This window comes from Herpetosiphon llansteffanensis (genome assembly GCF_003205875.1).
Classification (GTDB): Bacteria; Chloroflexota; Chloroflexia; order Chloroflexales; family Herpetosiphonaceae; genus Herpetosiphon; species Herpetosiphon llansteffanensis.
In genome coordinates this window covers 54,908-112,578 of record NZ_PUBZ01000079.1, presented here as the reverse complement: position 1 = coordinate 112,578, position 57,671 = coordinate 54,908, and the positions used below count along the sequence as shown (strand labels likewise).

The following is a 57,671-nucleotide window of genomic DNA, read 5'->3' as shown; positions in this document are numbered from 1 at the left end:
ATCAATTGTAGCAGCCCAACCGTGCTTACATTTAGCAACGAACTTGTGCTTAACCAACATACCGAAATCAATGGCAATAACAACGCAATTTTTGATGGCCAGAATACGCGGCGCTTGCTGCGCAGTGCCAATCACCTCAACATTACCCTGCGCAACTTAACGATTCGCAATGGCCACACGAGCGATCAAGGCGCGGGCCTCAAAATTGGCTTTTGGAACACGCTTACGATCAGCAACCTGCGCTTTGAAAATAATCAAGCGACGAAAGATAGTGCGGCCTGCGATGGTGGCGGGGCAATCTTCATTGGTGGCGGCAGTCGGGCAACAATTGATCAGAGCGTGTTTATCAACAATCGGGCTAATAATGGCGGCGCAATTAATAGTTTGCGCACAAATTTGGTTGTTAGTAATAGCAATTTTGAGCAAAATAGCGCCATGCATACCACGGCAATTAATCAGCATGGCGATTGTGGCGGCGGTGGCGCAATCTACATCGATGGAACACGAGCGCCCGCCGATGGCGGCCCCGATGGCATTATGTTGCACAACAATAGCTATACGGGCAATACGAGTAATAATCATGGCGGCGCGATTTTTATTGGCTTGTATAGCAACGAAACCGCCACAATTGAGCGTTCGAGTTTCACCAATAATAGCGTAACCTATGCCACCTCAGCCGATTGGTCAGGCACTGGCGGCGCAATTTGGTATGGCTTTGCCGCAGCTGGCGTAAGCAACGAACGCCTCATTATCAACAATTCGACGCTCGAAGGCAACAAAGCCATTGGGCAAGGCGGCGGGTTGTGGGTCGATGCCCCTGCAACGATTCGCAATACAACCTTTTATGCCAATGATGCAACCGATCCGCGCAGTTATCCCGATGGCCAAGAATGGCGCAAGGGCAATGGCGGAGCCTTAGCAGTAAACAATAATGCAGCGGTGGATATTACTAACGCAACGTTTGCCCAGAACCATGCTGGTTTCAACGGCGGCGCAATCGTAGGCCAAACGATCACCATTCGCAATACGCTCTTTGCGCACAACTCAACCGATTGGGCCATCAAGATTATGCAACATTGCACCAACGCATTGATTGATGGCGGCAATAATATGCAATATCCGCCCAAGAATTCTAATCCTAATTTCTGGAACGAAACTAACTGTACGAGCGGCATCCGCACACCTGAGTTAAGCCTTGTAGGCCTTGCAAATAACGGTGGTGCGACCAAAACGGCAGCCTTGCCTGCTGGCAGTCCAGCGATCAATGCAGGCAATCCAGCAACCTGTATTGGGCTTGATCAGCGTGGGTATACGCGTTCTGGAACGTGTGATATTGGCGCATTTGAATATAATGGCGCTCCATTTAGCCCAAGCCACAGGGTGTATCTGCCGCTGGCTCGCAAACCCAACTAAAACTAAAAACCCGCTTGGCTTTTATCGAGCCAAGCGGGTTAATTCGATGCAGCCTTAGCCAAGCAAGGCGCGGTCGATGCCCATAGCCACAAACAAGAGCGCCAGATAGAGCAACGAATAGCGATAAAGCTTCCAAGCGGCGGCATGCGAGTGATCACGCATCATATTGGCGGCGTAATACAAGAAAATTGCGCCCAGCACCATGGCCAAGCCAAGGTACAACAAGCCAACCACCTGCAAGGAAACCAACATAAACGAAAGCGCAATCATAATGAACGAATAGAGCACAATTTGGCGACGGGTTTCGGCCTCGCCCTTGACGACTGGCAACATTGGCACGCCAGCTTTGGCATAATCTTCGCGCCGAATAATTGCCAAGGCCCAGAAGTGCGGTGGGGTCCAGTAGAAGACGATTGCAAACAGAAACACTGCGGGCAGCCACTTAATTGGGCTATCCACAAACAAGTTAATATCGGTGCCAGCAGCCCAACCAACCATTGGTGGAATTGCGCCAGCAGCGCCGCCAATCACAATATTTTGCACCGTCGTGCGCTTCAGCCACATGGTGTAAATCACCACATAGTAGAAAATGCCGCTCACTGCCAAAATCGCAGTTAACAAATTAACCGGCAAGAGCACCAAGAACGATAACACGCTGAGCGTCAGGCCAAATCCCAACACTTCCCATTGGGTCAAGCGATTATTCGGCAAGGGGCGTTTTTTGGTGCGGCTCATTACTGCATCAATATCGCGATCGTAGAACATATTGATGGCGTTGGCCCCGCCTGCGGCCAAGGTGCCACCAAGCAAGGTCAAAACCACAATATAAAATTTAGGCCACTCGCCGCCATTCGCCAAATACATGGGAATGAGGGTGGTCAGCAAGAGCAGCGAAATAATCCGAAACTTCATCAATACCCGAAAATCGGCCAATTTGCTGTTGGTTTGATTTTTGGGCGTGCTGATTTCGCTGTGATAGGCCAAATACGTAATTAAGCCAGTGACGATTGTGGTTGCCACGGCACAAGCCAAATTGGCCCAACCAACCCAATCGGCGTAGGTCGTATTGACCAAGGCAATCACGGCAATGCCCAAGGGCTGAGCCAGCCAAGTGAGCCATTGAATTGGCCGATGTTCAGCTCGCACTGAGCCGACCACCGAGATCAAACCCAACAAGCCACAGACCAACAACCAACCAAATAAGACCGGAGCCAGCGTATGCTGTGGACTCAAAACCCACCATAGGCTATTGACGGTTGTTAAAGCACTAAAAACCGCCGTCAAGGCTGCGGTCGGACGAAACGAATCGCGAGGCTTTGCAGGCAAGCGTTCACTGATTGCTGCACTGACCTCATTTTTTTGTTCAGGGGTGGCAAGAGCCGGCATAGGCCTCGGTTCCTTTGTACGCGCTAACAAACAGACCGTTCCGATTGAACAGCTGCTCGCTATGATACCATCGATTATGTTCTCTCAAAGATATAGCATAGCCAATTCGGAGTGTCAAACGATCAGGAGATTTTAGGGGTCAGGGATTGGGGATCAGGCTATGGGCTATGGGCTATGGGCATTAGGCTATAGGCTATCGAAACATTAATTCGTGGAATTCGTGGAATTCGTGGCAAAAAAATGGCTCTTGGCGATGGGCTATGTGTACTGGCTCATTGGGTTAACAACCACGCGCATGCCCTCACCCCAACCCCTCTCCCACTGGACGCAGGCGAGGGGAGCCGATCGTTTTCATCAAGGAATTGGCGGAGAACCACGCGGTGAAAGCCCCTCTCCCGTGTGTGGGAGAGGGGTTGGGGTGAGGGGATTAGACCGTGGTTAACGTGATGAACCAGTACAGCTATGGGCTATAGGGAATGAAAACAATAATCTGGGCTAATCTGTGACAATCTGTGACAATCTGTGGCTAAGAAAAGGCTTTTGGCTCTAAAATCTCAGATCATTGGAATACCCAACAAACTTCTGCTAGCCAAAAGCCCATAGCCCATCTTCGCGTTCTTCGTGTTCTTCGCGGTTTCGGTTAGGAATTCATGATCATTACCAAACAATTTTCCGCTAACCAAAAGCCTATAGCCTAGTGACTCATCTTCGCGGTTCCGGTTATTCTAGCCCTCAATCCCCGATCCCCGACCTCTCTAATCTATGTTCTTTGCTCGATGCTTGGACCATAAACAGTTCTTGCTTGGCGCTGCTCCACTCGTGCATCGCGCCAACGATACCAACAATAGCCAGCAAACAAAAAGAAGATTGGCCACAATTGCACCCGATGGCGGTAGGCTGTGCCAAAATTGCCATATTGCGGCGCGGCGGCAGCACTGCCAGCCAACAAATAGAGCCACAGCAACATCGTTTCGCGCCAACGGCTACGCCACGCCAACAGCATTCCAAGCATCGCCAAAATCCACAGCGGATACCACAGCAGCGCCGCTTCAGGAATTGTTAGCAACTGGGCAGTGCTTTTGGTCGCTTCCCACGGCCACGGACGCAGCCAAAAATTAATCAAGGCAATTGGCAAATAGCGGGCAAAGCCTAGCGGCGTAGTCGTATCAATCGTATTTTCAATTGTGCCAGTGCCTGTCGAGTTGGCCTCGCGCTTTTCGGCAATTGCACTGAGCGAAAGCCGCTCTTGCAGATAGTTGCTGCCCAAAAAGCCATAGCCACTGCCCGAAAGCACCAAGCCCAAAGCCACAATCGTCACGGCGCTGAGGCTCAAGCGGGTTAGCCAATGGCGGGTTTGCTGAAAACCAATTGTCAAGGCGATCATTAAACCAATGCCAATCGAGGTTTCGCGGCGCACGCTCATCAAAGCCCCAATCAGCACCACCAATAACGGAATTTGCCAGAGCGATGAGCGCAAACCTTGGCTAGCGACATACAAAATCCAGACCGAAAGCAGCACCACCGCGCTATCTTTGAGGTTTTGCGAAGTCCAGAGCACCAGCGAGGGCATAAGGAGCATCCAAATTGCGGCAAAACGCCCAACCCGCTGGTCGAAAAAGTGGTTGCCTAATTTGGCCGTGTAGACCGCCGCCATGCCTGCAAATAAGCCATTAGCCAATTTCACCAGCAAGGTATTTGGCTCGAACAGCCAAAAAAGCACTGCCGAAAAATAAACATAGCCTGGCGCGCCAACTGGAGTGGCCACCACCGCTTCGTAGCTGGCAAAATAATTAAGTCGCCATGCTTGGGCAATTGCCATAGCGTGCGGGCCATACGCCGCGCCATCACTCAGCGATTCAAAACTCGGCCAGAGAAACTCTAGCGCAAAACTGGCTCCCCAACGCAAGCCCATCGCTGCAAAACACAACACAAGCATGCTGCGCAACTCGTCTGGCTTACTAATCAGCCAAACCCAGCCATAAGCCAGTGCGGTTAGGCCAAGGCAAAATGCCATCCCAGCCAAATAACGTAGCGGCATTAAACCCGCCACCCCGCCTACGCCAAAGCAAAGGCAGGCAACCAACAAAGAGCTAAGCCAACGATGATCTTTAATCCACATAATTGTGTGCATCTGGCCTCATTTGGTGATGAGTTTGCAGCCATAGTTCTAAACTGAGAAATGTCCAGAGTTGATGTCCTGCGTTGATTGTACCAGCCCAATGGGCTTTACACAGCTGTTCAAGCTTGGGCTTGGCCAGCCATTGCTGAAGTTTACTCGTATCAGCCAGCAAATAATCGTGCAGCATAGGCTTGAGTTGTTGGCGAAACCAAGCATCAAGCGGCACGCCAAAGCCATGTTTGGGCCGCTCAAGAATTATTTTGGGCAAGCGCTCAGCGTAGGCTTGGCGCAACAGCCATTTGCCGCGCCCGCCGCGCCAAAGCAGATGAGCTGGCAATTGCAAAGCCCATTCAACCAAGTGCTGATCTAAAAATGGCGAGCGTACTTCCAAGCCATAGGCCATGCTCATGCGATCGGCCTTCACCAATAGATCATCGGGCAAATAGCTACCAAGGTTATAACACAACAACTGCGCCAATGGATCGCTAATGCCAGCTGTGGCTTGGCGATAACGTTCGGCGGCGCTTGGTTGAAGTTCGGCTACCCCCCAAGCAGCCAATTCTTCTGGCGTAAAGGCCATCAGCCAGCGCGGAAAGCCTTGGGCCAATGGCAATTTTATTTTTGCCAACACCCGTTTGATGCGGGCCAAACGCTGGTTGGCTTTCGTTTCGGGCAGCGCAGCGATTGTTTGTTCAAGCAGGCGGCGTAGCGGCTGGGGCAATTGGTGGTAGCGCTGCGTCCAGAGGCCAGCGCCAAAACGCTCGTAACCTGCAAACACCTCGTCACCTCCATCGCCCGATAAGGCCACCGTGCAATGTTCGCGGGTCATTTGGCTCAGCAAGGCCATAGGCAAGGCCGACGAATCAAGAAATGGCTCATCGTAATGCTTCAGCAAATGCGGCAATTCAGCAATTGCATCAGGCTCGACCATAAAGCAATGATGCTTGGTCCCAAGCTGTTTGGCAACCAACTCAGCATAGGCGCTTTCGTCGTACCAACCGCCGCCAGCAAAGCCAATGCTGAAGGTTTGCAATTGCTGGCCGAGCAATGCTTGCGCTTCGGCCACAACGATACTCGAATCTAAGCCGCCACTCAGAAACGCGCCCAATGGCACATCGCTGATGAGGCGTTTTTCAACGGCGGCCCTAACCAACTGGCGCGTTTGTGCAATCGCAGCTTTCGCTGAAATCCTGAGCCGTGGTTGTTGGGCAAATTGGCGCGCCTGCCACCAAGGCCATTCGCGAATGCTGCCAGCTTGCCAAACTAAGGCATGGCCAGGCGCAAGTTGCTGAATCTGAGCATACCATGTCGCCGGATTCGGCACATAGCCATAGGTTAAATAGGCCGAGAGCGCTTGTGGATTCAGGCTGCGCTCAAGCTCAGGATACGCCAACAGTGCTTTGATTTCCGAGCCAAACACCAAGCCATTGCTGGTTTGGCTGTAGTAGAGCGGTTTTTTGCCCAAGCGATCGCGGGCCAGCCACAAACGCTGACTTGGCGCATGCCAAGCTGCAAAGGCAAACATGCCTTCAAGTCGTGGCAAGGCCTGTTCACCCCATTCGATCAAGGCCGCAAGCAAGACTTCAGTATCGCTGTTGGTGCGAAATTGCTGCCCAAGCGCGTGCAGTTGCTGGCGCAAAGCCCGAAAATTATAAATTTCGCCATTGAACACCAATTGCCAAGCGCCATCAGGGCTGCTCAATGGCTGATCGCCAGTCGCCAAATCGATAATTGCTAAGCGCCGATGACCAAGTTGGCAGGTCGTTGTTTGCCAGCTGCCAGCGCCATCCGGCCCGCGATGAACTAATTGTTGATTCATTGCCTGAACCGTGTTTGGCTCGATTAAGCTTGTGCTGACGATGCCGCAGATTCCACACATAAACATTCCTTGAGTGTTGCCACAATGTTGGTTTGATAGCGTTGCACGCTGTATTCGGCCTCGATTTTTTGGCGTGCTGCCTGACCCATTCGCTGGCGCAATTGAGTATTTTCGAGCAAACGGGCCAAATATTCAGCCCATTCCGCAGCGTTGTTGGCCAAAAATCCGGTCTGACCATGCTCGATAATGTGTTGATTGACCCCAACCGCGCTGCACACGCTGGGAATTGCTGCTGCGCCATATTGAATTGCTTTGAGGCCACATTTGCCTTCAGCCCATAAATCTGCTTCAATTGGGTACAAACCAAGGTCAATTTGCTGAAAATCGTGCCATTCGCGCGCTTGCTGCCAATCGAGGTTCAGGCATTCAACGCCTGCAATTTCGAACGGTTGCGCCGCCCCAACCACCAGCAAACGAAAGCGATAGCGCTCTGCAAGCTGGCTCAATACTGGTCGCAGCTGCTCCAAATAACGAGCGGTCGAGTGGCTACCAATCCAGCCAAGCGTACAAATTTGGGAATTTGGCGCAGGTCGTGGCTGAGACTGTTGGCAATCAACCACGGTGGGTATGATATGCACATGCTGATTGAAACGGCGGGCATAATCGGCCAAATAGCTATTGCCAGCCCAAACCATGCGGCTCAAACGCAGTAATTGATCGGTTTTGTTGGTTGGGCGCGCCAAACGGCTCAGCCAGCCATTGATGCTGCGTTTGGGGTCGGTTGGCAGAAAAATTGCATCATCAAAATCGAAAATAACCGGCACGCGCCGACTAAACCAACGTTCAATTATTGGAGCGCCAATTAATGCCGCCTCGCGTTGCACAATCACTGCTGCTGGCTGGCGTGGCAATTTGGCCAGCCATTGAACCAACGAGCCAAGCATAGCCGCAATTTTCTGGGGGTAACGTTTGGGTTGATAGAGCAAGCGTTGCAGCCGTGGCGTGGCGAATGGCAGATAGCGCAATTGAATGCCTGCGGCGGCGAGCGCTGGTGCATAGGGCATAATTCGATAGCGCACACTGGCAGTCAGCATTGGTTGATAGGCTGTCAGGCAGAGCACAGTGTGCGCTTGGTTCATCGTTCTAACTCACGATAACAGGCGGCATAACGTTCGATTGCGCGCGCCAAATCAAACTCACTGGCGGCCACATCGCGGCAGCGTTGGGCAAGATCAGGCTGTTGGCGCAGGGCTTGGTAGCTTTGCCACGCCGCTTGATAAGCTGCGCGATTAAAATCAGCAATCTCAATCGCCACGCCTTGGTCAAATAATTGCTCGCTATCGCCAATCCCAGCATTGCTAAAAATCGGCAAGCCACAAGCCAAATATTCGCCAAATTTGGTTGGCGACGAGGCAATTTTGGCATAGCTCGGCGTAATTAACGAGATGGCAACATCGGCGATGCTCAGCCATTGCGCCACATCGTTGCTCGCCACACTGCGGATTGTATAAGATTCTGCGGGCACATTCAAATCGTGTAAGGCTGTAATCAACGGTTGCGGATCTTGGTTGGAAAGTACCAGCCAGCGCAAATCTGGCTCGCTTTGCAGCCATGTGGCAAAACATTCGGCCAGATCAGCGCTACGATAGCCGCCACCAAGCGAGCCACTATAAACCACAATCTGCTTTGTTTGCCAGCCCAATTCCTGGCGAATCCGCGTGCGCGCTTGTTCGTCGCGTTGCCAGCGTTGCAAATTGGCGGAGCATGGAATAACTGTAGTTTTCTCGGCAATCTGTGAATTCTGGCTATGCTCGACCAAATAGCGCAAACTTTGCTTGGTCAAGGTCACCAGCTGTTCAGATTGGTTGAGGCCAGTTTGTTCGAGCTTTTTGAGCAAGCGATAGAGCAAACCAGTGCGTGGCATGCCCAAATCGGCCCGTTCATCGGCCCAAAAGCCACGCAAATCGAAGAGCAAGGGCAGCTTAAACCAGCGTTTGAGCAACAACCCTAGCGTCAGCGGCACGGTCGAGCGAATGTGCAAGGCTTGAATTTGGTGGCGTTGCACAGCGACGGTTGCCTTCCACAGCCCAAGGATTAAATCATACAAGGTTGCGGGCAAGGTTGGCCGTTGATGATAGCGCAATGGCAGCCACACAAAATTATGGCGTTGCAAACGCTCAATCAAAGCTTGGCGGCGTGCAACGTCGGCCCAACGCGCAGCTTTTTCAAACGAGAGGATCACAAATTGATGGCCGTGTTGCGCAGCCAAGCCCTCTAAATAAGGCAAAATCTGCGTTTGGCCCAGTGGGTCGAGCAAGCCATCGTAGGTTATGTAGAGTGTTTTGAGCATAGAATTTGGTTGTTGGGGATTGGTTGTTGGGGATCGGGAATTATGAGAGCATAGAACATAGAACATAGCTGTATTGGTACATCAGATTAACCCCGTTTTGATCCCCTCACCCCAACCCCTCTCCCGTGGCGCGGGCGAGGGGCTTTAAATTCATTGTTCTGCCGCAATTCCTTGGTGAAAAATGCATGCTCCCCCTCGCCCGCGTTCAGTGGGAGAGGGGGTTGGGGGGTGAGGGCATGCTCCTTGTTGTCAATCCAATATACCAATACACATAGAAGAACATAGAGCATGTTTTGCCACAGATTGGCACAGATTAGCTCAGATTATTATTTCCATAATTCATAACCCATAGCCAAAAGCCACGAATTGCCCGAATTTCCCAAATAATGTTCCGATAGCCCATAGCCCATAGCCCATAGCCTATTTCCCGATCCCCGATCCCCAGTTAAAAAACAACGAGCCGTGCCAAAACGACACAGCCCGTGGTCCAAAATCGTCAAGCGATCTTATGCGCCGACTTCTTCTTCGCTGGTTGCCTCGGTAGCAGCAACTTCGGCAACTTCAGCTACAGGAGCTGCGGCTGCTTCAGCGGCTTCACCTTCGCCATCGACGCGGCGCAAGCTCAAGCCAAGGCGTTGGCGTTGGCGATCAAGGCTGATCACCTTCACTTGCACTTGTTGGCCTTGTTGCAATGAGTCTGGCGATTGGCCGTTTTCGGTCAATTCTGAAGCGTGGATCAAACCTTCAACGCCTTCTTCAACGCGCACAAACACGCCGAAAGGAGCGATGTTGGTTACTTCACCAACGATCAATTGGCCGAGATCGTAGCGTTGATCGATGGTTGCCCATGGATCTGGCTGCAAACGGCGCAAGCTCAAGCCAATGCGTTCGCGATCGCGATCGACTTCCAAGACATAGACTTGGACTTCTTGGCCTGGTTGCAAGACTTCGCGTGGGTGGTTGACGCGTTGCCATGAAAGCTCTGAAATGTGAGCCAAACCATCAGCGCCGCCCAAATCGATGAAAGCACCGAATGGGGTGAGTTGGTTGACCCGACCAGTGACGACTGCGCCTGGCTCGAGGGTTTCGAGCAAGCGTTCCTTTTGCGATTGTCGCCAGCGTTGCATAGCGGCACGCTCTGAAAGTACCAAGCGATTGCGATCGCGATCAACTTCGATAACTTTCAAAGGAATATTTTGGCCAACCATCTTGGTCATAGCGCTTTGTTGGCCTTCGGTACCAGTGCGGCTGTGCAAGTTGACAACTTGTGAGGCTGGTACGAAACCGCGCACACGACCAACTTGAACCAACAAACCGCCCTTGTTGAAACCAACAACGCCAGCTTCGATGATCTGACCATTTTCGAGCATCGTTTGAGCTTCTTGCCAATCGCGCTCGACCTGCACCATGTTGAGTGAAAGAACCAGTTCGCCTTCTTTTGATTCTGGTTCCATCACGTACACTTGCAGTGTGTCACCGTTCTTGATGCCACTAACCATTTCTGGTGGCAAGCGCCGCAGATCTTGGTTAGGGATAACGCCCTCGTGCTTTGCGCCAATGTCAACCAAGATTTGGCTGTCTTCGACGCGCATAACGATACCTTCACGCAGTTGACCGCGTTCTGGGCGTTGATAATCGTACTCAGCAAGCAGTGTCGTCCAATCTTGAACGGCATCCATGCTTTCGGTGTCCACTGTCATCGGGTCTCCAATTAGTTTTGATGGGTCTGCGAGCAAGCTCACAGGGTTAGGCCAATGCGACCAAGTTAAGTTTCGGAGAGCTTCATTCGGGGGGCGTTGCGTAGAAATGAGGATTTACGTGCTGCCACACCAAAGTTGCATCTATAGTCAACGCCAAACAGCGAGGTCGCCCGCTGACTGTTCAGCTGAAAAAATGGCGTTAAAAAAGCGCATCACGTGATCGTGCTTTGCGCGAAATGCATCTTTGTTTGACGGTGATTTTGGGGAAACACGAAACGCTGTGTTCTCCTTCGCTGGTTATCAGCACAACCACGACTCACAGAGACGTAAGGCTACGATCAACGAAATTTAATGGTTTTTACGCGCTTGCAATTATACGTAGGTTAGCAGCGAATGTCAAATCTTAATTCATCCTTCGGGCTAGCCATTTAATCCTAATTCGAGCTAGTTCTAGCCCAAAAGGGTACGTCCAGCAAACTGTGCTGGACGTAGAAGGGCTAAAGCGCTGGTTCGGCGCTCGCGACAGCAATCGGCTCAGCTTCTAAAACAGCGCTTTCACGCGCTTGTTGAATTTCTTCGGTCCATTGGGCAGCATACAGCTCGGTATAGCCGCAAGCGCTACACACCTGGGCCGAAAGCGGGCGATGGCCGCTCGCCAAGGTGCCAAGCACCATAATTTCAACCCCATCTGAGGTCACCAAAGCCGAGGTGGTCATTGCATTTGTGCATTTTGGGCAGTGCATAAAGCCTCCTTGGTTATCCTAAGTTTGGGTATAGCAGAAGCAATGCCGTGAATTCAATCATTAATTATTAAAAATTCGCAGCTTATGTTAATCAAAATTCATAAGTTTGGGCCTTATTTATGCTACACTCCATAGTATATCCACAACTCCAGCTAGCAGAGACAGTGTTGTTTCCCATTGTTCCCCATCATCTCACCATAGGAGGTAAGGAGTGTTGTATCGACGCTTAGGGATGTTGTTCTGTGTGTTGTTAATTGGTTTATTGATTCAGCCAGTTCAGGCTCAATCAACTGTGCCCTATCAAGCAGGGTTCCCCGATTCCGAGCCATATGGCAGTTTCTTCGCCTCACCCAGCGTTGTCGATTTGAATAATGATGGCAATTTAGAGGTCTTGACCGCCGATAGCACCGGTTGTATTTGGGGCTGGGATCATTTGGGCAAGGAGCTAGCAGGCTTTCCATGGAAAACTGGCACGGTCTGCGATAACGATCCGCGCATCAATAGCTCACTGGCAATTGGCGATATTGATAACGATGGCAAGCTCGAAGTGGTAGCCGGAACCAGAGGCAGCGCCGCAACCGCTGGCAAACGCGGCAAAGTATTTGTCTTTGATTATCAAGGCAAAATTCGCAGCGGCTGGCCACGTGAAATGGCGTGGGCCAACATCACCAATGGCAACGAGCCAGAATTTATGAGCGTGACAATTGCCAATATTGTAGGCGATTCGCGCATGGAAGTAATTGGCATTACCACGAATGAAGCTGGGAGCGATACCAATTATGCGCCCAATTTGTATGCTTGGTCGCATAATGGCGCAACCGTAACGGGATTTCCTACTTCGTCACACAAAGGCTCCGGCGCATTTGGCCAAGTTAGCGCTGCCGATATTAATAACGATGGCTTCGCCGAAATTTTGATGGGCCGCGATGAGCTGTATTTTTATGCCTACAACGGCAAAGGCCAATTGCTGAGTGGCTGGCCCATCCAAACCTACCTCGACGAAGCTAAACGCACATGGGGCAAAGATAAATATATCGAATATACTCGCGTCGCCCCAGCAATCGGCGACTTAGATAACGATGGCAAGCCAGAGATCGTCTTTGCGGGCAAGGTACGCGACCCACTCAGCAACCATGAACAAACCTCAAGCGCCTTGTTGGTGGTTGGCGCTGATGGCAAACGCAAAACAGGCTGGTTGGTTGGCAAAAGCGTCGGCAAGCCGCTCAAGGCCAATTATTTCACGCCCAATAATCCTGTGGCCTTGGCCGATTTTGAAAACGATGGCAAATTGGAGATTGTCGTGACCTACGACGATGGCACAATTCGCGCCTACAAGCACGATGGAAGCCAATTGTGGTCGTTTAATTACACCAGTGGCAAAAAACTGTATGCCAGCGAAGTGGCAATTGGCGATGTAACAGGCGATGGCAAGGTCGATATTGTTTTTGGAACCTATAGCTTCGATACCACCGCCAATACCTATGTGCGCTTGTATGCGCTCAACACTAGCGGCGTAAACCAAGCGCCATACCCGCTGAAATTTACCTACGAGCCAAATAGCACCAATTTCAAAGGTATTTCTGCTGGCCCAACCTTGGCTGATTTAGATCGCGATGGCACGACTGAGATTTTGGCCCATAGCAAGGGCGGCGTGTTATACGTCTGGGATACGCCTGCGCCCTATCGGCTGGATCGGATGCCATGGCCAACCGCGCGCCAAAATAATTATCGCAATGGCAAATATACCCGCTAAAATATTCTTGTTCCCTCACCCTAGCCCCTCGCCCAGCCACTGGGAGAGGGGCCTTAACCGCGTGGTTCTATCGCAATACTTGGTACAAATAAGCGGTTCCCCTCGCCTCGCTTGCAGGAGAGATGGCTTGCAAGGACTGGATTTAAGATCCCCTCACCCCAACCCCTCTCCCACGCGGCGGGCGAGGGGCTTTTGGTCTCGTGGTTTTGCCATGATAAATTGGAAAATCAAAGGCTCCCCCTCGCCCAACCACTGGGCGAGGGGGCTAGGGGGTGAGGAAACGCTCCACAGCCGACCAATCGCTCAAAACCTACCCTTATAAGCTCACCCAACCCCTCTCCCACGCGGCGGGCGAGGGGCTTTTGGTCTCGTGGTTTTGCCATGATAAATTGGAAAATCAAAGGCTCCCCCTCGCCCAACCACTGGGCGAGGGGCTTTAACCGCGTGGTTCTATCGCAATACTTGGTAAAAATAAGCGGTTCCCCCTCGCCTCGCTTGCGGGAGAGGGGGCTAGGGAACCATAGGTTAAATCGAGCCAGTTGGTTCTTTGGCTAATTGACGGCGTTTAGTGCCAAAGCGCGGCATGTTGAAACACAGCGGCAACGGTCGTTCGCCAGTCCACGGCGCTGGCGGGGCGGTCACCAATTTGGCCAATTCGATCAACACCTGATCATAATTAACGCGCCAGCCAGCAAAATCGCGCCATGCTTGGTCGCGGTCGGGCTTGAGCGGCACGCCAATCTCAGCCAATTCAGCACAGGCAGCATCAAACTCGGCGCGGGTGATGCTAATTGGATCATCGGCATGTGGCGTGGCGTTGTAGGGAATCATGTATAAATCGGCGATGCGCCGCAGCGCCAAATAACCGGCCCGAATGCACAAATCGGCATCAGGCTGACGCGGAATATCGAGCGTTGAAACCGCCAATGCCGCTGCATCCAACACCGCCGCCGAAGCGGTGATCCACGAGCGATAAGGCTGGGGCGAGCGGAAAAATGCCAAGGCTGCAAAGGTCGTGTGGCTCTCCTCTAACTCGGCAAACCAAAGTTCCCAAGCAGCCCACTGCTCATGCATACGCTCCAAATTATGAATCCGTTGATAGCGCTGAATCATAGTAATTGCCGATGGTGGCGTGCCAGCCCGCACTTCGAGCAAAGTTACAGCTTCTTCGCGCTTGGAAAACGCTCCATACATCGTCGGCAAATAGGCAATTAACAAAGCGACGATGCCCAAGCCGACGGTTGCCGCCAAAAAAGCCAAAATCGTTTCAATCGTCGAATCGACCGGCGCAAAGCCCAAGGTCAACATCGAAGAGCCACTGAGCAAAAAAGCCTTGCTCCATGGATGTTCGCCAACCGCCCAAAACATACAGGTAAAGCCCGTAATCGCCAACACCATCCAAACCACAGGAATAATCAACAAGGCGACTGGCGCATAAAACGCCAGCACTCGATCAGCCTGCTCGTAGTTGCTAATCCGGCGCAAACGCAGCAGAAAGCAGCCATAAACCAGCCGAAAGGTGGTGCGCGTCAACCACACATTATCGCCGCGTGGCAACACAACCATGCGAATTGCGCTAAATAGCGTGAAGGCCACAATTACCAACCCGATCAAAAATACCCCAAGATTGATTAATCCCTCGATCATTGTCATAGCACCCTCGACGCTTGCCGATACTTGGGGATATTGTATACCTTGAAAGAACAGAGAGCATAGGAGATGGGGATCGGTTGCTGGGGGTTGGGGATTGGGAGTTGAAGAAAAGCCATTTAACCACGAAGGATTAATGGCTATCGGCTATAGGTGTAATGGTTCATTGGATTGGCAATCATGGTCCCTCACCCCCCAACCCCCTCTCCCACTGAACGCGGGCGAGGGGGAGCCGACCATGGTGTATCACACATCGTGACAGAACCGCACGATTAAAGCCCCTCGCCCGCGCATGGGAGAGGGGTTGGGGTGAGGGGATCAGGCGGTGATTAACGTGATGTACCATTACATATAGGCTATTGGCGATTGGACAATTAATCTACGTAATCTGTACCAATCTGTGGCTAAAAAACGATACAACTGAAGGCTATCGGCTATGAGAACAGCATCCAACGAATCTGTGTAATCTGTGGCTAAAAAACGATGTTATTGCTATTCCACCCAATGTCCGATAGCCCATAGCCTCTCTTCGCTGCGTCTCTGGATTAAAATTTAATGTTCCAACCCTGAGTCCTATGCCCTATGCTCTATGTTCTTCAACGGTTAACGCCGAAGCTTTGGTGCTAAATGCTTCGCATGTGCGGCCAGTCGCAGCCTGATAGGCTGGGCCTAAGGAGGCAATCACCGCATCAACCTGCCACGCTTCGACTAAGGCCACGCAGCAACCACCAAACCCAGCCCCAGTGAGCCGCGCGCCCCAAACGCCGGGCATTGCGCGCAATAACGAGGTCAGCTGATCAAGCTCTGGGCCGCTGACCTCGTAATCATCACGCAAACTCCAATGCGATTCGTTCATCAACGCGCCAACAGAGCCAAAATCGCCAGCCCGAAACGCAGTAGCAGCCTGATGCACGCGCTCGTTTTCGCTGACAACGTGGCGGGCACGCCGATAAATTACATCATTAAATAGATTTTGGGCGGCAGCTTGAGCCAGCAAATCGCTGCTCACATCGCGCAAATCTTGAATGCTTGGATCAAGTTGTTGCAAAATTGCCACTGCTTGCTCGCATTCAGTGCGGCGTTGATTGTAGGCCGAGCCAGCCAAGGTGCGTGGCACGTTGCTATCAATCACCAAAACCGCAACTTCAGCTGGAATCGGCACAGCCTCGATGTCCAACGAGCGACAATCGATCAACGTGGCGTGGCCAGCAACGCCTGCGGCAATCGAGAGCTGATCCATAATGCCACAATTGACGTGGGCGTACTCAATCTCAGCGCGCTGGGCAATTTTGGCCAATTCGGTTGGGGCAATCGTGATGCCTTGGGCGTGCAAAAGACTAAATGCCAAGCCAACTTCGAGCGATGCAGATGAGCTTAGCCCGCCACTCAAGGGCAAATCGCCATCGATGCTAATCTCAGCGCCTTGTAATTGATAGCCAGCATCGAGCAACGCTTGGGCCGTGCCACGCACATAATCGCGCCAATCGCCATGGGTTCCGGCGGCCAAATTGGCCAAATCGGCCTGATCATGGGCATTGAAACGCAAGGCATGCACAATTAATTGCTGATCGGCGCGCGGTTGCACTTGAAAGGTCGTGCCACGCTCCAGCGCCAGCGGCATCACAAAGCCCGCATTGTAATCGGTATGTTCGCCAATTAAATTAACCCGCCCAGGCGAACGAACAAAAAAGCCAGCGTTAACCTCGGTCATAACCAAAAGCTCCAAATATCTATTGATGAGTACGTTAGCTGGCCAAGGAGCAATGCCTATTTATGGGGAGTACAGCAGAGGATTAATTCAGAATCAGCACCCAAACTTAAATCTGGGTGCTGATCGCGAATGCCTGATGATATGAGCCAAAGCTGATCTTGCAAGCCAACGCACGAAAGCGATCGGCTAGATCTTATGCCTTATTAGCTAAATAATCAATCATGTCAATTTTGGTGATAATCCCGCGCACAACCTCGGATTCATCGACCACAACCGCGACTTGACCACGGCTAAATACTTCGGTCAAGGCATCGATGCTGGTATCTGGCCCAACGGTTGCCACAGCGCTGCTAACAATATCGCTAATCTGGTGATCCATTTGACCAGCGCCCGAAAGCAGGTAATCCAACAAATCGACTTCGGTGATCAAGCCAACCAAGGTGCCATCGTCGCGCACCACTGGCATTTGCGAAATATCGTTGGCCTTCATATCTTGGATAACTTGAGCAACCGTGTGAGTTGCTTTGGATGAAATGACCGAGCGAGGCCGAATATCGAGCAATTGGCTAATTGGTTCGCTTTCCAAGAAGCCGTTTTCGCGCATCCAGTCGTCGGAGAAGATTTTGCTAATGTAGCGCACGCCAGAATCGGGCAGCAAAATCACAGCGGTTTTGCTTTCATCCCAGTTTTGGGTACGCAACCAGCGCATTGCGCCTGCAACTGCCATGCCACACGAACCACCAACAAACAAGCCTTCTTCGCGCACCATGCGGCGGGTCATCACGAACGATTCTTTATCGCCAACCTGCACCACATCATCAACATATTGGAAGTGCATGGTCGTTGGCAAGAAATCTTCGCCGACACCTTCGACTTTATAGCCAAAGGCTGGGCCAAGCTGGCCAGTGCGGAAATAGTCGGTATACAACGAGCCAACCGGATCGATACCAACAACTTGAATATTGGGATTTTGCTCTTTCAAGAATTTGGCTGTGCCGCTAATCGTGCCGCCCGTGCCCATGCCAGCAATAAAGGCATCGATTTTGCCAGCGGTCTGCCGCCAAATTTCGGGGCCAGTTGAACGATAATGCGCATCGGGATTGGCTTGGTTCCAATATTGACCAGCCAAAATCGCGTTGGGCGTTTCTTCGGCCAAGCGCTTAGAAACCGAGTAATACGAGCGTGGATCATCTGGCTCGACGGCGGTCGGCGTAATGACGACCTTCGCGCCTAAAGCACGCAAATAACGAATTTTTTCGTCACTCATTTTGTCGGGCATCACAAAAATGGTTTTGTAGCCACGAATTGCCGCAGCGATTGCCAAGCCCGCGCCGGTATTGCCACTGGTTGGTTCGACAATCGTACCACCTGGCTTGAGGCGGCCTGAGCGCTCGGCATCTTCGATCATGGCAATCCCAATGCGGTCTTTAACCGAACCACCAGGATTCATGTATTCGACTTTGGCCAAGACTTGGGCGCGAACGCCACGATTGACGCGATTCAACCGAACCAACGGAGTGTTGCCGATTGCGTCCAAAATGGAGTCGTGAATTTGCGGCATCGCCATTGTTGCCGTCTCTGTCATTGGGTGCTCCTGCGGTGATTGATCAGTCATGCTTCTATCCTAATCGTAAAAATTCATTGCTGCAAGCAAAACGCTTCGCCTCATGGTAGCACAAACCAAGTATGAAGGAAGAATTATGAGGGATGAAGGTTAGAGCATAGAACATAGAACATAGAGCATAGAACATAAGGCCGTTACTGGGGAATGAGATACGTCATCCACGAAGGGTTGTAACAGCAAAGATCGCGAAGATCGCAAAGGCTAAGTTTTTTAGCCACAGATTGGCACAGATTACGCAGATTAAATTCTCACGAGCCGATAGCCCAAAGCCAACAGCCATACATGCTCTGCGTTAAGTGTCGATACCCAATGACACGAACAGTTTTCTAGCCACCGATTGACACCGATTACACAGATTGATGTTCCAATAACCAATAGCCTATAGCCTCACTCCTGACCTTTTCTAGCTTTTGGCTTCTGATTTTTGCTTTTTGACTTTTCGTTCATCCCTCATCTTTATTTTTATCACAATTACTTACATCTCAAATCAATAAAATGATACTCATAAAATAATCCCAACAATGAAATACAGTATTGACAATAGAGCTTCATGCGCATAATATTTGGTTATATTATCTTGGTATGTAGGTATTTCATTAATTATACTAAGAAGGAGCTAACTTATGGGTAGTGCAGAAATCATCAAAATCGATTATGAATCCATAACAAATGTTAGCAGTCGTCTCGAAAAATTGCGTGATACAATAGCTCAACTGAAATCCTCGTTGCAAAATCAATCACAACAACTACAATCAACATGGCAAGGGGCGGCAGCCGTAGCATTTTTCCAAGAAATGGAAACAGTGATCTTCCCGACATTTGATCGATTGAGTCAGTTATTGAATACCTCGAGTAGTGTAAGTAGCCAAATTGCTAAAACGTTTCGCGAAGCAGAAGAAGAAGCCGCAAGGCTTTTCAATGGTTCAGGATCAGGAGTTTCTACTGAAAAAAGTCAGCCATCCAAGCAAAGTTCCAGTTCTAGTTCAACTCCTGAAGAACCGCCACCACCGCCACCGCCCAATCGAGCAGAAGAAATCAATCGCCAATTCGAAGAATTCAAGCGGAATCGACCTGAACGTTCTCCAACGATTGAGTATTTTCCTTCAGGGTTATCGGGGGTTATCGCAAAGCTGTTAGATAAAAAACCACGCAACATAACCCAACGCGAGGCCGACTTAATTGATGCATTGCAACCTTGGGAAAAAGCTACTTTTGAAGGGATTAAGGATGAAGCTTTTAGTCAAGAAGCTAAATACTTTAATACTCCTGGCAAAATAATAACGATGGTCCAGCAGATGCCTTTCGACATGCCCTATGGTCAGCACGTTTAGCTCAAGAATATGGCGCAGATTGGGCTACTGATTATACGAATGCACATGAGGAAATTGATGGAAATCCAGCCGCCCGCGAATTTATGGATCGAACTAATAATGCTTTAGGTATTCGAATTGCTCAAGAAAACCCCAATGCCTCGCCTGAAGAATTAGCTGATAAGATTTTTACGGCAATTCAAAATGGTGAAGGGGTTTACATTGTTGGTGCAAACGATCATCATAGTCAGTCGATTGAACGCCAAAACCTGATCGAAAATGGTCGCCTGGCTCCAACCAATGAAGATCTCAGCCCAAATGATAACCTGCCTGCTAATGCACCAGCAAAGGACTCTGAAAGTTAATGATACAACGTCAACATATCATAGCAATTCTACTGTTATGTTTATTAGGAGCTTGTTCAATGAATAATCAAGCAGTTGGGTTTGTTGATCGCACAGATCAACAAAAAGATTTTGAGAATAGTATTACTACTGAATTAAACCAACAAGCAGTAGGCAGTAAGGTTGATATTGCGACCCTTGTAAATCTACAATGGGATACTCTTTGCACATTTACCGAAGGTGATTCATTCAATTATATCAATCAGACACTGGGATTTGATTGGATCAACGAAGATGGTTATTTATACGATAAAGAATTTGTCGTTTTTGTTAATGGTACATCGGTTGCAACTCATCTCAATTTCGCTAGCCCAACATTAATTATTAATCCCGCAAGTGATAAGCCTTGTATTCAGCGTAATGAGGCTATCTTTGAGGTTGCCGAAATTCCTTCAGCAATTGAAGGGGTTTCAGCGCGACGAGTACTCAGCCGAATCCACTAAATTTTCGAATGATTAAGTAATAATGCCTACCAAGAAATTTTCTTGGTAGGCATTATTACTTATCTGATCATAGGATTTTTATTCTATATGCCTACATTTTATCCTTCATCCCTCACCCTCTGCGCCGCTGCGTTAAACGATTGATCCACGAAGGACACGAAGAGCCGAAACCGCGAGCACGCGAAGGACACGAAGATGGAGCTATTGGCTTCTGATTTGTGCTTTTTGACGTTTCCTTCATCCCTCATCCTTTATCCTTGCTCTCTGTTCTTCATGGTACACTGGCCATATTGACATATGCGAATAAGTGCACGACCGATGGCGTGCAGATAACAGGTGTTTCGATGCAGGCAGTGCAAGTCTCAAGCAATCAAAATCGGGCCGAAATTCCGTGGCGAGCCTATGTGGCACTCGCAATTGGCATTGTTTGTATCGCGCTTTCGGCGATTTGGGTTAAATGGGCTGCTGTGCCCGGGCCGGTTTCGGCGTTTTATCGCATGCTGATTCCTGCGGTTATTTTAGTGCCATGGTGGTTTGCCAAACGGCCCAAACATCTCCCCAAGCAGGCCACGCGGCTTTCGCTCTTGGGCGGCGTTTTTTTTGCCTTCGATTTGGCTTTGTGGAACACGGCAATTTTGCTGACTTCAGCGGCCAACTCAACCTTGTTTGCCAATAACGCGCCGTTGTGGGTTGGATTGGGGGCGTGGCTGATTTTTCGCGAACGCTTGCCGCAGCGCTTTTGGTGGGGCATGGCGATTGCCCTCATTGGCGTGGTGGTGATTATGGGCGAGAGCTTGCAACAACTTACCATCAGCCGTGGCGATTTACTGGCCTTGGCGGCTGGTGGTTTTTATGCAGCCTATTTGCTAACAACTCAACGCGCCCGCGCCGAACTGGATACCCTGACGTTTATGACCTTGGGTATCGTCGTGAGCGTGGTGATTTTGGGCTTGATGTGCTGGATCGGCGGGTTTAGCATTATCGGCTTTAGCGCCAAAACATGGTGGTCATTGCTTGGCTTGGGCTTGATTTCGCACCTCGGCGGCTGGCTGGCGATTAATTATGCGCTTGGCCATATCAAAGCAGCTACCGCCTCAGTCAGTTTGTTGGGCCAGCCTGTCTTGACCGCGTTGATCTCGATTCCGATCTTAAACGAGCCATTGCAGATCTTCCAAATCGTTGGTGGTAGCTTGGTGATTGGCGGCATTTGGCTGGTAAATACCCAAAAAGAAGCAGCAAATAATAAAGTGTAGCGTTTATTACAAAATTAATGTATACTAGCAATAAGTCGTGCTATACTGGAGCCAGATGCATCGACCATGCCAACTGGAAACGCAGGGATGCTGCCAATAAAGGAGCCTTAGTCAGATGGAAAAGCAAAAAGTAACCGTGATTGGTTCGGGGCCAGCAGGGTTGACGGCGGCGCTGTATGCTGCGCGAGCCAATTTAACCCCGTTGGTTATTCGCGGGATTCAGCCTGGTGGCTTGATTGCCACCACCAGCGAAGTTGAAAATTATCCTGGCTTCCCCGATGCAATTAATGGCTTTGATTTAGCCGATAAAATGGAAAAACAAGCAGCTCGTTTTGGTACCCACTTTTTAGATGGAATTGTCGAAAAAGTTGAGTTGGGTGAACGGCCTTTCAAGCTGCATATTGATAACGGCACGATTGTCGAAACCGAAACCTTGATTATCTCGACTGGCGCTTCGCCGCGCAAATTGGGCGTGCCTGGTGAATTAGAATTGGCCAATCGCGGCGTTTCGTATTGTGCTGTGTGTGATGGCTTCTTCTTCCGCGATAAAACCTTGGTCGTGGTTGGCGGCGGCAATAGCGCCTTGGATGAAAGTTTGTTCTTGACTCGCTATGCCAAAGAAGTGCACGTTATCCATCGCCGCGACCAATTGCGCGCCGACCCAGTGCTGATCGAACGCGCCCAAAATAACCCCAAAATTAAGTTTATTTGGGATACCGTGGTAACCAAAATTGAAGGCACGGTTAAGGTTGAAGGCGTAGGCCTGCAAAATGTCAAAACTGGCGAGGAATCAACCTTCGCCGCCGATGGCGTTTTCCCCTACATTGGGCATATTCCCAACACATGGTTGTTCAAAGATCAAATCGATTTGGATGAAAATGGCTACATCGTGAGCGAAGGCCGTGCTCGCACCAATATTCCCGGGGTGTTCGTTGCTGGCGATGTCGAAGATCACGTCTATCGCCAAGCAATCACCGCCGCAGGCAGCGGCTGTATGGCCGCCATGGAAGCTTCGTGGTTCTTAGACCAAATCGAGCACGAACAAACCAGCTTGGCGCAGTGGTAAAACTGGGGCTGGGGATCGGTTGTTGGGGGTCGGGGAATATCTATTTTCCTCGGCCCTCGTTTTATTTTTAGTTCTCTCACCCCCCAGCCCCCTCCTTTCAAGGGTAGGTTTTTAGGGATTGGTCGGCTGTGGAACGTTCCCTCACCCCCCAGCCCCCTCTCCCACTGAACGCGGGCGAGGGGGAGCACCTGCTTCACCACGAATTGAGAAAGAACCACTAGGTGAAAGCCCCTCGCCCGAGCCACGGGCGAGGGGTTGGGGTGAGGGGATCTTAACACCGACCCTTGAAAGCCAGCCCCCGTTCCCACGAAAACGCGGGCGAGGGGGAGCCGACTATTTTTGCGAAGGAATTGGGGAGAGCCACGGCGTTAAAGCCCCTCGCCCGCCGCGTGGGAGAGGGGTTGGGGTGAGGAGATCTTTCCAAACCATACTTATTGCGGCAATTTGCTCATATAGGTTTCATAGCACCACTCTAGATGTTCAATTGCATGATCAATTGATTGCATGAGTTGCTCAGGTGTTATCGTTTCTGGAGCCACTTGGCACAGTTTGCGCATACCAATCAACGTGCTCAGCGCTGGTAGAATATCCTCGCGTAGTAATAAAAAATTGTAGACAATCCGTTGCTGAATTTCAAAGGGAATCCGATCAACAACTTCCTGATTCATATCATTTCCTCCAAAGAATAAAAGCTTACGTTTAATTGCAACGATTGCTTTGCGTGAATTGCTTAAGCCTGTTAGGATGGCACAAAACGACTGAATAACACACACGAGGACTCGACGATGAGCACATTGCTGGAGATTTACGAAACAATGAGCTATGGCCCCGCCCCAGAAGCAGCTGCTCCTGCCCACGAGTGGCTAGATGCCCATAGCCGTCGTTTCGGTCTATATATTAATGGTACATGGACTGAAGCCGCCAACGAGCGCTTGTTTGATTCGATCAATCCTGCTAATCGCAGCGTATTGGCGCAAGTGACCCAAGCCAGCAGCGATGAAGTGAATGCTGCTGTGGCTGCTGCCAAAGCGGCTTTTCCTGCATGGTCGCAAACCAGCGGCCATGTTCGCGCACGCTACCTGTACGCTTTGGCGCGCCAAATTCAAAAGCATTCGCGCCGTTTTGCGGTGCTCGAAACGCTCGACAATGGCAAGCCGATTCGCGAAACCCGCGACATTGATATTCCGCTGGTTGCGCGCCATTTTTATTATCACGCTGGCTGGGCGCAGTTGCAAGAAAGCGATTTGGCAGGCTACGAGCCGTTGGGCGTGGTCGGCCAAATTATTCCTTGGAACTTCCCATTGTTGATGTTGGCTTGGAAGATTGCCCCAGCTTTGGCTATGGGCAACACGGTGGTGTTGAAGCCTGCCGAATGGACATCATTGACGGCGTTGGCATTTGCTGAAATTTGCCACGAAATTGGCTTGCCCAAGGGTGTTGTCAACATCGTCACTGGCGATGGCAAAGTTGGCGAGCAAATCGTCAAGCATCCTGATATTGCCAAAATTGCCTTTACTGGCTCAACCGAAGTTGGCAAAATTATTCGTAGCGCCACCGCTGGCACTGGCAAAAAGCTTTCCTTGGAGCTTGGCGGAAAATCGCCGTTTATCGTCTTTGATAGCGCCGACCTCGATAGCGTGGTCGAAGGCGTGGTCGATGCGATTTGGTTCAATCAAGGCCAAGTTTGTTGCGCTGGCTCACGCTTATTGGTGCAAGAAAACATCGCCGATAAGCTGATTGGCAAGTTGCGCACGCGCATGGAGCAATTGCGCATCGGCGATCCCTTGGATAAAGCGATTGATATTGGGGCGATTGTTGCGCCAGCTCAGTTGCAAAAAATTGAGCAACTGGTGGCCGAAGGCGAGCAAGAAGGCTCAGTCAAATGGCAACCATCGTGGGCCTGCCCAACCGATGGCTATTTCTACCCGCCAACTTTGTTTACCAACGTTGCTCCTGCCTCAACCTTGGCCCAAGTCGAAATTTTCGGGCCAGTCTTGGTCACGATGACCTTCCGCACGCCAGATGAAGCGATTGCCATCGCCAACAATACCCGTTTTGGCTTGGCCGCCAGCATTTGGAGCGAAGATATTAACGTGGCCTTGCACGCCGCGGCCCGCGTCAAAGCAGGCGTGGTTTGGATCAACAGCACCAATCTGTTTGATGCAGCAGCAGGCTTCGGCGGCTATCGCGAAAGCGGTTACGGTCGCGAAGGTGGCAAAGAAGGCTTATACGAATACCTCAAAAAATCCGAGGTCAAAAAGCTCAAAATCAAAGCCAGCCCAACCACAGCAGCAGTTACAACTCCTGTCAGCAATGGCTTGCCAGCGCTTGATCGCACACCAAAAATCTACATTGGCGGCAAGCAAGCCCGCCCCGATTCGGGCTATAGCCGCATTGTGGTTGGCAGCAATGGCGAAACGCTGGGCGAAGTTGGCGATGGCAGCCGCAAAGATATTCGTAACGCGGTCGAAGTTGCGCGCAGCGCAGCCAACACATGGTCGGCAGCAACCGCCTACAATCGCGCTCAAGTGCTCTATTTCTTGGCTGAAAATCTGGGCGCACGCGCCAGCGAATTTGCCCAACGCATTCGACAACAAACAGGTCGCAACGATGCCGATCTCGAAGTAGAAACCGCGATCGATCGTTTGTTCACCTACGCTGCGTGGGCCGATAAATACGATGGCGCGGTGCATGCCACGCCTGTGCGCAACGCCACCCTCGCTATGGTTGAGCCAATCGGTGTGTTTGGCTTGGTTTGTCCAAGCGAATACCCATTGTTGGGCCTGATTTCGCTGCTTGCGCCAACCATTGCCTTGGGCAATAGCGCGATCATCATTCCATCAGCAGAACACCCGCTTTCAGCCACCGATTTATATCAAGTGCTCGATACCAGCGATGTGCCCGCTGGCGTGGTCAATATCATCACTGGCGACCGCGATAGTTTGGCCAAAGTGCTGGCTGAGCACAACGACGTTGATGGGTTGTGGTATTGGGGCAGTGCTGAGGGCAGCGCCTTGGTTGAGCGCAGTTCAATTGGCAACCTCAAACAAACGTGGGTCAACTACGGCGAAAGCCGCGATTGGCTCGATCGACGAGTTGGGGAGGGCGAAGAATTTCTGCGCCATGCCAGCCAAATCAAAAATATCTGGGTTCCCTACGGCGCATAATCGACGAGTTGAACCAAGCAAACCCGATTCCCACCAAGGAATCGGGTTTGCTCGTTTTAGTTTGCAATAATTTCGGTGGCAAACCAATACGGGCCAATACAAGCATTATTGAGCGGAGCTGCTAAATGCGTGAAGAATTCTGGCTGAACTTCACCGCCACCAAGCCATACCTGCGAACCAACAATCAACTGCTGAGCGGTTTTTAGGTCGCTAATCGTCGTTTTTTCAAGCCGAAATTGATCATTCCAAATAATCAGGTAGCTTGCTTGATTATTGGCAGGCTCTAGCCGCAAGCAATTACCACGAATAATCAGTTCGCCGCTGGCAATTGCTTGCGGTACTTGTCCAATACTGTTTGGTCGTATTTGGGGGAATACCAACCCAACGGTTGGTTGGCTGGTCGGGTTTGAGGCAGCGCAACCACTAATAATCAGCAATAAAAGGATTATTTGGACAGCGATAATTCTTAAGCGCAGCAACATGTTTATATCCTCCGCCTAATTATCTCAACATAGTTATGAACCTCTGAAAATCCCTTATATTGAGCACCAATCCCTAGAATCGTGCTTTATCCATGCTGCTCACGATGATATAATCAGCGGGTCTGAGAGAACTCATATAGAGAACGAGGTGGAGTGATGCCCCATAATCCAACAACCATCTTTCTGACGCTCTATTTTGATCCAGCGACGGAGCAAGCCATTAATCGATTGTGGCATATCCTTGCAGATGCAGGGATTCCGGTGCCAGGTATTAATGGCCATCGCCCGCATATCACAATCGCAGCCTATGACACCACTGAGTATACACCCTATCAGCAATTGCTAGGACACTTTTCTCAATCTCAGCATGCGTTTCCTATCCGTTTGCATGCGCTAGGGATCTTTCCAGAGACGGGGGTCGTCTTCCTCGCACCACGCGTAACAGCACCACTGCTCTCACTTCATACCGCGCTCCTCACGGCATGCGCAACGATCGGAAGTACGCCACTCAAATATGCGCATCATCTGGGAGATAGCAATTGGATGCCGCATTGTACCCTTGCACGAGGCCAAACACCAGCGCAAGTGAGATCGATCGTCGCGACCTGCGTCGATCATTGGCAGGCAATTGACGGCATGATTGCAGGTATTGGCATCCTCATTCCACCCACTGTGGTCGATGTCACTCAGTACGCATTTGCCTCTGCTCCGTCAAGCCATGAGCACAGCTAGGCTGACACTATTCGGTTTTTAGGATCCCCTCACCCCAGCCCCCTCTCCCGTGCGCGGGCGAGGAGCGTTCATTCCGTGGTTTTGCACCCATGCTTTGGCAAAACGACCGCTCCCCCTCGCCCGCGTTCAGTGGGCGCGGGGGTCGGCTTCCAAGGGTCGGTTTTTAGGATCCCCTCACCCCAGCCCCCTCTCCCGTGCGCGGGCGAGGAGCTTTAGACGGTGGTTTTCCGCCATTTTCTGGTACACATTGGTCGGCTCCCCCTCGCCCGCGTTCAGTGGGAGAGGGGGCTGGGGGGTGAGGGAATGGTCCACAACCTCCCAATCGCTCAAAACCTACCCTTGTAAGGTTAAGTTCCTCCCTGCTATGCGAGTAAAGAGCTAGTAGCGCAATCCGATTCACTATAACGATCATTACAAATTTGACATTTTAACAGAATCCTTATATATTGATATCAAGTATCAATAAGGAGTTTTCGTAATGCTTGATGTGATTATTGTTGGGGGCAGCGTCGCTGGCTTGAGTGCAGCGTTGGTGTTGGGTCGGGCGCGGCGTACGGTTGTGGTGCTCGATAGCCAACAGCCGCGCAATGCCCAATCGCCTGGCGTGCATAATTTTCTCTCACGTGATGGCATTTTGCCAGCAGAGTTGCGCCAAATTGGCCGCGATCAGCTGAAGCCTTATCCAAGCGTGGAAGTTCGTTTTGCCACTGCCAAGCATGGCCAAGCGATTGATGGCGGTTTTGTGGTAACGCTTGATGATGGCAGCGAATTACACAGCCGCAAATTATTGATTGCCTCAGGCGTGATCGATGAATTGCCACAAATCGCAGGAATGGCCGAATTATGGGGATCGAGCGTGTTTCACTGCCCCTACTGCCACGGCTGGGAAGTGCGCGATCAACCATTGGCGGTCTTGGTTTCTGATGCAGATCGACTGTTTCATGTCGCAACCTTGCTGCAAAACTGGAGCAGCGATTTGGTAGTTTGTACCAATGGCGAGGCCCAACTTAGTCCAGAGCAACGCCAAATCTTGGCCAAACTCAACTTGCCAATTCGCGAAGATCGCTTGGTGGGCATTGAGCAAGCCAATGGCCACCTGACGCATTTGATTTTTGACCAAGGCGAGCCATTGGCTCGCAGCGGCTTGTTGATTGGCGTGCCGCAACGCCAACGCAGCCAACTGCCAGCGCAATTAGGCTGCGAAACCTCAGATAATCCCCAAATGCCTGGCTTGATCAAGGTGCAAATGTTGGGCCAAACCAGCGTGCCGGGCGTGTATGCAGCTGGCGATGCAACCGCAGGCATGCAACAAGCCATCAATGCCGCCGCTGGTGGAGCGATGGCAGGCGCAGGCATCAATCACGAACTAATTCAAGATCTGATTAAACAGCTTTAGCCCTGCGCTCGAAGCGCGTACGCCATTTGCTGTAGCATTGTTGATGATACTCCTCGGCGGGGTAAAACGGCAGATCAATTAAGATTTCAATGTTGAGATCAGCCAGCTGCGGTTGCGCTAGCTTACTGGCCAGAGCTAGCTCCAACTGAGCGGCAGTGCTGCAAATAATCAGCGGGCGATATTGCGGATCGGGATCGAGCGGCGGCTCCAGCATTGCCCAAAAGTGGTTCAATAGCGTTGCCAAACTGATAATTGTGGGATCAAATTGTACTTCGACAACCTCTGCATGGCCAGTTGTGCCTGCACAAACATCCTCATAGCTTGGATGTTGCGTCCAGCCGCCAGCATAGCCCGCTTGGGTTTGGACGATGCCATTGATCGAGCGCAAGGCTTCTTCGACACCCCAAAAACAGCCAGCCCCAACAATTATTCGCTCGTGCATAGAACACCTTTGCCTTGATGTTTAGGCGTTTGTAAAGCCATATTTAGTGATCATAGCACGAATTGTCGTGATATTGCGGGCGGTTCCTGCTTGTTTGAGCGCCCGCTCCAATTTTGCGCCGCTAAACTTACTCTCGCCAACTTGTTTATGCCGCAGCCACCACACATGCCGCCCCGTAATGCGAAAGGTATCCAATTCGTTTTGGTGTTTGGCTAAGCGAGCTTGGGCCTCTGCATCAGGCTCGTGGCGAACAAAGGTCACATACAACGCAGCTTTAGGGTCGATTTCGCTTGGTTTGAATGGACAGGTTTGTTCAAGCGCGACCAACTCGCTGGCTGAGCGCAAAAATGTTTCGACCGCAAAGCCAAAGCGAGCCTCAAGCTGGCGATTAATCAACTCCTCGGCCTCTGCATAGCTGCTGCTGGGATCATCGAAAACCACATTGCCCGATTGAATATAGGTCTGAACATTATGAAAACCTTGCGCAACCAACACCGCCCGCAAATCTTCCATCTTCACAAAATGGTTGGTAATGTTGATCGCGCGTAAAAAAGCAATCGTTGTCATCAGCACCTCGCTTTTTAGAGAACATAGAACATAGAGCATAGAACATATCCGTATCATGGGGCTATAGGCTATGGGCTATCGGAGATTATATCGATACAATCGAGATTGATCCACGAAGGACACGAAGAACATAGAGCATAGAACATAATAAACTTGGCTATGGGCATAGTAGGAGCACCCGATCCCCAGCTCCTAACCCCCGATCCCTATGTTTGACTTCTGACTTCTGACTTTTGATATTCATCCTTCATCCTTCATCCCTCATCCTTCATAATTTCATCGCTCTGCTATAATAGTGTTTCAATGCTTAAATAACCCCAACTGCTTCGACCAACCATCACCTCACTGCTGAGGAGTAGCGTATGCAACAGGTAGTACGTGTTTTTCACCAACTCTTGCCCGATTTTGTTGACCATGTTTCTGCGCAAATTGTTGCGAACCATGTGCCTGTGTATGCCAGTTTGCCGCAGCAGCATGTCAAAATGGCGCTCTACAACGCGATCCATTCAATCGAGATTGATTTGGCCCAAGGCACAACCTCGGTTTATGCTGATTATTGGCGCAATGTGGCGGTGCAGCGGGCACAACAAGGCATTTCGCCAGTCCATAGCATGCTGGTGACCCATCTTTCGACCAACGTGATGACCCAATTTTTGAAGCAGGCGTTGGCGCGTGAGCCAGAGGCCTTGGCTTGGTGGCTCGAACGCACCCACACCATCATCTCGCTTGGGATGTTGGTGATGACTGAAGCGCGGATTAATGCGCTACAACAGCTTGGCCAACTTGGCAGCGAGCCAGCCAGCAGCGGAATTATTATCAATGAACAACCAAACTTGATGCTGCCGCCAAGCCATTGGCAAGCCCCAAATGTGTTGCATATGCAAGCCTTTGGCCAACTGCGCGCATGGCGTGGCTCAAGTGAGATTATCAATTGGGGCCGCAAATCGGCAATTGCCTTGCTCGGCGTGTTAATTACCCAGCGCGGCCAATGGATGCAGCGCGAGCAAATTTGCGAGCTATTTTGGCCCGATTTAGCGCCGAGCCAAGCAGAAGCCCAATTTAAAGTGGCACTGAATGCGCTGACCGCCGTGTTGGAGCCAGAACGCCCGACCCGCCAAGCCTCAAGCTACATTCAACGCCGCCATACTGCCTATCGTTTGGCGCTCGATACTGCACCGATTCAGCTTGATCTGCTGCGTTTTGAGCAATTGCTGCAACGGGCAACCCAAGCCAGCAATCGACCAGAGGCGATTAATTACTATCGCCAAGCGCTCAATGTGTATACTGGCGATTTTTTGGGCGATTGTTTGTATAGCGATTGGGCCAATGGGTTGCGCGAGCAATTACGGGCTAATTATGTCCAAGCGGCCTGCGATCTCGCCCAATTATTGCTGGCCGAACAGCAGCCAAACGAGGCCTTAGAATGGGCAGAGGCGGCGCTTCAGGCTGATCCCTATCACGAAACAGCCTATCAAGCCAGCTTTATGGCCTATGCGCAACTGGGCAATCGTCAACAATTGCAACGCAGCTATCAACGCTGCCAACAAACCTTGGAGCACGATTTAGGTTTAGCGCCGTTGGCTACGACCAAAGCGGCCTATCAGCAAGCAGAACAAACGCTGAACCAACTGTAACTCAAGTGTAACTAGCCTTTGCTATGCTGAAGTGAGAGCTACTTCAATTGCATAGTCCAAAGGAGGACGCACGTAATGAAGCGTTTGATTTCGATGTTGATCATTCTGGTTACTGCAATTCAGCTGTTGGCTGCCTGTAGCAGTGGCACCGGAGTTGAGCCAACGACCACCAATCCGACCAGCGAATCGGCCCAAACCACCCAAGCTCCTCCCGCGACGACCGCTCCCGCCGCAACCACAGAAAGCACCGACCCAACCGCCGCGCCAACCAGCGCTAGCGCTGCCGCGACTGGCAAACCAATCAAAATTGGCCTGATCACCGATCAATCCAAGGCCTTATCGTTGTATGGCAGCCAAGAAATCAATGGCTTTATGTTGGGCTTGGAATATGCCACCAACGGCACGATGCAAGTTGCTGGCCGCCCAATTGAAGTGATTGTCAAAGACGATGAAAACAACCCAGAACGTGCTCGCCAATTGGCCCGCGAGCTAATCGAAAAAGATGGCGTTGAATTATTGCAATGCTGCGCCTCAACCTCCAGCGCATTAACCGTGATTGAAATTGCCAAAGAAAACAACATCATTGCGATGATTGACCCAGCGGCTGGGCCACAAATTACTGGCTCGAATTTCAATCGTTTTGTCTTCCGCACTGGCCGCAACACCTTGCAAGATGCCTTGACCGCAGGCCCGTATATGGTCGAGAACGTGGGCAAAGAGTTTGTCCAATTGGCTCCTGACACCGATTTCGGCAAAGGCTCAGCTGCTTCGTGGCGCTCGATCATCGAGACCAACGGTGGCACGTTCGTCGCCGATGATGTGTTTATTCCCGCCGATACGACCGACTTTACGCCATACTTGCAAAAATTGCTCGATGCCGCCGACGAAAAACAGGCCAAAGTCTTGATGGTTACCTGGGCTGGCTCGAACTTCCCACGCTTGTTCCAGCAAATGCAAGAGCAAGGCGTGCTCGATAAATTGACCTTGGCAACAGGCTTTGGCGATAACGTGACCATGCCAATGGTCTATGCCGATGCAGTTGGCTCGGTTGGCATGATCGCCTACCACTATACCTTGCCCAAGAACGAAGTGAACGATTGGTTGGTTGAGCAGCACAAAGCCAAATATGGCTCGTACCCTGATCTCTTTACCGCTGGCGGGATGGCCTCGGGCATTGCAACCGTACGCGGCTTGGAAGCAACCAAGGGCGATACCAACGCCGATGCGTTGATTGCAGCGCTCGAAGGCATGAGCTTTGAGGGGCCAAAAGGCACCTACACCTTCCGCAAAGATGATCATCAAGCGCTCCAGCCGATGTATATGGTGAAATTGATCAGCACCAGCGACCCTGATGCGAAGTTCTTTGAGTTGCTGCAAGAACGCAGCGCCGAACAAACCGCCCCGCCAGTAATGGTGACGAAGTAAAACTAGGGATCGGTTGATGGGGGTCGGGGATCGGGTTGAGATCTGGATTTTACAATTCGAACAGCAATCCTTTGGTTCATCAGTGAATGGATGATAGCCCCTGATTGTCCTTGAGGGGGTGCAGGGGGATTAAAGCCCCCTGCGTCTCCCGCCTTGAGGCGGGACGGAAGGGTGGTGATCACCAATCAATTCTTTGATCCAATACTTGATTAAAAACCTATCCTTGAAAGAATCCCCATCCCTCAACTAGCAAATCAAAGGAAATTTCAATGCCAAACGTTTTGCTGAAAACTGAACATCTTTCACGTTCGTTTGGTGGTTTGCAGGCGGTGCGTGATGTAAGCATCGCAGTTGAAGAAGGCTCGTTTCATTCGGTCATCGGGCCAAATGGGGCCGGAAAAACGACCTTCTTCAACATGATTAGCGGCGCGATTAAGCCAAGCAGTGGCAAGGTGTTTTTTGCTGGCAACGAGATTACCGGCCAGCCCTTGCACCGCATGATTCACTTGGGCATTGGCCGCGCCTACCAAATTACCAGTTTGTTTCCCTCGCTGAGTGTGGCCGAAAATGTACGTTTGGCAGCTCAAGCGCGAGGCCGCGATACCTTCAAATTTTGGCAGCACAGCGATCGTTTCCAGCGCTACCACGAACGAGCACAAACAGCGCTCACGTTGGTTGGTTTGCGCGGCGTTGAGCACATGCTCGCCAGTGCCTTGCCCCATGGCGATAAACGCAAGCTTGAATTAGCTTTGTTGCTGGCCAGTGAACCACGCTTGCTACTGCTCGATGAGCCAACCGCTGGCATGGCCGCCAACCAAGTGCCCGAATTGATCGAGATTATTCAACAACTGCGCCAAAGCGGCCAACATACGATCATCTTGGTCGAGCATCGCATGGATGTCGTGATGAGCATTTCGGATCAGATTACGGTGATGCATGGTGGCAGTGTACTGGCCGAAGGCACGCCCCAAGCGATTGCAGCAGATAAACGGGTGCAACAAGCCTACCTTGGCGAATTATATGACGATGTGCTAACTCAGCCTCACGAGGTCGCCAATGACACCAATTCTTGAAGTTGAGCAAATTCAGACCTTCATCGGGCAATATCATATTTTGCACGATGTGTCGTTGCAGGCCGAGCAAGGCACAATTACCGCAATGCTTGGGCGCAACGGCGCAGGCAAAACCACCACGCTCAAATCGATTATGGGCCTTACACCGCCCCAAACTGGCACCATTCGCTTTGCAGGCCAACGGATCAACGGCTTGCGCACCTTCAAAATTGCCCAATTGGGCATTGGCTATGTGCCAGAGCATCGGGCAATTTTCCGCGATCTCACGGTAACCGAGCATTTGGTGCTGGCAGAGCGCAAGCGCGGCGATTTACGGCGGCGCGGCGATTTGATCTTCAGCTTGTTTCCTGATTTACAGCGGCTCGAACGCTTGCTCGGCAGCCAACTTTCTGGTGGCCAGCAACAGATGTTGGCGATTGCCCGCGCCTTGGTTCCAGAAACTCAACTGCTGTTGATTGATGAGCCAAGTGAGGGCCTTGCGCCAGTGATTATCGAACAGATGATGCGGGCGATTACCGCGCTGAGCGAACATACCACGGTGGTGTTGGTTGAACAAAACTTTCGTATGGCCAGCGCCATCAGCCAAGCCTACTTTATGCTCGATGATGGCCGAACTGTCGATCATGGCACGATGACGGCGCTACGGGCCAATCCGCAATTGATTCAGCGCTATCTTGGCGCTGCCTAAAAGGTGTTTGTATGGCTGTTGCTGCTCCTCCCACAATTCAAGCCAAGCCGTTGCGCGAGCGTCTAGCGCCGTTGGTTATTCCAGCAGTGTTTGTGTTGATTTTTGCCACAGTGTTGGTGGTTGCACCTGCCAGTTGGCCCAAATTGATTACTGGCATTTTGTTGCCAGGCCTGACCTTGGCCGCAATTTACTTTATGCTTTCAGCTGGTTTATCGTTGATTTTCGGCTTGATGGATGTGCTCAATTTTGCCCATGGCTCGCTGTTTATGCTCGGTGGCTACTGCGCTTGGACATGCAACCAATGGCTTGATCCTGCTTATCCAGGCCATTGGCCGCTCACCATCGCCAGCGGCAATCTGCGCTTTATCATTGGCTTGGTTGTTGGTGCTTTGGTGGGAGCAGCAGTTGGCAGCCTCATCGAAATTAGCCTAATTCGCCCACTCTACAAGCGGCCAATTTACCAAGTGTTGCTGACCTTAGGCTTGGTTTTTGTGTTCGATGCCTTGGTACGCACGATTCCGGCATGGGGTTCGCTTAGCCGCGCCCCAATCAAGCCGCCGATGCTCACCGAAAGCCTGAGCCTGTTGGGTCGGCGCTTCCCCAGCTATAGCCTGTTTTTGATCTGCTTGAGCGTTTCGCTGGCAGTGATTATTGCCGTGGTGCTACGCCGCTCACGGATTGGCCTCACAATTCGGGCTGGCGTGCAAGATAGCGCCATGGTCGAAGCGATGGGCATCAACGTGCGCCGCGTTTTTACCGGAGTATTTGGCTTTGGCAGTGGCTTGGCAGCCTTGGGAGGCGCGGTTGCAGCCTCGTTTATTGGGGTTTACCCCGAAATGGGCTTGGAATACCAGCTTTTCGCCTTTATCGTGGTGGTGATTGGTGGCTTGGGCAGCTATAGCGGCGCGGCAGCAGGAGCCTTATTAATTGGGCTGGCGCGCACCTTCAGCGACCATTTGGTGCTCGAAACTGGCTTGCCCACCGCCATCGCCTCGGCCTCGACCGTGCTGGTAATGGCAGTTGTGCTGCTGCTCAAGCCCGGCGGAATTTTCAATAAAAACTAGGACGAGGGGTCAGGGGCTAGGAACCGCGAAGAGCGCTAAGAGCACGAAGAAGGGTAAGGCTGAAGCTATCTGTAATGGATCATTGGGTTAACAACCAAGCACATGCCCTCACCCCCAGCCCCTCGCCCACTGCACGCGGGCGAGGGGAGCACCCGTGTTTCATCACGGATTGTGACAAAACAACCAGCTTAAAGCCCCTCTCCCGTAGCGCGGGCGAGGGGTTGGGGTGAGGGGATCTTAACAACCAACCCCCGACCTCTATCTATAACGGAGAACTACCATGCTCAATCCACCATTGTTAGCCGGATTAACCGCCCGTGTAGTCCAAACGCCGCGCTTGGCGATGCATGTGCTTGAGCGTGGCGATCCCAACAATCAGCCAATTGTGCTGGTGCATGGCAATGTTTCAGCCGCTCGTTTTTGGGAAGAATTGATGCTGGCCTTGCCCGACGATTATTATGTCATTGCCCCTGATCTGCGCAGCTATGGCCGCTCGGAGCGCTTGCCGCTTGATGCAACCCGTGGCGTGCGCGACTTCAGCGACGATCTCGCTAGCTTGTTGCAAACTCTCAACCTACGCCAAGCGCACTTGGTTGGTTGGTCGCTGGGCGGCAACATCATTCTGCAATATGCTCTTGATCACGCCACGAATGTGCGTTCGCTGACCCTCGTTGCCCCAGGCTCGCCCTATGGCTACGGCGGAACCCAAGGCCTCGACGGCCAACCCAACAGCCCTGATTATGCTGGCAGCGGCGGCGGAACTGCTAACGGAGCCTTTGTCGAAGCGCTCAAAAACCAAGATCGCGGCGATGGCCCAGTTTCGCCACGCACGATTATGAATACCTTCTACTTCAAACCACCGTTCCGCTCCAGCCGCGAAGATGTGTTTGTTGATGAGATGCTGTTGACCTATTGCTCGCCGCAAAATTACCCAGGCGATTTGGTGGCCTCAGAGAATTGGCCGCTGGTTGCGCCAGGCACAGGTGGCGTTAACAATGCACTCTCGCCCAAATATCTGAACCAAAGCAGTTTTGCCACAATTCAGCCACAACCGCCAGTGCTTTGGATTCGCGGCGATGCCGACCAAATTGTTTCTGATGCCTCAATGTTTGATTTGTGCATGCTTGGGCAATTGGGTCTAGTGCCAGGTTGGCCTGGCGCGGAAACCCATCCCGCCCAGCCAATGGTTGGCCAATTGCGGGCAGTGCTCGAAAACTATGCTGCTCACGGCGGCGAATACCAAGAAACCGTCTTGGCCAATTGTGGCCACTCGCCGCACATCGAACAACCAAGTTTGTTCAACACGGCGTTGCTTGATTTTCTAACTCAGGTTTAGGAGAGGTTTGCTATGCAGCGTTTGCGCCCACTGCTGCCACTTGTAGCGATTGGCGGCTTGGCAAGTTTGCCATTTGCCTTTGCAGCCGATACGACTCGCTTTTGGCAAGGGGTCTTTATTCAGATTTTCATTCTGGCGATTTATGCCCTGAGCTACGATTTGCTGATGGGCTACACCGGCATGATTTCGTTCGGCCATGCGCTGTTTTTTGGCGCTGGTGGCTATACCGCGGCGATTTTGCTGCGCCAAGCAGAGCCGCCCTCAATGCTGATTGTGCTGGCTGCGGTGATTATCGTTGGCGCAACCCTTGGCGCAGCAGTCGGCGCATTATCGCTACGGGTCAGCGGGGTCTATTTTTCGATGATCACGCTGGCGCTGGCCGAGATTTTCTTCATCTTGTTCAAAGCAGATGATCCTAAGCTCAAGCCAATTACTGGCGGCGAAATTGGCTTGCAAGGAATTGTCGTGCCAGCAGCAATCGATGCCACGACCTATCGTTTGCGTTTCTACTTTTTGACCTTGGCTTGTATGGTTGGGCTGTATTACGCTGCGCGACGCTTGATCAACTCGCCAACTGGCCGTGTGTTTGTGGCGATTCGCGAAAATGAGCCACGCGCCACCGCCTTGGGCTATAACACGCTGCATTTCAAATTACTAGCAACCGCCATTTCATCAACAATTGCTGCCTTGGCTGGCATGTTGATGGTGCTCTACGAAAAAAGCGCCAGCTTCGAAATGCTCAGCGTCAATCTGACCATCCAAGCCCTGTTGATGACGATCATCGGCGGGATTGGCACGCTGATTGGGCCAATGCTGGGCGCTGCAACCATCCGCTTGCTTGATCACGGCCTCAAAGGCGAATTTACGCAAGCGCTTCTACCAGCTTGGTTGCGCCCAGACCTTGTATTTGGCATCGTGTATGTGGTGCTGGTGTTGTTCTTCCCTGCTGGCTTGATGGGGGCGATTCGCAAGTTGCGCGGCAAAACCAGCCGTAGCTCTGTCGAACGCTTGCGCCAAGCCATGAAACCAAAGGCTGAATCATGAGTTACGAATTTCCGCCAATTGGCATTGCTGCGATTGCGACCTATGTTCCAGCAGCAGTTGAAACCGCCAGCCAAATTGGCCTAGCTGCCAACATTCCCGAAGCTGTGGTAATCGAAAAGCTAGGCATTCGCCAAAAACATGTGGCCGAAGCCCACGATACGCCATCGGCCATGGCGGCTGAAGCTGCACGCAAAGCCTTGGCAAGCGCCGAAATCGACCCATTGGATGTTGATTTGATTATCTATCACGGCAGCGAATACAAAGATTATGTCGTGTGGTCGGCGGCGGCCAACATTCAGCATCTGATTGGGGCCAAAAACGCCTATGCCTACGAAATTTATGCCTTGTGCGCCGGCTCACCAGTCGCAATCAAAACTGCCCGCGATCAAATGCGCGCCGACCCAATGTTGCGCAATGTGTTGCTGGTTTCGGCAGCCCGCGAAAACGAGCTGGTGCGCTACGACAACCAACAAGCGCGTTTTATGTTCAACTTTGGGGCGGGGGCTTCGGCCATGCTCTTGCGCCGCGATTATGCGACCAACCAAGTGCTCGAATCGGCGGTGCTGGTCGATGGCTCATTTAGCGAAAACGTGGTGATGCGCGGCGGTGGCGCACGCTTCCCAACCAGCCAAGCCACCATCGACGCTGGCTACCACCAACTTGATGTCTTACAACTCGAAGATATGCGCGATCGCTTGGGCTTGGTTTCGCAGCCCAATTTTGTTCAAGTGATCGATCAAGCGGTCACGCGGTCGGGCTACCAACGCTCGGATATTGCGTTTCTGGCGCTTACGCATATGAAGCCATCGTTTCACAATGGATTATTGCACGATTTGGGGTTACGCCCCGATCAAGCAATCTACCTTGATGACTATGGCCATATTCAATCGGTCGATCAGCAATTGGCGCTTGAATTGGCCCAACAACGCGGCTTGCTCAAAGCAGGCGATTTGGTAGTCTTGGCTGGTGCTGGCACTGGCTATACCTGGGCCGCAAGCGCCGTGCGCTGGGGAGAGTAGAGCATAGAACAGAGAGCATAGAACATAGAGATCAAGGCAAAACATAAATTATGAAGGAGAAGAATTTAAAGATCATAGCGCATAGAATTTCTTCATCACCATGCATTCAAGCAGTTTTTTAAAGATCCGGATTATGTTCTATGTTCTATGCTCTCTGTTCTTCTAAAGGAGCATTGCAATGTACATTGGTGACTGGCTTGGCAAGCGTGAGTTGCTTACGCCAGAGCGAATAGCGCTGGTTGACGACCGCGATGGCGAGCGCTATAGCTACCGCCAATTGAATAGTCGCGCCAATCGTTTGGCCGCCAGTTTGCGCCAGCATTTTGGCGTTGGCAAAGGCGATCGGGTGGCAATTTTGGCCAAAAATCAAATTGGCTATCTCGATGCCGTATTCGCCACCGGCAAACTTGGGGCGATTTTAGTACCCTTGAATTGGCGCTTAACTGAGCACGAATTGATTTATATGCTCAAAGATAGCGCCGCTAGCGTGTTGCTCTACGATAGCCAATTTACGCCAATGTTGCCAACCCTGCGCAGCCAAAGCCCGCTCAAACATTGGATCGAACTGGGTGCTGAGTACGCTCAACTTTTGGCTCACGCCAGCGATCTGCCAATCAGCGAAGCGGTTGATCTCGATGACCCGCACCTCATTTTGTATACCTCGGGCACGACGGGCGCACCCAAGGGAGCAGTATTGTCGCATCGGGTGCTGGTGTGGAATTCGCTGAATACCAATGTGGGCTGGGATTTGCACGCCGATGACGTGAGCATTATTCACACGCCGTTGTTTCATACTGGCGGCTTGAATGTGCTCACCTTGCCAATTTTGCACGCTGGCGGCACGATGGTGCTGATGCACGATTGGCAGCCAGAGCGCTGTTTGCAATTGATTGAGCGCGAGCAGGTAACGATCTTTTTTGCTGTGCCAACCATGTTTGAAATGTTGCTGCAAGCACCGAATTTTGCCCAAACCAACCTCAGCAGCCTACGTTTTTGCATCGCTGGCGGCGCACCCTGCCCAATTCCCTTGATTGAGGCCTATCAACAACGCCAGATTCCGTTTCGCCAAGGCTATGGCCTAACCGAAGTTTCGGTCAATTGCTTCACGCTCAACCCAGAGGATGCGATTCGCAAGGCTGGCTCGGTTGGCAAGCCCATTTTCCACCTTGATGCGCGAATTGTCGATGAGGCTGGCCGCGATGTGCCAACTAACAGCATTGGCGAATTAATTTTATATGGGCCGACGGTCTGCAATGGCTATTGGCGCAATCCGGTGGCCACCGCCCAAGCCTTGCAAAAAGGCTGGTTCTACACCGGCGATCTGGCGCGGGTTGATGCAGAAGGCTATTTCTATATCGTCGATCGCAAAAAGGATATGTACATTTCTGGCGGCGAGAATGTTTACCCCGCCGAAATCGAAAATGTGCTCTATCAGCATTCAGCCGTGCAAGAATGCGCAGTGATTGGTATTCCCGATAGTCGTTGGGGCGAAGTTGGGCGGGCCTTGGTGGTGTTGCGTCCAAGCATGCAGCTTGATGAGGCCACGTTGATTGCCTTCTGTCGCGAACGCCTCGCCAGCTACAAAACCCCCAAATCAATTTATTTTCTGCCGGAGCTACCACACAACGCCAGTGGCAAGGTGGTCAAGCCAGAGCTACGCAAGTTGTTTGGGTATTAGAACAGTGTCGGGGATCGGTTGTTGGGGGTCGGGGACTGGCTCGCGCTTGATCCACGAAAGACACGAAGCGCACGAAGGGCTGATTTGCAGCATTTCATCCTTCATCCCTCATCATTCATCCTTTTCCCCAGCCCCCAACAGCCGATCCCCACTATTCAAAGGATTTCACACATGAGCTATACAATTGGCCAAAGCGCAAAGTTGCGCAAAACCATCACCGAAGCCGATATTATTTTGTTCGCAGGCATTTCGGGTGATGCCAACCCTGTCCACATCGACGAAGTTGCCGCCCGCGAATCACGTTTTGGGCGACGCATTGCTCACGGCATGCTTGGCGCTGGCCTGATTTCGGCGGTGATTGGCATGCATTTACCCGGCCCAGGCACGATTTATCTCAACCAAAGCTTGGCTTTTCGCAGCCCGATTTACATTGGCGATACCGTCACCGCCTATGCAGAAATCAAAAGCCTGCGCGATGATAAGCCAATCGCTACATTGATGACCCAATTGCTCAACGAAGAAGGCAAAACCTTGATCGAGGGCGAAGCCATCGTGCTGCTGCCAAGCTAATTGCCGATTCGCAGCTCAAACCTAAGCCGCTCGGATTGAGCGGTTTTTTTCATGCTTGACAGGCGGTTGGTCGAATCGCTATGCTCTGGCTGGCAATCCATCTGTGAGTAGCGAGGAACCAGCAATGCCCAAATTTCTGCATAAATTTGCCCAGCCACGCCTGATTTGGTGGGCTTTTGGTCTAGCAATGGGTTTATTGATAGTTAGCAACGTACTGGCAACCATGTTTCATTCGTGGACTGGTGGCTATGGGTTATTGGATTTGGGCGGCGGGGCGAATGCTTTTTCGGCTAAAACCAGCGTTACGCCCAATTTAGCCTACGAATTAATCAGCAACTATGGCGATCAGCGCAGTAGTCATCTGTGGTTAATTCTGCCCGATATGCTGCTGCCAATTGGGGTTTGGCTGTTTTTTGGCCTAACGCTGCTTTGGCTTACTCGTGAGCAGGCTGGTTGGCAACGCTGGCTGCCAAGTTTAGCTAGTCTCTATTTGCTTGGCGATTATAGCGAGAATATTTGCGAAGCGCTGATGTTGAGCCAATATCCAAATCAATTGCCAAGCGTGGCAAGCCTTTGGGCGTGGAGTTTTATGCTCAAAAATCTCTCGATTGGATTGAATAGCATTGCAATTTTGCTGCTGCTAGGGTGGCATTGGCGGCGCAAGCAGCAAGGCTAAATAACAAAAAGGCACGCAATCAAGCTGCGTGCCTATAGGATACGATTGCTGAATAGTATTAATCGCCGGCGCGGCTGCCCAACTGTTCGTTCAACAAGAACAAGGCCCCTGGGTGATCGCCAGCCATTTTGAGCTTTTCGACCACATCCGAGGCGCTTTTTTCTTCCTCAACTTGCTCGGTAATAAACCATTGCAAGTGAATTTGGGTAGCATGATCGTTCTCTTTAATCGCCAAATCGTAGAGCGAATTGATCAATGCCGTGACTTTTTCTTCGTGGTGCAAGGCCAACTCAAACACTTCAAGCGATGAGTTGAAGTTTGATTTTGGTTGTTCAAACCCTTGCAACACAGCACGACCGCCACGATCGTGCAAATAATCGAACAACTTCATGGCGTGCTCTGTTTCTTCTTCGTACTGCAAGCGCATCCAATGAGCGAAGCCACCCAAATTTACTGATTCGAAGTAGGCCGACATCGAAAGATACAAGTAGGCCGACTCAAATTCATGCTTGATTTGATCGTTAATTGCGGCTTCAATGGTTGGATTAATCATAGGTTGCGAACTCCTTCGCTAGCAAGATTCTTGCGACTATAACTAGTTTAGGCCATCTAACGCTGAAAAACAAGGGCTTAGCCAGCTCCATTTTGATCGACGAAGCACACGAAGCATGAAACCGCGAAGCGCGCGAAGGTCGCGAAGATTCGTTTTTTTCGCCACGAATTCCACGAATGCCACGAATAATCATTTTTAGCCACAGATTGCACAGATTATTGTGATGATGTTCCGATAGCCTCTAGCCCATAGCCAAAAGCCTAATGCACTCATGCCCTCACCCCAACCCCTCTCCCGTGACGCGGGCGAGGGGCTTTAATCCCGTGATTCTGCACAATTTCTCGGTGCACAATAGCGGCTCCCCTCGCCCGCGTTCAGTGGGAGAGGGGCTGGGGGTGAGGGCATGATCATGATTGCCAATCCGATGAACCAGTACACATAGCCACAAGCCAATAGCCTCTAGCCATGAACGTTTTTAGCCACAGATTGACACAGATTATTGGGATTATCCTTCCCATAGCCTCAAGCCTGCAGCCTATAGCCCTTCATGCTCTGCGCCGCTGCGTTAAAAACCTGATCCACGAAGCATGAAACCGCGAAGGTTTCTTATTCCCTCGTCCGTGCATTTCATCCTTCATCCCTCATCCTTCATCCTTCGGTTCCTCTGCGCTTCTGCGTTAAAACTGCCCCTAAATCCTGATTCCTTGTATCTCTTCTGCCTTCTGCCTTTTGATTTTTGACTTTTGATTTTTGATTTGGTATTTCATCCCTCATAATTCATAATTCATCCTTCGGTTGCTCTGTGCCGCTGCGTTAAACGTCCCCGATCCCTGATCCCCAATTCCCGACACCTATGCTCTATGTTCTATGTTCTATGTTCTTAGCTTCATCCCTCATAATTCGTAATTCATCCTTTTATCAGATGCACTTCAGTTGCCAGCCATGGCCCAGATTGTGATTAGGCGCTAAAGTAAGGGTGTATTTGTAGGAGGAATTACTCAATGCGTTCATTGAAATATATTAGTTTGGCCTTGTTGCTGGCAGCGTGTAGCAGCCAAACACCAGCAACCAACACGCCAGCAGCAACCAGCAATCTACCAGCTCAAGCCACCGCCACCATCGCGAGTGGCTCGGCGGCAACCAGCATTCCAACCACCGCGCCGCAAGCAACCACCAACCCACAGGCTACGGTTGCCACGGCCAACCAAATTAACTTAAGTGCTCCACCAGCAGATGCCCTATTAACCACATCGGTGCGCGTTGCTGGCACGATTGTGCTCACGCCATTCGAAAAAACTTTGCGCTTGCTAATTCAAGCAGAAGATGGCAGCACCGTCTATGAAGGCCCAATTACCGCCGTTGGCGAATATGGTAGCAGTGCAACCTTCGATGTTACTGTCGACTTCACGCCGCCAGCAGCAGGCAAAGGTGTGATTAAGGTTATCGAAGACGATATGAGCGGCGAATTGCCCTATCGCACGATTGCCGAGCAAGCGGTGCAATTTGCGCCAGTTGGGGCTGAAGCAACGCCAGCCCCTGAGCAAGCCATTTTGATCGAATTGACTGAGCCTGCAATGCACTCGGTCGTTGGCAATCCGTTAAATTTCAAAGGTACGCTCTCGGCCATGCCATTTGAAAAAAATGTGGTGATTGAAGTCTACGATAGCGAATTACATTTGTTGGGCCAAACCAGCGTCACCGCCGATGGCGAATATGGCTCGGCAGGAACCTTTAGCGGCAGCATTAATTTCCAAGCGCCATTAACCAAACGCATCGGGCGTGTCATTGCCTACACAACTTCGCCAAAAGATGGTGCGGTCGTTGGCCAGGCCGAATCGACCGTTACCTTGCCCCAATGGGAAGGAACCGGCGCATACATGGCGCAACCAGCACCAGAAACCAGCGCCTTCTTGCCATTGCACGTTGAAGCAGTTGGCTTGAGCAGCGATAATTACACCGTGCGCTTGCGCTATGCCGATGGCACGTTGTTGGAACAAAATACCCAAGCCTATAACGGCTATTTGGCCCTGAGCTTGATGTGGGAAGGTTCAAACCCACCAGCATTACCAACCCAAGGCGCAATCCTCGAATTGGTCAAAGCTGATGGTACGGTTGAAGTAACCCAAAATGTGCGCATGCTTGATCTAACCAGCCAACCAACCACCGAGGTCGAAGTTTCTTGGTTAGCAGGCGAAGGCTCAATCAACGGTGTTCGGACGCTGCCCAAAACCGCAAGCGTTGCCAGCGCTGCCCTCCGCGAATTAGTTTGGGGTCCAGTTGGCGAAGATGCAGCCTATAGCACCGCCATTCCAAGCCCCAAAACAGTTGCCGACTATACTGGCGATAAAACTGGCTGGACTGGGCGGGTCTATCTGCGCTCGGTTCGTATCGAAGGCGATACTGCCTATGTCGATTGGAGCCGCGAAATGCGCGCATGGGGCGGTGGCGCGATGCAGCTTGAATCGCTGCAAGCTCAAGTCGACTTTACCTTAAAGCAATTTCCCCAAGTTAAAAACGTGGTTATGACCGTCGAAGGCGACGAAAACGTCTTGCAACCATAAAAATCGATAGGCAAATGGGGTTGCTCGTGGTAGCATACAGAGAAGTGGTTTTGTTGCTACGAGTAACCCTATGTTGCAATCGCAAGCCCAACGGTGGTCTGAACGCAAAGCCAGCCTTGTCCAGAGCTATCTGCCGCTCGTTGTGCCGAGCCTCTCGCCACACCAACAATTGGTGATTTTCGATGGCGAAGTGGGCGCGGTGCACTATGGCAACGGACGCTTGGCAACTGCTGGCGCAGCTATTCATTATCAACAACTTGCCAGCAAACTCAAAGCCGCAGTCCAAATCATCGTGCGCACCACCAACCCCGGACAACAGGTGGAATGGCAACAAGCCAGCGAGCAACAGTTCACCTATTGGCCCCCCGATCAGCTTAATCTCAACCAACTAACCAACCATTTAGCCGCCAACCCAGCCCTGATTCTGCTTGATGGCGATTTTGGCTTGATTCCAATCAGCAATGGCCTCGATCAACTGGCACGGCGTTTGGCCCGCACCGATCTGCTGCTACGCTTTGATCAAGCAGCCCTTGCCGAATTGCTTGCCCAGCGTGAACAGCAACCAACCCAAACCGAGCGCCAGCTTGATCAGCTGTTTGCCAGCCGCAATTGGCGAACAATTGTGAACGAATCGCCAAGCGAAACTGTGCTCGCAGCCTTGCAAACTTTCTATCTTCAGCAACTTGGCGAACTCAAAGGCTCGCGCTGGCGTTGGGTGGCGGCCTGTGCAATCCATACCACATGGGGCCAAAAATTGTACGATCTGCTGATTGCAACCAGCGATCGTTCGTTGGTTTTGCCGCTCAACCAAGCCTTGTATCAATTTGAAGGCGCATTGTTTGAAAACCCCGAAGCCCAAGCCTTGCTCAATAATGCTGGCAATCCGCAGCAAATTGGCTTATTCGATCCAGCGCTCCCCAGCAAAAGCCAACTCCGCCGCCAGCAACACGAGCAAATCGTCGCTGCCTTGCGCAATTTGGCCCTGCAACAACCACGCCTCTGGAGTTATGGCGATTTGTTCGATACGCTGTTGCGCCAAGGCTGGCTTGGCAAAATCACCGAAGCTCAATTTCAAAAAGCATGCAACGATTTGCTGGGCCAAAAGCTGATTACCCGCTTAGGTCCCAGCAGCCAATGGCAAGCTACAACGCTCTTGCGGCTTGGCCAAGCGCCCAACAAGCCAGATTCATAATCTAGCAGTAGAATACTAAAGATTGTGTTGTTTCAGTCGGAAGGAGAACCCTCGTGAGTTTCATGCAATCACTGTTGAATCCGTATCCATGGTTCAAAACCATGCGCGAGCAAAATCCGGTCTATTTTGATCAAACGATTGGCTCGTGGGTGGTCTTTCGCTATGCCGATGTCAAGCAGGTGATGACCGATTACGAACATTTCTCCTCGGCTCCACCAGACCGTGGCGATGGCATGAATATGTTTGCTAATAGCATGTTGATGACCGACCCGCCACGCCATCGCCAGTTGCGTTCATTGGTCAATTTGGCTTTCACGCCACGCATGATCGAGCAACTCCACCAGCGCATCGATGGCTTGGTCAATGGCTTGCTCGACGATATGTTGGCCCAAAGCGAGCCAGATTTTATTCGCGATTTTGCCACGCCCTTGCCCATGACCGTGATCGCCGAAATGCTTGGCGTGCCCACCGAAGACCAAGATAAGTTCAAATATTGGACCGAACAAATTATCACGTCGTCGAACAACCCCAATATGGCCGAAATTGTGCCAATCTACCAGGAATTTGGAGCCTATTTGTATGGCATGATCGAGCAGCGCCGAGCAGCGCCACAAGCAGATTTGATTAGCGATTTGCTCAAAGCCCAAATCGATGGCGAATCGCTCTCGGATATGGATTTGATTGGCTTTTGTGCATTGTTATTGGTCGCAGGCAACGAAACCACCACCAACTTGTTAGGCAATGCAGTGCGGGTATTTAGCGAGCAGCCAGCAATTTACGCCGAATTGCGCGCCAATCCAAGCTTAATTCCCAATGTTTTGGATGAAACGCTGCGCTATTATTCGCCAGTTAAAGCGATGCCCCGCCACACCCATGCCGAACAACAAATTGGCGATGTGACGATTCCTGCGGGCCAACGGATTATGGCAGTGATTGGTTCGGCCAATCGCGACGAAAGCCAATTCCCCAACGCCGACAGCTTCGATTTGCATCGCAAAGGCAACCAACACATTGCCTTTGGCCATGGCGTTCACTATTGTTTAGGCGCGCCGCTAGCTCGACTCGAAGGCAAATTGGCCTTGGAAGCCTTGATCAAACGCGTCGAAACGATTGCGATTAAACCAGATGCCCAATTAGAGCCAATTCCAACCCCAATTACCTTTGGAGTTAAAAATCTGCCTGTGGTAATCACCACCAACGAATAAAGCCACAATAAATAAATTCATGGCCGATAATTAAAAATATTAACCAATCCGTTTAAATCATAGCCCAAATGATTTAAACGGATTGGGATTCATACCAAAATTCACCTATGTTTTTTTGCTGGCTCATCCTATAATTAGCCATATCATAAAGCTCTAGATCAATGAATAGACGATTTGGGGTTCGTTCTTTTGCAAGGATGAGGCTATGGCTGTGTGTAGTCGAAACATTCTCGTTTTGCGTGCTCCGTTAATGAACTACTGCTGGCTCGCTGACCTGCAAACGATCACAGGTGATCTATGATTATCAATTTAGAACTCGCCTTGTTGGTCAGTGGTGGAATTGTGCTTGAAGTGCCGTTGCCGCCGCCACAGGCTGCTTGGAGCTTTGCGGCGCTGCTTGATTATCATGGCGAGGCGCGGTTTTTATGCTGGTGGTGGCATACAGCATACAATCATCTGATTGCGATTGCCAACGATGGCTGGCTGGTGGCTGAGGCTGGGTTATGGCACATGAACTTCATCCAAGATTTACGTGACGCTTGTTTATTGAACCCGCAACTGGCCTTTGGCAATGTATTTGGTGAGCAACCAACCCACGCTCTTTTGTATGATCGTGAGCGCCATTGTTTGCTAGCGGTGTCGCTGACCGCCGTTTTAGAGCTGCTTGACCATTCGCTCCACGAATTAGAGCCACGCCTGATTCAACAGCAGGAAGTGCGGCGCATGGTCGCAGCGCTGACCGCAACCCCTGATTTAGTGCGCTATGCAGTCAATAAACTGCATATTTACGAGGCAAAAAGCGGCGCTCACGCCTTTAATCTGATCTGCGAGCCATGCAATGATTGGCGAATGTGCCAATTTAGCGCTTGGCTTAACGCCGCGATTCGCCAGCAAATTGGCTATAACTAAGCCGATCATGGCCAAAACCATGATCGGCTTATGGCTTAAGCGCGACTATCCCAAATCACATCGGGAATATTGCGGACAAAATTCTCATAGCGAGCCATCACAAACAAGGCATCAGAAAGCCGATTGAGATACTTAATCACAAAGCTACCGATGCTTTCCTCGCGGCTTAGCGCCACCACATCGCGTTCGGCGCGGCGGCAAACCGTGCGCGCAACATGCAAATGAGCCGAGGTTTGCGAGCCACCAGGCAGAATAAAATTCTCCAACGGGCCAACCTTGTCCATCAATTCATCCATCAAATGCTCAAGTGCATCGATATGCCGCGCCTCAATTTGCGGAATCGGCCATTTCTGCTTATCTTCTTCGAGCATACACAGGTCGGAGCCAAGGTGAAATAATTCGTTCTGGATGGCTTGCAGCGGCGCTTGCAGCCGTTCGCTCACGCCAACCGCCAAGGCTACGCCGAGATGCGAATTAAGCTCATCGACCGTGCCAAACGCAGTTACCCGCAACGATTCTTTGGGCACACGTTGGCCGCCGCCAAGCGCTGTCGTGCCAGTATCGCCAGTTCGTGTATAAACTTTGGTTATTCGGGGCATGATTCGTCCTCACCATGTTTCAGGATTCAACATCGAAATATGTACTTCTGGTTGACCAAGGATTGGTTGGCTCAGCAATGGGCTACTGGCCCGTGGATTGTGAAAAATTGTAAGCGCAGGCTGGCCAGTGCGCAAACTTGCTAGCTCAATCCGAATCACAGCACTCAGTCGATGGTGCGCGCCCATACGCAGCATATCGCTGAGCGGCGTGAGCCAAGCCTCAAGCGGCGGCGCAGGCTGCGCATGATCAACCACAATAATCACCGCCGGCTCGCCAGCAGGCAATTGGGTATAGCCACCACGAATCGCTCGCCACAAACGGTCGCACCAAGCCCGATGCGCGCGCCGCGCCAAACCGGGGTATTCCTCTTGATGCAGCACAATTTGTAAATGCTCGGCTGCTGGCAGGGGCTGGCAATCAACAGGCCGCAGATAAATGCCCGAGCTATGGGTGTAGGCAGCAGGATGCGTCCAGCCGCTCAACATTTGCTCTGCTGAGACATGCAAATAGCGCCGCACCTCGCGATGGCTAATGCCGCTACTAGGATGATGGGTAATTTCCAGCGTTAAACGGGCCGCCAACGGAATGGTGCTAGCCAAATCGCGCAAACGAGCCAAGGTTGTTTGGGCCAAAACCACCGCTTCCGCTGGCAACAACGACTTAACTTCGACAAACGAACGCAGATCGCCCCGTTCGATCAGCAACTCGCCGACGTGCCGACCTTCGCCAGGCGGGTTAAACTGCAAACTATAGTTAGCCCGATCCAAGGCTTGGGCAATCAACAATTCATCGAGAATCGAGAGCACCACTGCATCATCGCCAGCTCGTAGGCGGCCAAAAACATCAGGCGTAAGCCAACCACGGCTCCCTGCTTCCTGCAAAGCCGCATCAAGAATCAATCGATGTTGTTGATTTTCGGGCGTAGTATCAGTCAGCAAGGCATACACGATGCTGCCAAAACGCAAGCGCCGCAAATCGGGGTAAAGCTCGCTCAACGACTGTATCATCATGGCTGCCATCATATCATGGCCCACCAATCTGCAAGTTTAGGCTTGGTTAAGCGTGGTAGGTAGCGATTTGTACTGATACATTACGTTAACTATGACCTAATCCCCTCACCCCAACCCCTCTCCCATGCGCGGGCGAGGGGCTTTAATCGTGTGGTTCTACAACAATGTGTGGTCAAAACGCTCTGCTCCCCTAGCCCGCGTTGAGTTATGTTCATCCCTCCTCATCCTTATATTTTGATTTTTGCCTTCTGCCTTTTGAATTTTGAATTAGGTTTTCATCCCTCATACTTCATCCTTCATCCTTCCGTTTCATCCCTCATATTTCATCCTTCTTAACTTAGTCGTCGAGGCGGGGCGTAACAATATCGACCCAAATGCGGCGCGTGCGTTCTTGGGTCAAGTCGGTATGAATATGCTTAACTTCGCTATAGGCATCAAGCGCATTCGGTCCTAACTCGCGGCCAATTCCGCTATCTTTGTAGCCGCCAAATGGTGCTTTCGCATTGATTAAATGATGATCGTTGATCCAAACTGTGCCAGCCCGAATTGCGCGTGCCACTTCTTGGGCATCTTGCAAATCGCGGCTCCAAACACTGGCAGCCAAGCCATAATTAGTATCGTTGGCGATTGTAATGGCCTCGCCAACCGTTTGATAGCGAATAACGGAGAGCACCGGCCCGAAAATTTCTTCTCGGGCAATCCGCATGCGATTATTGACATCGGTAAAAATCGTTGGGCGCACAAAATGGCCATTAGCAAGCGCAGGATCATCGATCCCAACGCCGCCACAGCGCAAGGTCGCACCCTCTTGAATGCCAAGCTCAATATAGGCTTCGACAGCACGTTTTTGGGCCGCCGAAACCAACGGGCCTAAATCAGTCGTTAGATCAAGCGGATCGCCAAGCACCAATTGTTCAACGCGCGCAACCAGTCGCTCAACAAATTCATCGTGCAGCGAATCGGGCAGCAATAGGCGTGTGCCAGCTTCGCAGCTTTGGCCAGAGTGCATAAACGCCGCCCAAATCGCTCCATCAACCGCCAAATCGAGGTCGGCGTTGGGCAGCACAACCACTGGCGATTTACCACCAAGCTCCAACGTGACCCGTTTGAGATTGCGGCCAGCAACTTCGGCAATATGGCGGCCAACCTCAGTCGAGCCAGTAAAGGCAATTTTATCGACCTTAGGATGGCTGGTTAGGCGTTCGCCAACCAAACCACCAGGTCCAGTCACCACATTGAAAACCCCGTGTGGCAATAAATCGGCCTCGTGGATCAATTCGGCCATGCGCAAGGCGCTAACTGGCGTTAACGAAGCAGGCTTGAGGATGAGGCTATTGCCAGCAGCCAAGGCTGGGCCAATCTTCCAAATCGCCATCAAAAACGGGTAATTCCACGGGATAATTTGCCCGCAAACCCCAATTGGTTCGCGCCAAACAGAGTTGGCACTTGGCGAAGGAAAATCGATGTAGGGCAACGTTTGCATTGGATGTTGGCGCGCCAAATCGGCAAAATAGCGCAAATGCTCGATGCCAACTGGAATATCGAGCCATGAACTTTTGCGTAGCGTTGCCCCGCCATTGAGGGTTTCGAGTTCGGCTAGTTCGTCGGTGTTTTCTTCGAGCACATCGGCGATTGCTTCGAGAACCTTGGCGCGTTCGACAGGCCGCATTTGCGACCATGAGCCAATATCAAAACTCTTTCGCGCAGCATCAACCGCTCGATCAATATCGTGGATGGTTGCCCGCGCCACCTGAGCGATTGGCTCGCCCGTCGCAGGGTTATACAGGGTTTCACTCGCAGCATCGCTGGCCGCCACCCAAGCTCCGTCAATATACAGGCCAAAAGCGCGCAGGCTATCTGATTGAGTCATCTTGGCGTTCTCCGTTGAAGGCGCACAGTCGTTATGCTTTGATCATACCCTAAGCAGGTTTATGACGCAAGGTGTCACGTAAAGAAGAACAAAGAGCATAGAGCATAGAACATAAGGGCAAAAGTCAAAAGTCAAAAGTCAAAATGGGATCAGGGATCAGAGGTCAGGCGCAGTTTTAACGCAAAGGCACAGAGAAACGATGGCTCTAGGCTATGCGCCTGAAGCTATCGGAACATAATCTGTGTAATCTGTGTAATCTGTGGCAAAAAATTATCATTCGTGTCATTCGTGGAATTCGTGGCGAAAAAAATAATCCTCGCGACCTTCGCGGTTTCATTCTTCGTGCCCTTCGTGCTCTTCGTGGATCAAAATTAAGCCTACGCCAAAGCTGCCTGCAATCGTTGTAACGAATCAATTAATGCCACATCTGTATCGCGCCCATAGCCACCAGATTTGGGCAAACCACCAATTTCTAGAATCGCTGGGCCATAAAAATTCGCCGCAGCCAAGGCCTGGCAATAGGCAGCAAAATCAATTGTGCCCATGCCAAGCGGCAGATGGCAATTAACCTCTGGCAACGGTGTGTCTGAAATATGTAGCATGCTCATGCGTGGAATGAGTGCCACAAAACCAGCCAAATCTTCAGGCAGTGTATGATTAAAATCCCACACAAAACCCAAACCTGGCACAGCATCCAAGAGTTGGCGGCAGGCTTGCGGCGTGGTAAACAAGCGCAAAATTGGGTCGTTATGCTCAAAGCCAAATTTAAAGCCATGCTGCTGGGCTAAGGCCACACCAGCAGCAAATTGGGCTTGCAACGCAATTTCTAGCTCGGCAACTTGGGCATATTCCAGCACAGGCTGATTATTAAGATGCCAATGCACATATTCGCAGCCCAAGCCGTTGATCGCTGGCAAATTGGCTTCCAGCACTTCCAGCGGCGTTTGGCCAGTCGCAATACATCCAGCTGCATCAATTTGCAAATTAATTTCCATTACTGCCATAATCTGCTTAGCTTGCAGTTGCTGGCGAATACTGGCAAAATTGGCTCCCAAGGCTGCCGCTTGCAACCCTGCTGGCTTACCCTGAAACTGCATGCTGGCAAAGCCATTGGCAGCAGCAAACGCAATTTCAGCAAGCGCTGGTCGCCAATTCTGCTCGAAAAAACGGCCATTCAGGCCAATTAATAGACTCATGTGGTTCCTCGCTAAATTCAATTAATTAAATGGGTTTGGCTGGATTATCGATTCGGCCTAAAGACCGATTCAGCCATTTGGTTGCTTGTGCTATCCTAGCCGCACATATTGGATTATAGTTTGGAAGACGATCATGGTTTTCAATGCATTTATGCGTGTAATGTACGCACGGAAAGGGTTCAACAAAGGCGCAGACAGGATAGCTGCGCCTAAAATCTGAACCAATTGGTAATTGAAACCAACTGATCAAGACTAGGGGCAGCATTATGCGCCCTTAGTCTTTTTTTGATCGCTGTGCATAGTGCTGCCCCCTACTGTGGAGGTTGCCCGAATGATTATTGCAAGTGCCCAAAATCTACACTACAGCGTTGGCGGTCGAAGCATTTTAAACGGCTTGAATTGGGAAATTCACGAACGAGCGCGAATTGGCTTGGTTGGCGCGAATGGCGCTGGTAAATCAACCTTGCTGCGTTTATTGGCGGGCTTCGAAACCCCAACTGCAGGCTTAATTCCCACGCGCCGAGGCTTGCGCATCGCCTATCTTTCGCAGCATATTGTTGGCGATCAACGCACCCCAATGCAAACCGTCATGGCTGCCCGCCCTGATCTTGCTGAGCTGGAAGCCCAAATTTGGGCTTGCGAAACCCAACTTGGCGAGCCAGCCATCGCCAACGATCTCAAACGTATGAATCAGGTTTTAGAGCAGCACAGTCGCTTGTTGAACCAATTCGAGGAGCTTGGCGGCTCGATGCTGGCCAATGATGCGCGTGGCTATTTACAGCAATTTGGCTTTGATGCCAACGATTTGAACTTGCCAACCAGCGCCCTGAGTGGTGGCCAACGCAAAATGATCGGTTTGGCAAGTTGTTTGATCCAGCGGCCTGATTTATTGCTGCTCGACGAGCCAGAAACCCACCTCGATCTGAATCGCCGCGAGTTTCTAGAAGCGACCATTCGTGAGTTTAGCGGAGCAGTGGTGATTGTGGCTCACGATCGTTATTTGCTCGATGAAACCATCACCAGCGTGGTTCATTTAGAGGATGGCAAAACCAGCCTCTGGCTTGGCAATTATTCGACCTACGCCGTTAACCGCCAATTGGCCTTGCAACGCCAGCAACAAGATTTTACAGCTCAGCAAAAGGAAATTAATCGGCTTGAAGAGGCAATTAAGCGGTTTCAACTATGGGCCTCGATGGTTCCAAACGAACGCCATATCAAACAGGCGCGGGTCAAGCAAATGCAAATCGACAAATTGGATAAAGTTGAAAAACCCGTGCTCGAACGCCGCAAAGTTGGCTTAAGCCTGCGCTCCGAGCAACGTGGCGGCCAGAAAATTATCGATCTGCGCGATGTAAGCATGAGTTTTGGCGACGATTTGGTGCTGCTCGGCATCGAGCAAACGATTTGGCGTGGCGAACGAGTTGGCATTATCGGCCAAAACGGCTCTGGCAAAAGCGTGCTGGGCAAGCTGATGCACGGCCAATACGAGCCAAGCGATGGCATGGTTTGGGTTGGGCCATCGATCGAAATTGGCTATTTTGCCCAAGGCGTTGAGACGCTTGATCACAACCAAACGCCGATTGATGTGGTACGGCTGACGCGCTCGATGTACGAGGGCCAAGCGGTGGCATTTTTGGGCGGCTTCTTGTTTAGCTACAATCAATGTCGCCAAACGATTGGCTCGCTTTCTGGCGGCGAACGAGCGCGGCTACAATTGGCCTTGTTGATGTTAGCCAAGCCCAATTGTCTGATTCTCGATGAGCCAACCAACCATTTGGATATTGATTCGGTCGAGGTTTTGGAAGATGCCTTAGAGCGTTACGATGGCACAGTGATCGTGATTTCGCACGACCGCTACTTTCTCGATCGGGTGGTTGACCGAGTGTGGGCAGTCGCCGATGGCAGCCTAAGCGCCCATCTTGGCGGCTACAGTGCGTGGCGCGAGGCCAGCAAAGCCCCGCCACCGCCAGTCATCGAGCCAGTTGTGGTTAAAGCCAAAGCCAAAAAATAAGAACAGAGAGCATAGAACATAGAACATAGGGATTGGGGATTGGTTGGCGGGGGTTGGGGTCGGTTATTTCAAGCTGCGACTCTGCGTTAAGATTTTGATCCACGAAGAACACGAAGAGCACGAAGAATGGCTACTGGCTACTGGCTACTGGCTACTGGCTTTTGGCTTTTGGTATTACAACTTATTCTCGATAGCCCATAGCCTACAGCCTTTATGTTCTATGCTCTTTGTTCTATGCTCTCTGTTCTTCGTGCTCCTTCGCGGTTTCGTTACCCTGACCCCTGACCCCTAAAAAAAACCCAGCCATGGAACCGAAGCTCCGTGGCTGGGGGAAACCGGACACCAAAGGGTAAAAAACTTACCGCTTGGTGTATTGTTTGGCGCGGCGAGCCTTGACCAAACCTGGTTTCTTACGTTCCTTCTTACGAGCGTCGCGGGTCAAGAGGCCAGCAGCGCGCATAATTGGCTTGAATGCTGCATCAGCATCGACCAAAGCGCGAGCTACGCCGTGGCGTACAGCTTCGGCGCGGCCAGTGTCGCCACCGCCACGAACCTTGACCAACACATTGAACGAGCCCAATTGATTGGCAGCCAACAAAGGTTGGCGAATCAATTGTTGGTACAGGGCGCGACCACCGAAGAATTCTTCTGAGGTGCGGCCATTGACCACGAACTCACCGGTGCCAGGATACAAGCGTACCCGGGCCACAGCGGTCTTGCGGCGACCAGTGCCTTGGAAATAGCGTTGTTCACTCATCGGTATTAACCTTTCACCGCATAGGTTTTAGGTGATTGTGATGCATGGGGATGGCTTGCACCTGCATACACTTTCAACTTCTTGATAATGTGGCGGCTCAAGCGATTGCGTGGCAACATGCCCTTAACCGCAAAGTAAATGATCCGCTCTGGGTGGGTTTGCATCATCACTTTATAAGCGGTGCGCTTCAAACCACCAGGAAAGTTCGAGTGGCGATAGTAAATTTTTTGGTTGGCTTTATCGCCGGTAACGCGAATTTTCTCAGCGTTGACCACGACGACAAAATCGCCGCCATCCATGCTCGGCGTGTAGGTTGGCTTGTGTTTGCCGCGAATCAGGGTTGCGATTTGGGTCGCGAGCCGACCAAGCACCTGATTTTCTGCATCGACGACCAGCCATTCGCGCTGAATCTCCGAAGCTTTTTGGCTATAAGTCTTCATGCTGCTGAATTCCTCGTGTATGAATTGTGAATTATGCCACGCTGGCATGTTCACAAATCGTTGTAAGGGTGGCGGTGAGAAGCGTTGGCAAGTTGCCCGTATTCACACCGTTTCGCCTTGATACGTCCGAAAATAGGTCGTGCCATCCCAGCGTGAACTTGTCGCCACTGGCTGAAGTGCTGGGTCATAGCCAATCGACTCTAAATACAACCCCTGTGGGGGCGCGGTTGGTCCTGCGTTCCGACGGTCGCGACTGGCGATAACTGCCAGCCAAGCTTCCAATGAAAGCTTGCCAGCGCCAACCATCAGTAACGTGCCAACGATATTGCGCACCATATGCTTCAGAAAAGCATTCGCCTGCAAATGCAGGACAGTCACTGGGCGGCCAAGCCACTCTGCTGGGCGCAATTGCGCCAAGTAACAGTTGCGGATGGTCGAGCCTTCGTGACCAGCGCCAGCAAACGCCGCAAAATCGTGAATGCCAATTAGCGTATCCAAGGCCGCCTGCATCGCCGCCCAATCAAGTTGATGATCGAGGCGCAGCACCCGCCCAGAGAGCGTGGCTGAAGGTGCAGGTGCACTATCAAAAACATAGCGATATGTTCGTTGACGGGCACTAAAGCGGGCATGAAAGCCTGTTGGCATCTCCCATGCTTCGTGAACACTAATATCTGCTGGAGTAATGGCATTCATTGCCTTGGCAATCGTATCCAAACTCCGGTCAGTAGCGCTCACGATATGGGCGACTTGGGCCAGGGCGTGAACTCCTGCATCGGTTCGACCGGCAAAAATCCACCGCCCACTATCGCTTGTTAATCGTTGCCAAGCGGTCTCCAACTCCGTTTGCACGGCGCGACCGCCTGGTTGCCATTGCGAGCCGCAAAAAGCAGTGCCGACATATTCAAAACACAATGCTAAAGTACGGCTCATACGGCAAACTTAGACCAATTCAATCCGAGCCATTTCCGCAGCGTCGCCTTTGCGGAAGCCCATTTTGACAATCCGCGTGTAACCACCTGGGCGTTCGGCGTAAGCAGGAGCCACTTGGAACAAAAGGTTCATGGCATTCTTGCTGTGCAGCTTCGAAAGCGCCATCCGGCGATTGTGGGGAGTATCAAAGCGACCCAATGTAATCAATTTTTCAACTTCTGGTTGAACAGCGCGGGCCTTAGCATCAGTGGTTGTAATGCCGCGATGCTCGATAAGGGCAATCATCAAGCTACGGTATAAGGCTTTGCGCTGAGCCGTTGGCCGGCCCATCTTCTTGCCAGACTTACGGTGTCTCATGAAACGATCCTCGTCTATTCAGCGCTACCGTCGTTCAGACGGGCAGCGACATTGGTGTTCAGAATAGCGGAGTTGAAAGGCAAGGTTGGCAGTAAATTGCGCTCGATTAATTTCTCGCGAATTTCGTCCATTGATTTTTGCCCCAAGTTCCGCACAGCCAGCAGTTGCTTCTCGTCCATCTCCAGCACTTGACCCACCTTGGTGATGTCAGCGCGCTTGAGACAGTTGTAGGTGCGGGTTGAAAGGTCAAGATCTTCGATCGGCATGTCGTAGATCTCGCTGGGAATCACCAGACCATTGGCATCGCCAACTTGTTCTTGTTCATCATCAAAGCGATTGAAAT

At 51.4% G+C, this 57,671-nt stretch carries 49 protein-coding genes and 1 pseudogene (2 of these 50 running past the window's edge); 26 read left to right on the top strand and 24 right to left on the bottom strand.

Annotation, left to right across the window (positions count from 1 at the left end; translation table 11 throughout):
• Positions 1–1,413, top strand: the 3' portion of a protein-coding gene (locus C5S61_RS06235; protein ID WP_110514194.1) for a choice-of-anchor Q domain-containing protein. Its footprint begins 144 nt before the window's first position; the window shows 1,413 of its 1,557 coding nt (coding positions 145–1,557); the start codon falls outside the window, past its left edge; its stop codon occupies positions 1,411–1,413.
• 54 nt (positions 1,414–1,467) lie between these two features.
• Here the strand turns inward: C5S61_RS06235 and C5S61_RS06230 are convergent, their stop codons facing one another.
• From C5S61_RS06230 to C5S61_RS06200, 7 genes are all read right to left on the bottom strand, one after another.
• Positions 1,468–2,799: a heme o synthase gene (locus tag C5S61_RS06230; RefSeq protein ID WP_110514193.1), complete on the bottom strand. Its 1,332-nt coding sequence runs from the start codon at positions 2,797–2,799 to the stop codon at positions 1,468–1,470.
• A gap of 760 nt (positions 2,800–3,559) precedes the next feature.
• Positions 3,560–4,930, bottom strand: coding sequence for a glycosyltransferase family protein (locus tag C5S61_RS06225; protein WP_110514192.1), 1,371 nt, complete (start codon positions 4,928–4,930; stop codon positions 3,560–3,562).
• Positions 4,908–6,797 (bottom strand): asparagine synthase (glutamine-hydrolyzing), encoded by a 1,890-nt coding sequence (gene asnB, locus C5S61_RS06220; RefSeq protein ID WP_164689255.1) that lies wholly within the window; start codon positions 6,795–6,797, stop codon positions 4,908–4,910. The genes C5S61_RS06225 and asnB overlap by 23 nt, the downstream gene beginning before the upstream one ends.
• Positions 6,761–7,876, bottom strand: coding sequence for a glycosyltransferase family 4 protein (locus C5S61_RS06215; protein ID WP_110514190.1), 1,116 nt, complete (start codon positions 7,874–7,876; stop codon positions 6,761–6,763). The genes asnB and C5S61_RS06215 overlap by 37 nt, the downstream gene beginning before the upstream one ends.
• Positions 7,873–9,087 (bottom strand): glycosyltransferase, encoded by a 1,215-nt coding sequence (locus C5S61_RS06210; protein ID WP_164689254.1) that lies wholly within the window; start codon positions 9,085–9,087, stop codon positions 7,873–7,875. The genes C5S61_RS06215 and C5S61_RS06210 overlap by 4 nt, the downstream gene beginning before the upstream one ends.
• A 506-nt stretch (positions 9,088–9,593) precedes the next feature.
• A complete protein-coding gene (locus C5S61_RS06205; RefSeq protein ID WP_110514188.1) occupies positions 9,594–10,787 on the bottom strand; it encodes a 30S ribosomal protein S1 in 1,194 nt (397 codons plus the stop codon).
• 497 nt (positions 10,788–11,284) lie between these two features.
• Positions 11,285–11,530: a hypothetical protein gene (locus C5S61_RS06200; protein WP_124033391.1), complete on the bottom strand. Its 246-nt coding sequence runs from the start codon at positions 11,528–11,530 to the stop codon at positions 11,285–11,287.
• A gap of 211 nt (positions 11,531–11,741) precedes the next feature.
• Here C5S61_RS06200 and C5S61_RS06195 point away from each other — a divergent pair, with 211 nt between their 5' ends.
• A complete protein-coding gene (locus tag C5S61_RS06195) occupies positions 11,742–13,283 on the top strand; it encodes an FG-GAP repeat domain-containing protein (RefSeq protein WP_240614432.1) in 1,542 nt (513 codons plus the stop codon).
• 525 nt (positions 13,284–13,808) lie between these two features.
• Here the strand turns inward: C5S61_RS06195 and C5S61_RS06190 are convergent.
• From C5S61_RS06190 to C5S61_RS06180, 3 genes are all read right to left on the bottom strand, one after another.
• Positions 13,809–14,936, bottom strand: a complete 1,128-nt coding sequence (locus C5S61_RS06190; protein WP_110514185.1) for a hypothetical protein — start codon at positions 14,934–14,936, stop codon at positions 13,809–13,811.
• Positions 14,937–15,513: 577 nt separating this feature from the next.
• Positions 15,514–16,644, bottom strand: a complete 1,131-nt coding sequence (gene galK, locus C5S61_RS06185; RefSeq protein WP_110514184.1) for a galactokinase — start codon at positions 16,642–16,644, stop codon at positions 15,514–15,516.
• Between the two features lie 193 nt (positions 16,645–16,837).
• The gene (locus tag C5S61_RS06180; protein WP_110514201.1) at positions 16,838–18,229 is read right to left on the bottom strand and encodes a cystathionine beta-synthase; all 1,392 of its coding nucleotides are present in this window, start codon (positions 18,227–18,229) and stop codon (positions 16,838–16,840) included.
• 662 nt (positions 18,230–18,891) lie between these two features.
• Here C5S61_RS06180 and C5S61_RS06175 point away from each other — a divergent pair.
• The 5 genes and pseudogenes from C5S61_RS06175 (at position 18,892) to trxB (ending at position 22,744) form a co-directional block, all read left to right on the top strand.
• Positions 18,892–19,599 carry a WXG100 family type VII secretion target gene (locus C5S61_RS06175; protein ID WP_110514183.1) on the top strand — a complete coding sequence of 236 codons (708 nt, stop codon included), beginning with the start codon at positions 18,892–18,894 and terminating at the stop codon, positions 19,597–19,599.
• A pseudogene (locus tag C5S61_RS06170) lies at positions 19,593–19,943 on the top strand (DUF6973 domain-containing protein); the annotation flags it as partial. The gene C5S61_RS06175 and the pseudogene C5S61_RS06170, both read left to right, overlap by 7 nt.
• Before the next feature lie 59 nt (positions 19,944–20,002).
• On the top strand, positions 20,003–20,425 hold the full coding sequence (locus C5S61_RS06165) for a hypothetical protein (RefSeq protein WP_110514181.1): 423 nt from the start codon (positions 20,003–20,005) through the stop codon (positions 20,423–20,425).
• A 344-nt stretch (positions 20,426–20,769) separates the two neighbouring features.
• Positions 20,770–21,678, top strand: coding sequence for a DMT family transporter (locus C5S61_RS06160; RefSeq protein WP_110514180.1), 909 nt, complete (start codon positions 20,770–20,772; stop codon positions 21,676–21,678).
• Between the two features lie 115 nt (positions 21,679–21,793).
• The gene (gene trxB / locus C5S61_RS06155) at positions 21,794–22,744 is read left to right on the top strand and encodes a thioredoxin-disulfide reductase (RefSeq protein ID WP_110514179.1); all 951 of its coding nucleotides are present in this window, start codon (positions 21,794–21,796) and stop codon (positions 22,742–22,744) included.
• 431 nt (positions 22,745–23,175) lie between these two features.
• On the opposite strand, the gene C5S61_RS06150 is transcribed toward trxB, so the two are convergent.
• Positions 23,176–23,412 carry a hypothetical protein gene (locus C5S61_RS06150; protein WP_110514178.1) on the bottom strand — a complete coding sequence of 79 codons (237 nt, stop codon included), beginning with the start codon at positions 23,410–23,412 and terminating at the stop codon, positions 23,176–23,178.
• Between the two features lie 117 nt (positions 23,413–23,529).
• Here C5S61_RS06150 and C5S61_RS06145 point away from each other — a divergent pair, with 117 nt between their 5' ends.
• Positions 23,530–25,911 (top strand): aldehyde dehydrogenase family protein, encoded by a 2,382-nt coding sequence (locus C5S61_RS06145; RefSeq protein ID WP_164689253.1) that lies wholly within the window; start codon positions 23,530–23,532, stop codon positions 25,909–25,911.
• A gap of 56 nt (positions 25,912–25,967) precedes the next feature.
• Here the strand turns inward: C5S61_RS06145 and C5S61_RS06140 are convergent, their stop codons facing one another.
• Positions 25,968–26,393, bottom strand: a complete 426-nt coding sequence (locus tag C5S61_RS06140) for a hypothetical protein (RefSeq protein ID WP_110514177.1) — start codon at positions 26,391–26,393, stop codon at positions 25,968–25,970.
• 156 nt (positions 26,394–26,549) lie between these two features.
• Between C5S61_RS06140 and C5S61_RS06135 the strand changes: the two genes are divergently transcribed.
• Both C5S61_RS06135 and C5S61_RS06130 read left to right on the top strand, forming a co-directional pair.
• Positions 26,550–27,125 carry a 2'-5' RNA ligase family protein gene (locus C5S61_RS06135; RefSeq protein WP_110514176.1) on the top strand — a complete coding sequence of 192 codons (576 nt, stop codon included), beginning with the start codon at positions 26,550–26,552 and terminating at the stop codon, positions 27,123–27,125.
• 478 nt (positions 27,126–27,603) lie between these two features.
• On the top strand, positions 27,604–28,521 hold the full coding sequence (locus tag C5S61_RS06130) for an NAD(P)/FAD-dependent oxidoreductase (protein WP_110514175.1): 918 nt from the start codon (positions 27,604–27,606) through the stop codon (positions 28,519–28,521).
• On the opposite strand, the gene msrA is transcribed toward C5S61_RS06130, so the two are convergent.
• Complete coding sequence (msrA, locus tag C5S61_RS06125) at positions 28,508–28,963, bottom strand: peptide-methionine (S)-S-oxide reductase MsrA (RefSeq protein WP_110514174.1); 456 nt, start codon at positions 28,961–28,963, stop codon at positions 28,508–28,510. The two genes, C5S61_RS06130 and msrA, sit on opposite strands and share 14 nt — an antisense overlap.
• A 21-nt stretch (positions 28,964–28,984) precedes the next feature.
• A complete protein-coding gene (locus C5S61_RS06120) occupies positions 28,985–29,530 on the bottom strand; it encodes a DUF1697 domain-containing protein (protein WP_164689252.1) in 546 nt (181 codons plus the stop codon).
• Between the two features lie 362 nt (positions 29,531–29,892).
• Between C5S61_RS06120 and C5S61_RS06115 the strand changes: the two genes are divergently transcribed.
• From C5S61_RS06115 to C5S61_RS06065, 11 genes are all read left to right on the top strand, one after another.
• The gene (locus C5S61_RS06115) at positions 29,893–31,164 is read left to right on the top strand and encodes an AfsR/SARP family transcriptional regulator (protein WP_110514172.1); all 1,272 of its coding nucleotides are present in this window, start codon (positions 29,893–29,895) and stop codon (positions 31,162–31,164) included.
• A gap of 75 nt (positions 31,165–31,239) precedes the next feature.
• Positions 31,240–32,589: a substrate-binding domain-containing protein gene (locus C5S61_RS06110; protein ID WP_110514171.1), complete on the top strand. Its 1,350-nt coding sequence runs from the start codon at positions 31,240–31,242 to the stop codon at positions 32,587–32,589.
• Between the two features lie 269 nt (positions 32,590–32,858).
• The gene (locus tag C5S61_RS06105; RefSeq protein ID WP_110514170.1) at positions 32,859–33,662 is read left to right on the top strand and encodes an ABC transporter ATP-binding protein; all 804 of its coding nucleotides are present in this window, start codon (positions 32,859–32,861) and stop codon (positions 33,660–33,662) included.
• Positions 33,646–34,350, top strand: coding sequence for an ABC transporter ATP-binding protein (locus C5S61_RS06100; RefSeq protein ID WP_110514169.1), 705 nt, complete (start codon positions 33,646–33,648; stop codon positions 34,348–34,350). Before C5S61_RS06105 ends, C5S61_RS06100 begins: the two co-directional genes overlap by 17 nt.
• An 11-nt stretch (positions 34,351–34,361) precedes the next feature.
• The gene (locus tag C5S61_RS06095; protein ID WP_110514168.1) at positions 34,362–35,414 is read left to right on the top strand and encodes a branched-chain amino acid ABC transporter permease; all 1,053 of its coding nucleotides are present in this window, start codon (positions 34,362–34,364) and stop codon (positions 35,412–35,414) included.
• A gap of 280 nt (positions 35,415–35,694) precedes the next feature.
• On the top strand, positions 35,695–36,750 hold the full coding sequence (locus C5S61_RS06090) for an alpha/beta fold hydrolase (protein ID WP_110514167.1): 1,056 nt from the start codon (positions 35,695–35,697) through the stop codon (positions 36,748–36,750).
• 12 nt (positions 36,751–36,762) lie between these two features.
• Entirely contained in the window at positions 36,763–37,794 is a 1,032-nt protein-coding gene (locus C5S61_RS06085; protein WP_110514166.1) for a branched-chain amino acid ABC transporter permease, read from the top strand.
• Positions 37,791–38,813 (top strand): 3-oxoacyl-ACP synthase, encoded by a 1,023-nt coding sequence (locus C5S61_RS06080; protein ID WP_110514165.1) that lies wholly within the window; start codon positions 37,791–37,793, stop codon positions 38,811–38,813. The genes C5S61_RS06085 and C5S61_RS06080 overlap by 4 nt, the downstream gene beginning before the upstream one ends.
• 178 nt (positions 38,814–38,991) lie before the next feature.
• Entirely contained in the window at positions 38,992–40,491 is a 1,500-nt protein-coding gene (locus C5S61_RS06075; protein ID WP_110514164.1) for an acyl-CoA synthetase, read from the top strand.
• A gap of 171 nt (positions 40,492–40,662) precedes the next feature.
• Positions 40,663–41,061, top strand: coding sequence for a MaoC family dehydratase (locus tag C5S61_RS06070; RefSeq protein WP_110514163.1), 399 nt, complete (start codon positions 40,663–40,665; stop codon positions 41,059–41,061).
• A gap of 124 nt (positions 41,062–41,185) precedes the next feature.
• Positions 41,186–41,737: a hypothetical protein gene (locus C5S61_RS06065; protein ID WP_110514162.1), complete on the top strand. Its 552-nt coding sequence runs from the start codon at positions 41,186–41,188 to the stop codon at positions 41,735–41,737.
• Between the two features lie 58 nt (positions 41,738–41,795).
• Here the strand turns inward: C5S61_RS06065 and C5S61_RS06060 are convergent, their stop codons facing one another.
• Positions 41,796–42,290 carry a ferritin gene (locus tag C5S61_RS06060; RefSeq protein ID WP_110514161.1) on the bottom strand — a complete coding sequence of 165 codons (495 nt, stop codon included), beginning with the start codon at positions 42,288–42,290 and terminating at the stop codon, positions 41,796–41,798.
• 1,001 nt (positions 42,291–43,291) lie between these two features.
• Here C5S61_RS06060 and C5S61_RS06055 point away from each other — a divergent pair.
• The 4 genes from C5S61_RS06055 (at position 43,292) to C5S61_RS06040 (ending at position 48,157) form a co-directional block, all read left to right on the top strand.
• Positions 43,292–44,851 carry a Gmad2 immunoglobulin-like domain-containing protein gene (locus C5S61_RS06055; RefSeq protein ID WP_110514160.1) on the top strand — a complete coding sequence of 520 codons (1,560 nt, stop codon included), beginning with the start codon at positions 43,292–43,294 and terminating at the stop codon, positions 44,849–44,851.
• Positions 44,852–44,921: 70 nt separating this feature from the next.
• A complete protein-coding gene (locus tag C5S61_RS06050; protein ID WP_110514159.1) occupies positions 44,922–46,043 on the top strand; it encodes a hypothetical protein in 1,122 nt (373 codons plus the stop codon).
• 62 nt (positions 46,044–46,105) lie between these two features.
• Positions 46,106–47,248 carry a cytochrome P450 gene (locus C5S61_RS06045; RefSeq protein WP_110514199.1) on the top strand — a complete coding sequence of 381 codons (1,143 nt, stop codon included), beginning with the start codon at positions 46,106–46,108 and terminating at the stop codon, positions 47,246–47,248.
• A 297-nt stretch (positions 47,249–47,545) separates the two neighbouring features.
• A complete protein-coding gene (locus C5S61_RS06040) occupies positions 47,546–48,157 on the top strand; it encodes a hypothetical protein (protein WP_110514158.1) in 612 nt (203 codons plus the stop codon).
• 35 nt (positions 48,158–48,192) lie between these two features.
• Here C5S61_RS06040 and C5S61_RS06035 read toward each other — a convergent pair whose 3' ends face one another.
• From C5S61_RS06035 to C5S61_RS06020, 4 genes are all read right to left on the bottom strand, one after another.
• Entirely contained in the window at positions 48,193–48,756 is a 564-nt protein-coding gene (locus C5S61_RS06035; protein ID WP_110514157.1) for a cob(I)yrinic acid a,c-diamide adenosyltransferase, read from the bottom strand.
• Positions 48,757–48,765: 9 nt separating this feature from the next.
• Entirely contained in the window at positions 48,766–49,767 is a 1,002-nt protein-coding gene (locus C5S61_RS06030) for a hypothetical protein (protein ID WP_124033390.1), read from the bottom strand.
• Positions 49,768–50,104: 337 nt separating this feature from the next.
• Complete coding sequence (locus tag C5S61_RS06025; RefSeq protein ID WP_110514155.1) at positions 50,105–51,637, bottom strand: aldehyde dehydrogenase family protein; 1,533 nt, start codon at positions 51,635–51,637, stop codon at positions 50,105–50,107.
• A gap of 377 nt (positions 51,638–52,014) precedes the next feature.
• Positions 52,015–52,833 carry a sugar phosphate isomerase/epimerase family protein gene (locus C5S61_RS06020; RefSeq protein ID WP_110514154.1) on the bottom strand — a complete coding sequence of 273 codons (819 nt, stop codon included), beginning with the start codon at positions 52,831–52,833 and terminating at the stop codon, positions 52,015–52,017.
• Positions 52,834–53,164: 331 nt separating this feature from the next.
• Between C5S61_RS06020 and abc-f the strand changes: the two genes are divergently transcribed.
• Positions 53,165–54,844 (top strand): ribosomal protection-like ABC-F family protein, encoded by a 1,680-nt coding sequence (abc-f, locus tag C5S61_RS06015; RefSeq protein ID WP_110514153.1) that lies wholly within the window; start codon positions 53,165–53,167, stop codon positions 54,842–54,844.
• Positions 54,845–55,202: 358 nt separating this feature from the next.
• On the opposite strand, the gene rpsI is transcribed toward abc-f, so the two are convergent.
• The 5 genes from rpsI to C5S61_RS05990 form a co-directional block, all read right to left on the bottom strand.
• The gene (gene rpsI / locus C5S61_RS06010) at positions 55,203–55,601 is read right to left on the bottom strand and encodes a 30S ribosomal protein S9 (RefSeq protein ID WP_054535875.1); all 399 of its coding nucleotides are present in this window, start codon (positions 55,599–55,601) and stop codon (positions 55,203–55,205) included.
• Positions 55,602–55,606: 5 nt separating this feature from the next.
• Positions 55,607–56,041, bottom strand: a complete 435-nt coding sequence (rplM, locus tag C5S61_RS06005) for a 50S ribosomal protein L13 (protein ID WP_054535874.1) — start codon at positions 56,039–56,041, stop codon at positions 55,607–55,609.
• A 102-nt stretch (positions 56,042–56,143) separates the two neighbouring features.
• Positions 56,144–56,971 carry a tRNA pseudouridine(38-40) synthase TruA gene (gene truA / locus C5S61_RS06000; protein ID WP_110514152.1) on the bottom strand — a complete coding sequence of 276 codons (828 nt, stop codon included), beginning with the start codon at positions 56,969–56,971 and terminating at the stop codon, positions 56,144–56,146.
• Between the two features lie 9 nt (positions 56,972–56,980).
• Positions 56,981–57,328 carry a 50S ribosomal protein L17 gene (gene rplQ, locus C5S61_RS05995; RefSeq protein ID WP_054535872.1) on the bottom strand — a complete coding sequence of 116 codons (348 nt, stop codon included), beginning with the start codon at positions 57,326–57,328 and terminating at the stop codon, positions 56,981–56,983.
• A 14-nt stretch (positions 57,329–57,342) separates the two neighbouring features.
• Positions 57,343–57,671: the final stretch of a DNA-directed RNA polymerase subunit alpha gene (locus C5S61_RS05990; RefSeq protein WP_054535871.1), read on the bottom strand. It continues 667 nt past the right edge of the window; only the last 329 of its 996 coding nucleotides appear in the window; its start codon lies off the right edge, out of view — the gene reads right to left on this strand; its stop codon occupies positions 57,343–57,345.

Bases quoted from the DNA above. Each gene is read 5' to 3' on its own strand.
- C5S61_RS06230 (WP_110514193.1), bottom strand. From the start codon at position 2,799: ATGCCGGCTCTTGCCACCCCTGAACAAAAAAATGAGGTCAGTGCAGCA.
- C5S61_RS06225 (WP_110514192.1), bottom strand. From the start codon at position 4,930: ATGCACACAATTATGTGGATTAAAGATCATCGTTGGCTTAGCTCTTTG.
- asnB (WP_164689255.1), bottom strand. From the start codon at position 6,797: ATGTGTGGAATCTGCGGCATCGTCAGCACAAGCTTAATCGAGCCAAAC.
- C5S61_RS06215 (WP_110514190.1), bottom strand. From the start codon at position 7,876: ATGAACCAAGCGCACACTGTGCTCTGCCTGACAGCCTATCAACCAATG.
- C5S61_RS06210 (WP_164689254.1), bottom strand. From the start codon at position 9,087: ATGCTCAAAACACTCTACATAACCTACGATGGCTTGCTCGACCCACTG.
- C5S61_RS06205 (WP_110514188.1), bottom strand. From the start codon at position 10,787: ATGACAGTGGACACCGAAAGCATGGATGCCGTTCAAGATTGGACGACA.
- C5S61_RS06200 (WP_124033391.1), bottom strand. From the start codon at position 11,530: ATGCACTGCCCAAAATGCACAAATGCAATGACCACCTCGGCTTTGGTG.
- C5S61_RS06190 (WP_110514185.1), bottom strand. From the start codon at position 14,936: ATGACAATGATCGAGGGATTAATCAATCTTGGGGTATTTTTGATCGGG.
- galK (WP_110514184.1), bottom strand. From the start codon at position 16,644: ATGACCGAGGTTAACGCTGGCTTTTTTGTTCGTTCGCCTGGGCGGGTT.
- C5S61_RS06180 (WP_110514201.1), bottom strand. From the start codon at position 18,229: ATGACAGAGACGGCAACAATGGCGATGCCGCAAATTCACGACTCCATT.
- C5S61_RS06175 (WP_110514183.1), top strand. From the start codon at position 18,892: ATGGGTAGTGCAGAAATCATCAAAATCGATTATGAATCCATAACAAAT.
- C5S61_RS06165 (WP_110514181.1), top strand. From the start codon at position 20,003: ATGAATAATCAAGCAGTTGGGTTTGTTGATCGCACAGATCAACAAAAA.
- C5S61_RS06160 (WP_110514180.1), top strand. From the start codon at position 20,770: ATGCAGGCAGTGCAAGTCTCAAGCAATCAAAATCGGGCCGAAATTCCG.
- trxB (WP_110514179.1), top strand. From the start codon at position 21,794: ATGGAAAAGCAAAAAGTAACCGTGATTGGTTCGGGGCCAGCAGGGTTG.
- C5S61_RS06150 (WP_110514178.1), bottom strand. From the start codon at position 23,412: ATGAATCAGGAAGTTGTTGATCGGATTCCCTTTGAAATTCAGCAACGG.
- C5S61_RS06145 (WP_164689253.1), top strand. From the start codon at position 23,530: ATGAGCACATTGCTGGAGATTTACGAAACAATGAGCTATGGCCCCGCC.
- C5S61_RS06140 (WP_110514177.1), bottom strand. From the start codon at position 26,393: ATGTTGCTGCGCTTAAGAATTATCGCTGTCCAAATAATCCTTTTATTG.
- C5S61_RS06135 (WP_110514176.1), top strand. From the start codon at position 26,550: ATGCCCCATAATCCAACAACCATCTTTCTGACGCTCTATTTTGATCCA.
- C5S61_RS06130 (WP_110514175.1), top strand. From the start codon at position 27,604: ATGCTTGATGTGATTATTGTTGGGGGCAGCGTCGCTGGCTTGAGTGCA.
- msrA (WP_110514174.1), bottom strand. From the start codon at position 28,963: ATGCACGAGCGAATAATTGTTGGGGCTGGCTGTTTTTGGGGTGTCGAA.
- C5S61_RS06120 (WP_164689252.1), bottom strand. From the start codon at position 29,530: ATGACAACGATTGCTTTTTTACGCGCGATCAACATTACCAACCATTTT.
- C5S61_RS06115 (WP_110514172.1), top strand. From the start codon at position 29,893: ATGCAACAGGTAGTACGTGTTTTTCACCAACTCTTGCCCGATTTTGTT.
- C5S61_RS06110 (WP_110514171.1), top strand. From the start codon at position 31,240: ATGAAGCGTTTGATTTCGATGTTGATCATTCTGGTTACTGCAATTCAG.
- C5S61_RS06105 (WP_110514170.1), top strand. From the start codon at position 32,859: ATGCCAAACGTTTTGCTGAAAACTGAACATCTTTCACGTTCGTTTGGT.
- C5S61_RS06100 (WP_110514169.1), top strand. From the start codon at position 33,646: ATGACACCAATTCTTGAAGTTGAGCAAATTCAGACCTTCATCGGGCAA.
- C5S61_RS06095 (WP_110514168.1), top strand. From the start codon at position 34,362: ATGGCTGTTGCTGCTCCTCCCACAATTCAAGCCAAGCCGTTGCGCGAG.
- C5S61_RS06090 (WP_110514167.1), top strand. From the start codon at position 35,695: ATGCTCAATCCACCATTGTTAGCCGGATTAACCGCCCGTGTAGTCCAA.
- C5S61_RS06085 (WP_110514166.1), top strand. From the start codon at position 36,763: ATGCAGCGTTTGCGCCCACTGCTGCCACTTGTAGCGATTGGCGGCTTG.
- C5S61_RS06080 (WP_110514165.1), top strand. From the start codon at position 37,791: ATGAGTTACGAATTTCCGCCAATTGGCATTGCTGCGATTGCGACCTAT.
- C5S61_RS06075 (WP_110514164.1), top strand. From the start codon at position 38,992: ATGTACATTGGTGACTGGCTTGGCAAGCGTGAGTTGCTTACGCCAGAG.
- C5S61_RS06070 (WP_110514163.1), top strand. From the start codon at position 40,663: ATGAGCTATACAATTGGCCAAAGCGCAAAGTTGCGCAAAACCATCACC.
- C5S61_RS06065 (WP_110514162.1), top strand. From the start codon at position 41,186: ATGCCCAAATTTCTGCATAAATTTGCCCAGCCACGCCTGATTTGGTGG.
- C5S61_RS06060 (WP_110514161.1), bottom strand. From the start codon at position 42,290: ATGATTAATCCAACCATTGAAGCCGCAATTAACGATCAAATCAAGCAT.
- C5S61_RS06055 (WP_110514160.1), top strand. From the start codon at position 43,292: ATGCGTTCATTGAAATATATTAGTTTGGCCTTGTTGCTGGCAGCGTGT.
- C5S61_RS06050 (WP_110514159.1), top strand. From the start codon at position 44,922: ATGTTGCAATCGCAAGCCCAACGGTGGTCTGAACGCAAAGCCAGCCTT.
- C5S61_RS06045 (WP_110514199.1), top strand. From the start codon at position 46,106: ATGCAATCACTGTTGAATCCGTATCCATGGTTCAAAACCATGCGCGAG.
- C5S61_RS06040 (WP_110514158.1), top strand. From the start codon at position 47,546: ATGATTATCAATTTAGAACTCGCCTTGTTGGTCAGTGGTGGAATTGTG.
- C5S61_RS06035 (WP_110514157.1), bottom strand. From the start codon at position 48,756: ATGCCCCGAATAACCAAAGTTTATACACGAACTGGCGATACTGGCACG.
- C5S61_RS06030 (WP_124033390.1), bottom strand. From the start codon at position 49,767: ATGATGATACAGTCGTTGAGCGAGCTTTACCCCGATTTGCGGCGCTTG.
- C5S61_RS06025 (WP_110514155.1), bottom strand. From the start codon at position 51,637: ATGACTCAATCAGATAGCCTGCGCGCTTTTGGCCTGTATATTGACGGA.
- C5S61_RS06020 (WP_110514154.1), bottom strand. From the start codon at position 52,833: ATGAGTCTATTAATTGGCCTGAATGGCCGTTTTTTCGAGCAGAATTGG.
- abc-f (WP_110514153.1), top strand. From the start codon at position 53,165: ATGATTATTGCAAGTGCCCAAAATCTACACTACAGCGTTGGCGGTCGA.
- rpsI (WP_054535875.1), bottom strand. From the start codon at position 55,601: ATGAGTGAACAACGCTATTTCCAAGGCACTGGTCGCCGCAAGACCGCT.
- rplM (WP_054535874.1), bottom strand. From the start codon at position 56,041: ATGAAGACTTATAGCCAAAAAGCTTCGGAGATTCAGCGCGAATGGCTG.
- truA (WP_110514152.1), bottom strand. From the start codon at position 56,971: ATGAGCCGTACTTTAGCATTGTGTTTTGAATATGTCGGCACTGCTTTT.
- rplQ (WP_054535872.1), bottom strand. From the start codon at position 57,328: ATGAGACACCGTAAGTCTGGCAAGAAGATGGGCCGGCCAACGGCTCAG.